Origin of the sequence: Priestia sp. AB (genome assembly GCF_028369225.1) — a bacterium.
In the GTDB taxonomy this organism is placed as follows: Bacteria; Bacillota; Bacilli; order Bacillales; family Bacillaceae_H; genus Priestia; species Priestia megaterium.
Genome location: NZ_JAQMYN010000005.1, coordinates 346,028 through 403,698, shown reverse-complemented (window position 1 = coordinate 403,698; position 57,671 = coordinate 346,028). Strand labels below are relative to the sequence as shown.

Annotated in this window: 54 protein-coding genes and 3 riboswitches (2 of these 57 running past the window's edge); of the genes, 16 read left to right on the top strand and 38 right to left on the bottom strand. The window is 38.4% G+C overall.

Going from position 1 to position 57,671, the window contains the following annotated elements; all coding sequences use genetic code 11:
• Positions 1-420, top strand: the 3' portion of a protein-coding gene (locus tag POF52_RS18060) for a staygreen family protein (RefSeq protein WP_028407691.1). The gene continues 30 nt to the left of window position 1, outside the view; 420 of the gene's 450 nt are visible here — the last part of the coding sequence; the start codon falls outside the window, past its left edge; it ends in the stop codon at positions 418-420.
• A 26-nt stretch (positions 421-446) separates the two neighbouring features.
• Here the strand turns inward: POF52_RS18060 and POF52_RS18055 are convergent, their stop codons facing one another.
• From POF52_RS18055 to pgsB, 6 genes are all read right to left on the bottom strand, one after another.
• Positions 447-2,009 (bottom strand): gamma-glutamyltransferase family protein, encoded by a 1,563-nt coding sequence (locus POF52_RS18055; protein ID WP_271993807.1) that lies wholly within the window; start codon positions 2,007-2,009, stop codon positions 447-449.
• Positions 2,010-2,122: 113 nt separating this feature from the next.
• Positions 2,123-2,326: a CapE family protein gene (locus POF52_RS18050; protein ID WP_013082014.1), complete on the bottom strand. Its 204-nt coding sequence runs from the start codon at positions 2,324-2,326 to the stop codon at positions 2,123-2,125.
• Between the two features lie 20 nt (positions 2,327-2,346).
• Positions 2,347-3,909, bottom strand: coding sequence for a gamma-glutamyltransferase family protein (locus POF52_RS18045; protein WP_034653979.1), 1,563 nt, complete (start codon positions 3,907-3,909; stop codon positions 2,347-2,349).
• A 29-nt stretch (positions 3,910-3,938) separates the two neighbouring features.
• Entirely contained in the window at positions 3,939-5,135 is a 1,197-nt protein-coding gene (locus POF52_RS18040; protein WP_271993803.1) for a CapA family protein, read from the bottom strand.
• Between the two features lie 40 nt (positions 5,136-5,175).
• Positions 5,176-5,625, bottom strand: a complete 450-nt coding sequence (gene pgsC, locus POF52_RS18035; protein WP_013055707.1) for a poly-gamma-glutamate biosynthesis protein PgsC — start codon at positions 5,623-5,625, stop codon at positions 5,176-5,178.
• Positions 5,626-5,641: 16 nt separating this feature from the next.
• Positions 5,642-6,823 carry a poly-gamma-glutamate synthase PgsB gene (gene pgsB, locus POF52_RS18030; protein ID WP_014461310.1) on the bottom strand — a complete coding sequence of 394 codons (1,182 nt, stop codon included), beginning with the start codon at positions 6,821-6,823 and terminating at the stop codon, positions 5,642-5,644.
• 908 nt (positions 6,824-7,731) lie between these two features.
• Between pgsB and POF52_RS18025 the strand changes: the two genes are divergently transcribed.
• The 5 genes from POF52_RS18025 (at position 7,732) to POF52_RS18005 (ending at position 10,007) form a co-directional block, all read left to right on the top strand.
• Positions 7,732-8,385: a hypothetical protein gene (locus tag POF52_RS18025; protein ID WP_075421358.1), complete on the top strand. Its 654-nt coding sequence runs from the start codon at positions 7,732-7,734 to the stop codon at positions 8,383-8,385.
• An 84-nt stretch (positions 8,386-8,469) separates the two neighbouring features.
• Positions 8,470-9,060 carry a TetR/AcrR family transcriptional regulator gene (locus POF52_RS18020; RefSeq protein ID WP_271993798.1) on the top strand — a complete coding sequence of 197 codons (591 nt, stop codon included), beginning with the start codon at positions 8,470-8,472 and terminating at the stop codon, positions 9,058-9,060.
• 42 nt (positions 9,061-9,102) lie between these two features.
• A complete protein-coding gene (gene sugE / locus POF52_RS18015; protein ID WP_013082007.1) occupies positions 9,103-9,444 on the top strand; it encodes a quaternary ammonium compound efflux SMR transporter SugE in 342 nt (113 codons plus the stop codon).
• Position 9,445: 1 nt separating this feature from the next.
• Positions 9,446-9,760 (top strand): DMT family transporter, encoded by a 315-nt coding sequence (locus tag POF52_RS18010; protein ID WP_047933611.1) that lies wholly within the window; start codon positions 9,446-9,448, stop codon positions 9,758-9,760.
• Positions 9,761-9,833: 73 nt separating this feature from the next.
• Entirely contained in the window at positions 9,834-10,007 is a 174-nt protein-coding gene (locus POF52_RS18005) for a twin-arginine translocase TatA/TatE family subunit (protein WP_013055701.1), read from the top strand.
• Positions 10,008-10,035: 28 nt separating this feature from the next.
• On the opposite strand, the gene POF52_RS18000 is transcribed toward POF52_RS18005, so the two are convergent.
• The 8 genes from POF52_RS18000 to POF52_RS17965 all read right to left on the bottom strand — a co-directional run bounded on the left by POF52_RS18000 (position 10,036) and on the right by POF52_RS17965 (position 16,908).
• Complete coding sequence (locus POF52_RS18000) at positions 10,036-11,568, bottom strand: diguanylate cyclase domain-containing protein (RefSeq protein WP_271993792.1); 1,533 nt, start codon at positions 11,566-11,568, stop codon at positions 10,036-10,038.
• A 387-nt stretch (positions 11,569-11,955) separates the two neighbouring features.
• Positions 11,956-12,183 (bottom strand): helix-turn-helix domain-containing protein, encoded by a 228-nt coding sequence (locus POF52_RS17995; RefSeq protein ID WP_013055697.1) that lies wholly within the window; start codon positions 12,181-12,183, stop codon positions 11,956-11,958.
• A gap of 4 nt (positions 12,184-12,187) precedes the next feature.
• Positions 12,188-12,334, bottom strand: a complete 147-nt coding sequence (locus tag POF52_RS17990) for a YvrJ family protein (RefSeq protein ID WP_013082003.1) — start codon at positions 12,332-12,334, stop codon at positions 12,188-12,190.
• Positions 12,327-12,938, bottom strand: coding sequence for a sigma-70 family RNA polymerase sigma factor (locus tag POF52_RS17985; protein ID WP_271993789.1), 612 nt, complete (start codon positions 12,936-12,938; stop codon positions 12,327-12,329). Before POF52_RS17985 ends, POF52_RS17990 begins: the two co-directional genes overlap by 8 nt.
• A gap of 461 nt (positions 12,939-13,399) precedes the next feature.
• Positions 13,400-13,843, bottom strand: a complete 444-nt coding sequence (locus POF52_RS17980) for a TlpA family protein disulfide reductase (protein ID WP_013055693.1) — start codon at positions 13,841-13,843, stop codon at positions 13,400-13,402.
• Between the two features lie 119 nt (positions 13,844-13,962).
• Entirely contained in the window at positions 13,963-14,505 is a 543-nt protein-coding gene (locus POF52_RS17975) for a peroxiredoxin (protein ID WP_013082001.1), read from the bottom strand.
• Between the two features lie 612 nt (positions 14,506-15,117).
• Entirely contained in the window at positions 15,118-16,104 is a 987-nt protein-coding gene (locus tag POF52_RS17970; RefSeq protein WP_034653985.1) for a Gfo/Idh/MocA family protein, read from the bottom strand.
• Positions 16,105-16,275: 171 nt separating this feature from the next.
• A complete protein-coding gene (locus tag POF52_RS17965; protein ID WP_176584968.1) occupies positions 16,276-16,908 on the bottom strand; it encodes an NAD(P)-dependent oxidoreductase in 633 nt (210 codons plus the stop codon).
• 424 nt (positions 16,909-17,332) lie between these two features.
• On the opposite strand from POF52_RS17965, the gene POF52_RS17960 reads away from it, so the two are divergent.
• The gene (locus POF52_RS17960) at positions 17,333-17,530 is read left to right on the top strand and encodes a cold-shock protein (RefSeq protein WP_013055689.1); all 198 of its coding nucleotides are present in this window, start codon (positions 17,333-17,335) and stop codon (positions 17,528-17,530) included.
• A 47-nt stretch (positions 17,531-17,577) separates the two neighbouring features.
• Here POF52_RS17960 and POF52_RS17955 read toward each other — a convergent pair whose 3' ends face one another.
• Complete coding sequence (locus POF52_RS17955; protein ID WP_016763252.1) at positions 17,578-18,906, bottom strand: amidohydrolase family protein; 1,329 nt, start codon at positions 18,904-18,906, stop codon at positions 17,578-17,580.
• 505 nt (positions 18,907-19,411) lie between these two features.
• A riboswitch (purine riboswitch) is annotated at positions 19,412-19,513 on the bottom strand.
• Positions 19,514-19,708: 195 nt separating this feature from the next.
• A riboswitch (guanidine-I (ykkC/yxkD leader) is annotated at positions 19,709-19,811 on the top strand.
• 63 nt (positions 19,812-19,874) lie between these two features.
• Here POF52_RS17955 and POF52_RS17950 point away from each other — a divergent pair.
• The 5 genes from POF52_RS17950 (at position 19,875) to atzF (ending at position 28,306) form a co-directional block, all read left to right on the top strand.
• Positions 19,875-21,224, top strand: a complete 1,350-nt coding sequence (locus POF52_RS17950; protein WP_176584969.1) for an APC family permease — start codon at positions 19,875-19,877, stop codon at positions 21,222-21,224.
• Positions 21,225-21,348: 124 nt separating this feature from the next.
• Positions 21,349-21,453: riboswitch (guanidine-I (ykkC/yxkD leader) on the top strand.
• Between the two features lie 47 nt (positions 21,454-21,500).
• On the top strand, positions 21,501-22,238 hold the full coding sequence (locus tag POF52_RS17945) for an urea amidolyase associated protein UAAP1 (protein WP_013081996.1): 738 nt from the start codon (positions 21,501-21,503) through the stop codon (positions 22,236-22,238).
• 20 nt (positions 22,239-22,258) lie between these two features.
• Entirely contained in the window at positions 22,259-22,912 is a 654-nt protein-coding gene (locus POF52_RS17940; RefSeq protein WP_271993782.1) for an urea amidolyase associated protein UAAP2, read from the top strand.
• 16 nt (positions 22,913-22,928) lie between these two features.
• Positions 22,929-26,540, top strand: coding sequence for an urea carboxylase (gene uca, locus POF52_RS17935; protein ID WP_271993780.1), 3,612 nt, complete (start codon positions 22,929-22,931; stop codon positions 26,538-26,540).
• Positions 26,541-26,554: 14 nt separating this feature from the next.
• Positions 26,555-28,306: an allophanate hydrolase gene (gene atzF, locus POF52_RS17930; protein WP_271993778.1), complete on the top strand. Its 1,752-nt coding sequence runs from the start codon at positions 26,555-26,557 to the stop codon at positions 28,304-28,306.
• A gap of 252 nt (positions 28,307-28,558) precedes the next feature.
• Here the strand turns inward: atzF and POF52_RS17925 are convergent, their stop codons facing one another.
• The 8 genes from POF52_RS17925 to POF52_RS17890 all read right to left on the bottom strand — a co-directional run bounded on the left by POF52_RS17925 (position 28,559) and on the right by POF52_RS17890 (position 38,536).
• Positions 28,559-29,422, bottom strand: a complete 864-nt coding sequence (locus POF52_RS17925; protein WP_271993776.1) for a sugar phosphate isomerase/epimerase family protein — start codon at positions 29,420-29,422, stop codon at positions 28,559-28,561.
• A 91-nt stretch (positions 29,423-29,513) separates the two neighbouring features.
• The gene (locus POF52_RS17920; RefSeq protein ID WP_013081991.1) at positions 29,514-30,962 is read right to left on the bottom strand and encodes an aldehyde dehydrogenase family protein; all 1,449 of its coding nucleotides are present in this window, start codon (positions 30,960-30,962) and stop codon (positions 29,514-29,516) included.
• Between the two features lie 151 nt (positions 30,963-31,113).
• Positions 31,114-32,070, bottom strand: coding sequence for a hydroxymethylglutaryl-CoA lyase (locus tag POF52_RS17915; RefSeq protein WP_074894019.1), 957 nt, complete (start codon positions 32,068-32,070; stop codon positions 31,114-31,116).
• Entirely contained in the window at positions 32,070-33,278 is a 1,209-nt protein-coding gene (locus tag POF52_RS17910) for a CaiB/BaiF CoA transferase family protein (protein WP_271993772.1), read from the bottom strand. The genes POF52_RS17915 and POF52_RS17910 overlap by 1 nt, the downstream gene beginning before the upstream one ends.
• A gap of 111 nt (positions 33,279-33,389) precedes the next feature.
• The gene (locus POF52_RS17905; RefSeq protein WP_013081988.1) at positions 33,390-34,694 is read right to left on the bottom strand and encodes an MFS transporter; all 1,305 of its coding nucleotides are present in this window, start codon (positions 34,692-34,694) and stop codon (positions 33,390-33,392) included.
• A 636-nt stretch (positions 34,695-35,330) separates the two neighbouring features.
• Positions 35,331-36,227: a shikimate dehydrogenase gene (locus POF52_RS17900; RefSeq protein WP_271993770.1), complete on the bottom strand. Its 897-nt coding sequence runs from the start codon at positions 36,225-36,227 to the stop codon at positions 35,331-35,333.
• Between the two features lie 514 nt (positions 36,228-36,741).
• Positions 36,742-37,320, bottom strand: coding sequence for a DedA family protein (locus POF52_RS17895; RefSeq protein WP_258469116.1), 579 nt, complete (start codon positions 37,318-37,320; stop codon positions 36,742-36,744).
• Positions 37,321-37,555: 235 nt separating this feature from the next.
• Positions 37,556-38,536 (bottom strand): zinc-binding dehydrogenase, encoded by a 981-nt coding sequence (locus POF52_RS17890; RefSeq protein WP_074894018.1) that lies wholly within the window; start codon positions 38,534-38,536, stop codon positions 37,556-37,558.
• A 161-nt stretch (positions 38,537-38,697) separates the two neighbouring features.
• Here POF52_RS17890 and POF52_RS17885 point away from each other — a divergent pair, with 161 nt between their 5' ends.
• Positions 38,698-39,576, top strand: coding sequence for a LysR family transcriptional regulator (locus tag POF52_RS17885; protein WP_074894016.1), 879 nt, complete (start codon positions 38,698-38,700; stop codon positions 39,574-39,576).
• Here POF52_RS17885 and POF52_RS17880 read toward each other — a convergent pair.
• The 5 genes from POF52_RS17880 to POF52_RS17860 all read right to left on the bottom strand — a co-directional run bounded on the left by POF52_RS17880 (position 39,527) and on the right by POF52_RS17860 (position 43,355).
• Positions 39,527-39,766 (bottom strand): hypothetical protein, encoded by a 240-nt coding sequence (locus tag POF52_RS17880; RefSeq protein ID WP_271993766.1) that lies wholly within the window; start codon positions 39,764-39,766, stop codon positions 39,527-39,529. The genes POF52_RS17885 and POF52_RS17880 overlap by 50 nt on opposite strands.
• 108 nt (positions 39,767-39,874) lie before the next feature.
• Complete coding sequence (locus POF52_RS17875; RefSeq protein WP_013081982.1) at positions 39,875-40,909, bottom strand: AI-2E family transporter; 1,035 nt, start codon at positions 40,907-40,909, stop codon at positions 39,875-39,877.
• A 168-nt stretch (positions 40,910-41,077) separates the two neighbouring features.
• Complete coding sequence (bluB, locus tag POF52_RS17870; RefSeq protein WP_176584977.1) at positions 41,078-41,731, bottom strand: 5,6-dimethylbenzimidazole synthase; 654 nt, start codon at positions 41,729-41,731, stop codon at positions 41,078-41,080.
• Positions 41,732-42,195: 464 nt separating this feature from the next.
• Positions 42,196-42,615, bottom strand: a complete 420-nt coding sequence (locus POF52_RS17865; protein WP_016763238.1) for a hypothetical protein — start codon at positions 42,613-42,615, stop codon at positions 42,196-42,198.
• 101 nt (positions 42,616-42,716) lie between these two features.
• Complete coding sequence (locus POF52_RS17860) at positions 42,717-43,355, bottom strand: DUF1643 domain-containing protein (RefSeq protein ID WP_271993763.1); 639 nt, start codon at positions 43,353-43,355, stop codon at positions 42,717-42,719.
• Positions 43,356-43,737: 382 nt separating this feature from the next.
• On the opposite strand from POF52_RS17860, the gene trhA reads away from it, so the two are divergent.
• Complete coding sequence (gene trhA / locus POF52_RS17855) at positions 43,738-44,388, top strand: PAQR family membrane homeostasis protein TrhA (protein WP_013055671.1); 651 nt, start codon at positions 43,738-43,740, stop codon at positions 44,386-44,388.
• A 42-nt stretch (positions 44,389-44,430) separates the two neighbouring features.
• Here the strand turns inward: trhA and POF52_RS17850 are convergent, their stop codons facing one another.
• The 7 genes from POF52_RS17850 to treP all read right to left on the bottom strand — a co-directional run bounded on the left by POF52_RS17850 (position 44,431) and on the right by treP (position 52,430).
• Positions 44,431-45,618 carry an NRAMP family divalent metal transporter gene (locus tag POF52_RS17850; RefSeq protein ID WP_271993761.1) on the bottom strand — a complete coding sequence of 396 codons (1,188 nt, stop codon included), beginning with the start codon at positions 45,616-45,618 and terminating at the stop codon, positions 44,431-44,433.
• Positions 45,619-45,627: 9 nt separating this feature from the next.
• A complete protein-coding gene (locus POF52_RS17845; protein ID WP_271993759.1) occupies positions 45,628-46,383 on the bottom strand; it encodes a LamB/YcsF family protein in 756 nt (251 codons plus the stop codon).
• Positions 46,384-46,394: 11 nt separating this feature from the next.
• Positions 46,395-47,393 (bottom strand): biotin-dependent carboxyltransferase family protein, encoded by a 999-nt coding sequence (locus POF52_RS17840; protein WP_271993757.1) that lies wholly within the window; start codon positions 47,391-47,393, stop codon positions 46,395-46,397.
• Positions 47,383-48,105, bottom strand: a complete 723-nt coding sequence (gene pxpB / locus POF52_RS17835; RefSeq protein WP_034654004.1) for a 5-oxoprolinase subunit PxpB — start codon at positions 48,103-48,105, stop codon at positions 47,383-47,385. Before pxpB ends, POF52_RS17840 begins: the two co-directional genes overlap by 11 nt.
• A 355-nt stretch (positions 48,106-48,460) precedes the next feature.
• Entirely contained in the window at positions 48,461-49,177 is a 717-nt protein-coding gene (treR, locus tag POF52_RS17830) for a trehalose operon repressor (protein WP_013081972.1), read from the bottom strand.
• A gap of 88 nt (positions 49,178-49,265) precedes the next feature.
• Positions 49,266-50,951, bottom strand: a complete 1,686-nt coding sequence (treC, locus tag POF52_RS17825; protein WP_271993754.1) for an alpha,alpha-phosphotrehalase — start codon at positions 50,949-50,951, stop codon at positions 49,266-49,268.
• 15 nt (positions 50,952-50,966) lie between these two features.
• Positions 50,967-52,430: a PTS system trehalose-specific EIIBC component gene (gene treP / locus POF52_RS17820; protein ID WP_025749687.1), complete on the bottom strand. Its 1,464-nt coding sequence runs from the start codon at positions 52,428-52,430 to the stop codon at positions 50,967-50,969.
• A 200-nt stretch (positions 52,431-52,630) separates the two neighbouring features.
• Between treP and POF52_RS17815 the strand changes: the two genes are divergently transcribed.
• Positions 52,631-52,807 carry a YvzF family protein gene (locus tag POF52_RS17815; RefSeq protein WP_271993752.1) on the top strand — a complete coding sequence of 59 codons (177 nt, stop codon included), beginning with the start codon at positions 52,631-52,633 and terminating at the stop codon, positions 52,805-52,807.
• Between the two features lie 38 nt (positions 52,808-52,845).
• Here the strand turns inward: POF52_RS17815 and aroD are convergent, their stop codons facing one another.
• The 3 genes from aroD to POF52_RS17800 form a co-directional block, all read right to left on the bottom strand.
• Positions 52,846-53,631, bottom strand: a complete 786-nt coding sequence (gene aroD / locus POF52_RS17810) for a type I 3-dehydroquinate dehydratase (protein WP_271993751.1) — start codon at positions 53,629-53,631, stop codon at positions 52,846-52,848.
• Between the two features lie 66 nt (positions 53,632-53,697).
• Positions 53,698-55,455, bottom strand: a complete 1,758-nt coding sequence (locus POF52_RS17805; RefSeq protein ID WP_271993749.1) for a thiamine pyrophosphate-binding protein — start codon at positions 55,453-55,455, stop codon at positions 53,698-53,700.
• 51 nt (positions 55,456-55,506) lie between these two features.
• Positions 55,507-56,937, bottom strand: coding sequence for an aldehyde dehydrogenase family protein (locus POF52_RS17800; protein WP_271993747.1), 1,431 nt, complete (start codon positions 56,935-56,937; stop codon positions 55,507-55,509).
• Positions 56,938-57,484: 547 nt separating this feature from the next.
• Here POF52_RS17800 and POF52_RS17795 point away from each other — a divergent pair.
• Positions 57,485-57,671, top strand: partial view of a shikimate kinase gene (locus POF52_RS17795; protein ID WP_013055659.1) — the 5' portion only. Its footprint extends 371 nt past the window's final position; 187 of the gene's 558 nt are visible here — the first part of the coding sequence; the start codon lies at positions 57,485-57,487; its stop codon lies beyond the right edge, outside the window.

Sequence of the window (57,671 nt, the reverse complement as noted above, 5' to 3'; positions counted from 1 at the left end):
GTCACATACCGGCAAGGAAGCACGCCCACCTTTCCTTTTATTGGGCGACGCTATACGCTCACACATTCTGAACAAACAGACGATTTATTTCTTTGGATCGACGAAAAGTTTGCTGTTGATCAATTAAATGAGCAGCGAAATGAGCTTTTTGCCGAATGGCTCCACAAAGACGGTGTTGATACCCTGTATGTATACGTATTTATTGGCAATGAACAAACGGAAAAGTCCGTTCAAGCCATACGTTACGCTATTTTCAAACAGGAAATGCCTTACTTGCTAAAAGCATTGCGCTACGGTGATGCCACGTTTTTCAACGCTCACCCTGCTTTAGATCGTTCCCCCATTTACGTACATTTTCATTCCAGCGACAAAGATTTTCATTCCATTCGATATTTTCAAACGCCTTCTCACTATGCCTAAGCATATGAGAAGGGATCTTTACTTCGTTAATCTCCTGTTTTCCAAACTCCATTTCTTCTAGGGTCTCCGGCTCCTTCCATTTGTTTATCTTGAAAATTAATGGTTAACGCTTGAATACCTCCATAAAAGACGTCGCTTTCCTTTGTTTCTATTCGAAACGCAGAAGGAATATTTTTGGTATTTAAATCGGGCTCTACATAAATAGTCGAATCATCAAAAATAAAGCGCGGTTCGTTTACAGCTTTTTGAAGCGATTCATTTCCTTCAAGGTTTTTAGAAAGTACCTGAGTTAAAATTTGAGGAATCCGCGTCCCGCCCGGAGAACCTATTCCCATCGCCCACTCGCCTTTTTCTCTTATAATAGTTGGAGCCGTAAAAGTTCTTGCTCTTTTTCCCGGCTCGCGATTATTCGGTTCTTTGCTTCCAAACGTATCAGCATTGTTATTAAGAAAAAAGCCGTCAACTTGTTCGCCTGTACCAAAGAAGTTACTCAACGTATTAGTTGTAGATACGACGGTTCCTTCTGAATCAATAACCACAAAATGTGTTGTACTTTCGTGTTCTTCATCGCCTTCACCTGAAGAACGTGTCGGGTGATTGACCAAGTTTGTTATATAATCATCACTGACTAATTTACTTGAGTTTTGATTATGAAAGTCTGGATCTCCGATTTGTTTTAACCGGTCGGAGTAAGCTGCCTTTTTAATTCTGTTCATCGTTTCGTAATATTCTTTGTCAGGCATTGTTTCAAGATTTTCTTTCTCTGCCATTTTCAACATTTGAATCAGTGTAATTCCGGAAAAAGGCGGAGGCGCTGAAATCACTTCCGTTCCATTGTAAGTTGAAACGACAGGCTTGGTTTCTGCCACTTGATAGGAAGATAAGTCTTTTTTAGAAATAGGCGTTGCATCAGCAAGATCTTGTGCCACGTCTCCTTTATAAAATCCAGATGCGCCTTCCCGCTGAATCTTGATTAGTGTTTTAGCTAACACGGGCTGCGACAGGGTTTCTCCTTCTTCGATTGCTTCTCCCTTTGGATAAAAAGCGGATAGATCGTCTACATCCATCCTTCCTCTAGAGTAATACAATCGAGACGATAAAAGAGAGTCTACTTCAAACCCTTTTTCAGCGTATTCAACAGCCGGCTGAATCAAATCACTCATTGATTTTGTACCATACTTCTGCTGAATATATTCCATACCAGCGACAAATCCCGGCACGCCGTTTTTACCGCTCATAGAAGTTGGAGCGGTTTCCCGGTAATCGATAAAAGTAGCTGGCTGATCTTTTTTGGCAATCAGCATACCTCCACCTCCGCCAATTCCAGATCCAAAAGGTTCGACTACGTTAAGGGCATACGAAATAGCAATGGCCGCATCTACTGCATTCCCGCCTTCTTTTAATACGTCCATCCCTACATTTGCTGCCAGAGAATTAGAAGAACTCACACCATAAGAATGATCATTATTTTTTTTAAGCAGCTTTTCAGGACTAAGATCTGTCCTCGATTGAGTCATAAAAAAAGCGGCTATAACACAAATTAATAATAAAAAAGCAATAATATTAAACAACAGTAATTTTTTATTCACATATTACCCTCCATTTTTACTCATCTGTATATTTTGTGAAGCGCTTTCATTTTTATCCATACATTACATTGAACACAAAAAAGACATCGTCTAGGACGATGCCTTTTTGTTATTTATTTTCCAGCAGCTGCCGCAGCATCATTTACTGCATCTGTAGCAGCTGATTTTGTTTGTTCAATCATTTTTACGTTATTTTCAATTTTTTGCTGTTCATCTGTTGAAAGAGTAGCCGGATGTTTTAAAGCTCCAAGTCCTGCTACTACTCCTGCTACAATAGCAATTGGTCCTACAATCCCTACGATTCGTTTTGCGATCATTTTCTATTCCTCCAATTAAGTTAGTCTGTACTTTTTTCCCATAAACCGTGGCGGCGCGGATCAGCGTCACCTTGAATCTTATTTTTCTTTAAGTCTTTCACAAGAGCTTGAACGCCTCCGTAAAACATCGCGTTATCATTGTTTTTTAAGTCATATCCGTACGTTTTTAAACCATCTTTAGTTGACTGTTTAAGCTTAGCTTCTGAATAAAACTTATGAGAATCAAAAATGACACGCTTGTTTTCTACTGCGTTTTTAATGGAATCTTTGTCTTCAAAATAATCCCCAATTACTTGCGTTAACACTTGAGGAATGCGATTTCCTCCCGGTGTGCCAATGGACATTACCCATTCATCACCTTCACGAATAATGGTAGGGGCTGTAAATGTTCTTGGACGCTTACCAGGTTGACGCTTATTAATTCCTTCCCCAAACGTATTGAGCGTATTATTTAAAAAGAATCCATCTACATATTCACCGCTGCCGAAGAAATTACTCAGCGTATTCGTTGTTGATACAACGGTTCCTTCACCGTCCATGACAACAAAATGAGTGGTACTTTCATGTTCTTCGACGTCGCTTACTTTGGTATGATCTGTTTCAGTATTATTTAATTTATTACGAAGTAAATGCACGTAATGATCGTCGATCCAATCATTTGGCGTTTCTTTTATAAAAGCGGGATCAGCAATTTTTTTCAAGCGGTCTTGATAAGCTACTTTTGAAATTTGACCAAGAAAATGATAATAAAGACTAGGATGCGATTCCTTCAGCTTCCAAATATCTTCTTGATCCGTCATTTTTAACATTTGAATAAGCGTAGCACCAGCAAAAGGCGGAGGTGCTGAAATAATTTGATGACCTTTATAATTCGTCGATAGAGGTTTCCGTTCAACAGGCGCATACTTTCGCAAGTCTTTGTGACTTACTTTTGTTTCTTCTGTAATATCGTCTGCAATTTTCCCTCTATAAAAAGCATTTGGCCCTTCTTCCTTAATCTTTTGCAGCGTGTTCGCTAATTCATGCTGTTTGACAATTTCACCTGTGTTGATAGCGTCCTTATCTGGATAAAAGCTAGGAATTTCATCTTCATTCACATTACCTTTGTATGAAACCAGCCTATCGTGCAAATCTTTGTCCACTTTATACCCATTCTCAGCATAGTTAATGGCCGGGTCGATTAGTTTGCTCATCGACATAGATCCGTAGTGGTGCTGAATATAATCCATACCAGCAACGAACCCTGGTACGCCAATCTCATCTTCTTTATCATTCTTAGGTGCAATTTCTCGGTAGTCAATAAATGTTGGAGAGGCATCTGCTGGATCAATCAGCATTCCGCCGCCTCCCCCAAGTCCTGATCCGTACGGTTCCACAACACCAAGCGTGTAGGAAATGGCAATAGCTGCGTCAACTGCTGTACCGCCTTGTTTAAGAATTTCCATACCTACTTTTGTGGCGCGAGGATCTGAAGTACTTACTGCATATTCTTGTTTTGGAAACATAAATTGATAAACACATACACCTACTATGAGTGAAAAGATGACAATGGAAACAATAATCGTATTACGTTTATTTATCATCTTTTACCTCCTCTGTGTATGACGGGCTATTAGTTAGCTTGCGCTTCGTTCTTTTTGCGCTCCTCTGCATGTTTTATAATGCGAGAATGATCTAAGTTTAATTCAAACTTGTTTCGTTCTTTTTCTAACAGTTCAGGGTTTGAAGAAAACTTGTTTAAATCGTTATAAATACGCTTCATGCGCCAAGGGTTATCTGTTGGAGTTGGTGTACCTGCTTTAATAACCATTGGAATAACATCAATTTTAGCTTGGCCCTGCTTGTTTAAATGATACTGAACCATCGCTGTATTTTTTGTACTTGACCACCCTTGGTCAAAAATAAAGTTTCCTAAGCTATAGAAAATAACCGAACCTTTATATACGTCATATGACTGTAGAACGTGCGGGTGGTGACCAATGATAATGTCCGCACCAGCGTCTACCATCGCTTTTGCTAGCCCTTCTTGACGAGGACTTGGCTGTGCATCGTATTCTTCACCCCAGTGGGCATTTACTACAACTAAATCAGCATTTGCTTTCGCTTGCTGAATCGTGCTGAAAATAAGATCTGGATCTGCTTTTAAAATACCTGGGTTGTTTTTTCCAGCCGACATTCCGTCTGAATGTACATCCGTAAAACCTACGGTTGCAATGCGGATACCGTCAGCATCTTTATACGAAATATGCTTTGCTTCTTCAGAGTTACGGCCAGCACCAACAAAATCTAATTTGTTTGCTTCAAAAGTAGAGATCGTATCTTCTAACCCTTTTGCACTGTAGTCCATTGAATGGTTGTTCGCTAAGTTTAATACGTCGAAACCTGCATTTTTAACGGTTGCTAGATCAGCAGGCTTACTATATAAATGAATACCTTTTTCCATTGCTTTATATGACTCTACGTCGTTTGTTAAAATCGGCGTTTCGTAGTTCCCGCTTACGTAATCCGAATTTTTAAAGAACGGCTCCACGTTGCGGAATACAAAATCTTCTCCGTAGCGTTCAGTTACTTCTCTTACATGGCGACCCATCATAATGTCTCCGACCATAGTCATCGTTAAATCATTATTGGCCTCTGGATTAGCCGTCTCAGGGTTTTCAAGAGCATCCGAACGCTCCATCCATCCTGAAAGAGCTAAAATTACGATTAAAATTGGCGTTAAGATAAGAGCTTGCTTGCCCGTTGTAGGCTTTGTTTTCTTTATAAACATCAATACTTTTTCTTGAAAGTTTAATTTTTTCTCTTTCAACGCTTTCACCTTCCTTTACCAGCTGCGGTTTGTTTGTGTATTAAAATAAATAATAAACTTGCATAATTCCAAATGTTACACCACTTAATAAAACCGTTGTTCCAACTGTTAAAGGAAGACCTTGCTTTTGCATTGTATTTGCAATTAAGCCCGGTACAATGATACCAATTCCGCGTAATTCAAACACTTCAAACGGCAAGATCGGGAAGAAATAATCAAATGCAACTTTAATCACAATACCCGTAATTAACATCGCTGTAAATTTGCGACGTCCATATAAAATAACTACTTTTGAGATTCCGTATACGACGATAACATACGTTAAAATACTAATTAAGAAAATCATTAAAATGGTAATTGGCTGATCAAATACAAGAGCTAAATACCCCGGTACGATAAGACCGGCTGGCAATACGCCCGTTTTTTCTGTAAAAATTAAGCTTAGTGTAACCCCTAACACAAGGGCAATATATAAATCTGATCCGAACATGAAATGGCCTCCTAGATTAAACTGCTTTTCTCATCTTTTTCATTTCAATAATAGCTTCAACAAGCGGCTCGGCTGAACCGTGGATATTTCCGACACCGTATACAATACGATCTTTTAAATAAGGCTTCATACGTTCTAAAATTTCTTCTGTAGAAGCGCCTTCCATATCCCAGAATTCTTTTGTTGGCAATTCGCCTCTTTGGTGTGCAGCAGCGATTGGTGAGGTCGTCTGACCAATTGCAATCATTACGTCCGCTTCAATGTATGGCATTACATCTTCAGCAAATTGCTCCGTGCGATCTACACGGTCCGGACGGCAGTTCATAATGACAATAGGAAGCTTTTCACTATAGTTCATTGAATCTACACGTTCCCAGATACGAAGCGTGGAAGAAGCGTCGTTGGCAGCAAATCCATTCACTAAAAAGGCTGGATTTTTTTCATCGCCAAACGTTGTAATTCTCATAGCTCCTGGGTCAGGCTGAGCATTTAACATTCCTCTCATCGCTGTTTCAGCATCGATACCAAGTGCTTCTGCTACTGCTAAACCGATGGAAGCATTATCAGGGAAAACCATATAATCAAATTCACGTAAATACGCTTCAGATACTTTATCATTGTCAGCTACAATAACTTTTGTGTTGCGCTCTGCGGCTATTTTTTTATAGTATTCCAAATATGGACCTTCAATTGTAACAAGGTGGCCATCGTAAGGAATAGTAGCAGTGAACGCTTGAGCAACTTCATCTAGAGTTGGACCCATTACATCCATGTGATCTTCTAGTACGTTTACAATAACGCCTACCTTGGCTTGAATCAGCTGATTTTGGAATGTGATTTGATAATCAGGCTGTACAGCCATACATTCACAAATAAGAGCTTCTGCGCCAATATCGGCAACTTCATTTACCACTCGTCGCTGTTCTCCAATGTTCGGACCTTCTTTACGACGAATAATTGGTTCTTCTTCACTTGTATGCCAGTAGATCATACGCGCTTGTGTTCCTGTCGTTTTTCCTACTGTTTTGTAACCTGCTTCTTTTACAATACCTGTAATCAATCGTGTAACGGTGGATTTTCCGCGAATACCATTAACATTCACTCGTACAGGAATTGAATGCAGCTTGCGTAAATGTCTGCGATACTCCCAAACGCCATACCCTACTAAAAATAGGCAGCATAGGATAATTAAGATCATGTTTCATTCTTCTCCTTCCAAACTTCTCCTGTTGGATACGTTATGAATGCTTTTGATTCATAATGATAGATATACGATTTCATAGTTTCACTCCCTTTATATATGTATGGGAGCTAATCAATTAACAGCGCTAGCATGCTGCTAAAACACCTGCTTTGAAAAATGGACTCGAGTACCAATTTCAACAGCTCTAAAACTATCATCTGCGCTCATTAGTGGTCAATAGCTCAAATGTTATATATTCTTACAATTCCGATTGTCTATTTACAGAATTAAAAACTCATCGTTTTATTTAAAATTTACACAATAGGTCTAAAGTTTATTTACCTAGAAAAATCCCATCGATACCTTTTTTTACCATAACAACAGGAATATTTTATACATCACTCTTACAATTAACACACGGAAATATTACGTAATTAAAAATTTCTTAACTTTAGAAAACGTTTTGTAATATAAAGGCGGGATAAAAAATATTTTATCCCATTAATTCCTTTTTATGGATATACCAATTGAATTTGTCTAACAACCGTACTTGTAAGGATGATAGATAGATATAAAAGTAAGAAAAATACATTTTTTTATCATTTTCTGCTTACATTTAACTTACTTAAATAGAAAGGACATTAAATATTTTTTTCTAATTATATAAGCATTTAGACTCCATGTGCTCCTAGTTCTTTTGTTGTTATTTTATAGATTTCCTTTATTTAATAATCAATTCAGTAAATCTAAATCCCTTGACTATGGCCTCTTTTCCTATTTTTATTTCAATATTTTCTGAATCTTTCTACCGATAAAGGCAGCTTTCGTCCGTTAAGATTGCCTAGAAAAATGCATGATTTCTCACTTTTTTGGCATATGATGTTATCATAAAAAGAAGAAGTATCATCAAAAGGAGGAAAACAATGGTTGATACAACCCTTTATTTTCTATTTTCTTTTTGCTATATTGTCCTGTTTTTCTTTAGCATATATGTAGTGCGAAAAAACACTTCGCCGTTTTACATGCTTTTTCTTCCTTTAGTAATAGCTGGACTAATTTACGATAATATAATGATTGGGATCGGTTCATTTATCGGTGAAGGGGATACTTTACGTTCACTCAGCATGCTTCGCTTTTGGTTTCACGCTTTATTTACCCCTACTTTGGTGCTCTTTGCGTATGGCGTAGCGAAATATTCGACGATTACATGGGCTAAAAAACCTGTTGCCGGCATTCTTTTTTTGCTAACTACGTTTGCCTTAATTAGCTATGAAATATTCGAGACGATTAGTCAGCGTATGGAAGTTGTACGTGAATATGGCATTGTTCGATATACATTAGTAGGATCATCCGGTCCCCCTCTTATGGTTCTCATTGTGGCGATTATTTTGCTTTTTGTTGGAATTTCCTTATTTCGCAAGACGAGATGGAGCAGTATGATGATTGGAGTAGCCGTGATGATTGTAGGAAGTGCCGTGTCAATTCCTATACCAAGCACAGCTGTAACAAATACGTTTGAGCTTATTTTTATCTTCTCTTTATTTTTAACTCAGCGTCATTTAGTGAAAATACATTAAAAAGAAGCGATTCCCTTGCTTCTTTTTTTTATATTTGATATCTTTTACCTAACGACCGTTAGTTAGATTGAGGAGGAGCTTTTCTTGAGTGAATTATCAACTGTAGAAAAAATTAGAGCTGCAGCAATGGAGCTCTTTGGAGAAAAAGGCTATACAGAAACATCGCTTGCTGATATCTCATCAAAAGTAGGCATAAAAAAACCTTCCCTGTACGCTCATTTTAAGAACAAAGACGACTTATTTTTACTAACCGTGCATGATTTAATGAATTTATTCCTAACAAAGTTATCTGTTATATACGAACAGCATAAAACAAAGTCTGCTAAGGAACAGCTTCACTGCTTTATTGTAGATTTCTGCATGATGATTGAAAAAGATTCTTTTGGCCAGATGTACCGTCGTCTTATTTTGTTTCCACCTGAACATTTACAGTCGGAAGTAAAAGCTATTTTCTTAAGAAGCGAACGATTGTCTGATCAAATTCTGCATGCTATTTTTACACAGGGAATGGCTGAAGGCGAAATAATTGAACGTCCGATTGATTTGTATATCAATAGCTTTTATTGTTTAACCGACGGACTGTTCATTCAGCGCTTTTATTATGAACCGGAGTATTATGACCAAAAAATTCACGATGCTTGGACGATATTTTGGGAAGGCATACGTGCTAAATAGGCCCTATAAAAAGGGCTTATTATTATGCAAGGAGGAATTAGAATGGCTTGGATTTACCTTATTATCGCTGGTTTGCTCGAGATTGTATGGGCAATCGGCTTAAAATATTCACACGGATTTACTGAAATAACTCCAACAATCATTACAATCGTCACAATTGTGATCAGCTTTTATTTCTTTTCAAATGCCTTAAAAAAAATTGCTGTCGGAACAGCTTACGCAGTATTCACTGGTATAGGAGCTGCTGGCACAGCGATACTTGGAATGACCGTTTTAGACGAAGGCGCAAATATTGGAAAGATTTTATTTTTAGGATTAATGATCTTTGGAATCGTTGGTTTGAAGTTGATTTCTACTGAAGAAACAGAAAGAGAGGAATCGTAACATGGCTTGGATTGCATTAATAGCTGCCGGTTTTTGCGAAGTGGGATTTGTGATTTTTTTAAAACTTTCAGATGGGTTTAAGCGGTTGTTTCCTTCGATTGGATTTATTCTTTTCGGTGCAGGAAGTTTTTATCTTCTCTCCTTAGCATTAAAGGAGATACCTATCGGAACAGCTTACGGCATATGGACGGGAGTAGGAGCTGCTGGAAGCGTACTTCTTGGCATGCTTTTCTTTCATGAAGCAAAAGACATGCGTCGAATTTTATTTATTTTTTGTATTGTAGCAGGTGTAATCGGCCTTAAAATCACTGGATAATGATGTACTACTTCCTTTCTTTTCATGCTATACTAAACTTGTAAACACTTTCAAAAAATAGGAGACGATGACAATGAACCTTGGGTTTGGAGAAATTGCCTTAATTGTATTTGTCGCTCTATTGCTTTTTGGTCCAAAGAAACTGCCGGAATTAGGGAAAGCTGCCGGAAAAACGTTAAAAGAGTTTAAAAATGCTACAAAAGGAATTATGGAAGAAGATGAAAAAGAAAAAGCTCCTCCTAAATAAGAGGCTTATATCTCTTTTAAAAGCTGACTCAAACGTTTGAGTCAGCTTCTTTGTGGTGAGAATATACTGAAATTCGATTTCGACCCGTACGCTTTGCTTCATATAAAGCCTGATCTGCTCCATGGACAATTGAAATCAGCTGTATGTTTTCGGATGGAACGACTGTCATTATTCCAACACTGATTGTGACACACTTAAACACGTCAGAAGCTTGATGGATAATTGCACGCTGCTCCACTTGCTGTCTAATCGCTTCTGCCATTTTTATCGCTTCATATTGATTAGCTCGAGGAAGCAATATACCAAACTCTTCTCCTCCGTATCTTGCAACAAAAGCCGATTCGTCAAAAACAAGGCTTTTAGCAATATTCGCTACTTCTTTTAAGCATTCGTCTCCTTGAATATGGCCATAGGTATCGTTATACGCTTTAAAATAATCAATATCAAATAATAGAAAAGAAAGCGGCTCTTTTTCTTTCAGTGCGTATTCCCACTCAATTTCCAACTGGTTATCAAGAGATCGGCGGTTGTTCAGACCTGTTAAGCCATCTTTCATGGACAGCATTTCAAGCTTTTTATTGGCTTTGCGAAGATCACACTCAGCCTTCTTTTTCTCCGTAATATCTCGATATTCCCAATAGTGGCCAATATACACATGGCCTTCATAGATTGGAATGTAGTCACGCGCATAAATTTTACCGTTAATAAACGTAATTTCTTCATCTACTATTGACTCTTTTGAATAAACGGTGCTTTCTACCCTTTTTAAAAACCTAGCAGGATCTTTCAACATAGGAGCGTGAGATAAAAACAGCTGATTACTTTTCAATCCAACGTATTGATTAGGAGGTCCGGGTATATCAAACATGTCACAAAAAGTTTGATTAATAACGGCTACTTCGCGCTCTGGCGTTTCAATCATGGTACCTGTCTTTGCATTTTGAACCATAACCGAAAACATTTTAGACAGCTTTTTATGCTGACTTGTCGTTACTCGAGATACATATATATATCTACCTACCAGATACACTAAACACCCACCTATAAAAGAAGCAGGCAGTAAATAGATGATAATTGTAGCAGCGTGCATGATATCTTTAAAAAGAAAGGACAATGAGAAGAATACGTAAAGCAAGCTAATAGAATTCATTAATTGAAAGCGAATAAATGGACGATAAGGTAAGCGAACCGTCCACCCAGACAGTAAAGCCATTACCATAATTGTAGCAGCGCCTATTATTCCGCTTGCCGTAATTCCAAACAAAAGCAGACGCATTATCCCTATAATACAAGCCGCAATGATAGCGGGTACCATTCCTGCATAAAGACAAACAATTGTCACAGCTAAAAAGCGAAGGTCAAGAATAATAGTAGAATCTATTTTAATTGTATATATCATTAAAATGCTGCCTAATAGGCCGTAAGAACATCCGTAATAAATTAAGCGATACATTTTGTACCGGTTTATTCCTTCTACTCTATAAATGATTTGCTCTCGAACTATACTCGCAGCAAACATGAAAGAAATAATTAACGTGATATTAAAGAGAAGTTGACTCACTTTATTCTTCACCTCTTTCCAAAAAGCTAAAACAAAAACAATAGGCTTCTTAGCTTACATATTGTTTACTGCCCCTTTTTATAAATCGTACTGTTCGATTTATAAAACAGCATTACGATTTTTTCCTTCATTAAATAAAACTCTTCTATAAATAAAACTCTTCTATCCTCTATTCGTTGCCGACAATCCTCTCTATATAAAGAGTGGTTATCTTCCTTTTATACAAGAAATTCTACTTGTTAGTATACTACTAAACTCTATTTGTACACATCATCTTTTACCTTTTTTTAAATATTTATCCATTTTCTTTTTTTTGTATTTTCATAAGGTAAGTAGTCGAACTTCAGCATAAATAAAAAAGAGCGTCAATACAACGAGCGCTCTTTTTTATTTATGACGTAAAAATTCCCAAAGTCCTGGCGTTTTGGAAAAATCAAACGTCTTAACAGCGGAAAGAATTTTAATCTTTAAATCTTGCTTTACGTCTTCTCTCTCATGCAGCGAAAAGCTTTGAACAGCTTTATTTAGTTTTGGTTCCAGCTTTTTTAATAAACGCCTTGACGCCTCTTCATCTCCAGCTTTCACTTTATTTACAAGCTCATATAGAGTTTCCATTTCCTCACTTCTTTCTTAAGTCAGTTGTTAATTTCTCCACTTTTTCTTCAAGTCGCTTTATATTGTTTTCTACACGCAGTAATAAATAAAAAGAAAGGACAGCGGGAAATCCTACGTTTCCAACAAGTTGAAGCCACTGAGGATCAAACATATCTATCACTCACCTTCATAATTTTTTTCAACTTGCTTAGCGCACGCTGATAATGATTAGAAACCGCTTGCTGAGAAATAGAAAAATAAGCAGCGATTTCTTTATGAGTCCAGCGTTCGACAATAATCAAGTGCAGCATACACTGCTGCTTGGCCGTTAATTGGCGAAATGCATGATGAAGAATACGATTTTCAAGTTGATTTCCTAAAAATTCATGCTCCCATACAGCCCCGTCCTGTACTCCTAGCATATCTTCCACTGTTCGATTTCCATCTAGCGCAGCCGGCTGCTGCAGGCGAAGAGGAATATAAGAACGCTCTTTTTCTTTGACACGCATAACATCTCTGGAATAATGTCTGCAAAGCTTGTTAATATAATGAAGCAATCTAACTTCGCTATAAAACTGATGAAATTCTTTGTTTAGAAGTCTTTGTTCTTTTGTATCATGTTTAACAACCGCTTTTTGTAATCGCTCATAGCGTTCTGGTGTCAAAAATGTATTCATTATATGAGTCTGAAGAGTTGCGCTGTGGTTTGTAAGAAATGTATGAAAGGTACATTCTTTGTCGTGCCGCTTTTCTTGCTGCGAATAGAACTGAGTCATTGTGCAAATCTCCTCCTTTTTTTCTTATACTTATTAAAAAGGGAGAAAAGAGTAAAATAACAACACCGAAAACGAACGTTTGTTCTTATATAAATTTAACTATATGAGGTTTTTTATGTCAATATGATGAATTGCTCATTAATAATCAAAACGACTCAGTAAAAAATAAAAAAGAGATTGAGACATAACGAAATGAATCCAATTTAAAGACGAACAAATAAGATACATGAGCTGATCCGCTTGCGACACAGCCGTTGATTTCCGTGCAAGACTCCTGGGGGAAAAGCGGAGTCTTCGCCTTGCCCTCCAATCAACTGCTAGAAGGAACGAAACAGATAAAATCTATGTTCATCACAACCAAAAAAACGAACCACTAATCAAATATTTTGATTAGTGGTTCGTTTTTCACTTCGGCTAAAATATTTTTATCCCGGCCTTTTTATTTCTTCTTCATGTAGAGATTATTCTTCGCCTAAAACGCGGTTAATACGTTTGCGAAGCATCGGCATTCCATTTCCACCCGCTTGGAAATGACGAAGCTGACCTTCTTTATCAAATACATAATATGCTGGTACATATTTATTTTCAAAAGCGTCTGTTAACTTATGCTCACTGTCTACGTAAATTGGCTGAGTAATATCGTGTCCCATTGCCATTGCCTCAATAACACCCATATCTAAGTCATCTTCCGAACGAGGCATATGAACTGCTACAACATTCAATTGATCATCATACTCATCACGAAGATCATTAACTTCAGGCATTGCTTCTTTACATAAATGGCAGCTTACTGACCAAAAGTGGATAAGCGTTGCTTTATCACCTACTAAGTCTTCCTTTGTTACTTCGTCGTTAATCCAAGATGTTGCTCCAGTTAATTCAGGCATTTGTTCACGTAATTTCATTTTAAAATCCTCCTCATCATTTATAAAACTGAATATTCCGTCTTTTATAGTTAGAAAACTATCTTTTCTATTTTAATGGCAGCAGTAGAGGAATTTCTCCTCTACTCCGCCGCTATTTATTAAAGTGTTTTTTGACCTGGTTTCCAGTTAGCTGGGCAAAGTCCGCCAGTTTGAAGGGCTTGAAGTACACGTAATGTTTCTTCTACGCTGCGGCCGATGTTGTTATGGTTTACAACTGCGTATTGCAATTCACCTTCTGGGTTAATAATAAACAACCCGCGAAGCGCTACGCCTTCTTCTTCAATTAACACGCCGTAATCACGTGCTACTGCGTGAGTTGGATCTGCAGCTAATGGATAATTCAAATCTCCAAGTCCATTATCTTTACGATCTGTGTTAATCCAAGCTAAGTGAGTATGAATTGTATCTGTAGAAACACCTACAACTTCAGCATCTAGATCTTCAAACTCTTCGTAGCGATCTGATAGAGCTGTAATTTCTGTTGGACATACGAATGTAAAGTCCATTGGATAGAAGAACAATACTGTCCATTTACCGTTTTTCATATTTTCTTCTAAACTTACTTTTCCAAATTCCTTATTTGCAAGTACAGCTTCCATTTCGAAGCGTGGTGCTTGTTTTCCTACCATACGTTCTGCCATGTCAAAACCTCTCCTTGTACGATGTATTTCACAAGCTTATGCTTGTATGTATTATTTTTAATGCAATCAATGACTCCCTCTATTTGATAACGATTATTAGTATCATTATAAACTAGTAATGACTATTGATTACATTCTTTATTATACACGAGCTATTATTATAGTCAATACTTTTTTATAATCATTTTAATCTAGGATTAATTATCGAATATTTTCCGCTCTTTTTATTCTTTCCTTTGATTAATCTTATGTATGCAGGGATGAATAAAGATAGAAGATACTAAAAAACTTCCCTTGTTTCAACATATTTGCTTTTAAAATGTGCTGCAGCAAGATTTCGAATCTCAATTATGCTCTTTATAACCACAATAAAAGAGAATGAGACATAACTATCTCAATCTAATTTAGAGACGAACAAATTAGAAAATGATCTAGTATGGATGACGGGTTACACCGCTGTTGATTTCCGTGCAACAGCTAGAAGCAACTTCATACATGAAACCTACTTTTACCCTATCAATAAAAAAATCCGAACGAGCTTGATTCTCCATCAAGAATCAAACTCGTTCGGATCTTTCTTCAACTAAACTACTTTTGCCCAGCCTCTGTTATTTATTTATTGTCATTTGGATATACAAGACCGATTTGCTCTCGCACTTTATCCATCACGTGCATTGTTAAATATGAATTCTCATAAGAATTTGTGTCCGATTCCATCTTTCCTTGCTTTAACAGCTCTACGAATTCATTTATTTCATAGTACATAGCAGGATAAGGCTGATCGACCGTTAACTCTTCTACCCGTCCGTCATTGTATCGAATTTCTACCTTTTCAGCGGTATGTATTTTGTCAATAACCATACTGCCTTTTTCTCCTTGAATTTCACTTGGCAAATGCGAATTTGTAATTTTAGAATACATGATAACCGCGTCGCGATCTTCGTACTCGAAAGCAACTGACCCTTCTCCATCTACTCCAGATTCTAGCATAAACGCCGTTGCCTTTATTTTATGAGGCCCTCCAAACAACGTAATCAGAGGATAAAGACAATATACACCTAAATCCATCAGTGAACCGTTGGCAAGCTCAGGCTTAAAGGCATTAAGCACGATACCTTCTTTATATTTATCATAACGAGAAGAATACTGACAGTAAGATGCAACGTATTTCCGAATTGGACCAATTTTATGTAAGTTCTCTTGAATCACTTTGAAGTTAGGAAGAAGGGTTGATTTCATCGCTTCCATTAGTAACACCTTGTGATTTTTGGCTGTTTGAATCATGCGGGTTACTTCTGCTGCATTGGCTGCGAGCGGTTTTTCACACAGTACATGCTTGTTATTTTTCAAAAATAAGATAGCTTGTTCCGCATGATAAGCATTTGGAGTAGCAATATACACTGCATCAATTTCAGCACTCGCTGCCATTTCCTCTAAATCAGTAAATATATGAGGAATATCATATTTACCTGCAAATTCTTCTGCTTTTTCAATGGTTCGAGAATAAACAGCTGCAAGCTGAAAGTCGTCTACATACTGGGCTGATTCTAACAGTCGATCTGTTATCCAGTTTGTTCCTATTACGCCAAAACGAATCATCTTTTCATCTCCTTTTTATCATCTATGTTGTATTGTATCGTTTTTGAAAAGAAAAACGAAGAAATAATAAAAAATCTATATCGGTTTTCATCGCTTTATATCTATTTTGTTCCATAAAAAAACAGCTTACATCAAATGCAAGCTGTTTTTCAATATGAATCAAACGTAAGCTTATGCTTTTTCACCCACTACAGCAAAGCGTTCATTCATATGGTTTTCATTCTCTAATTCATCTATTAAAGCAATCGCGTAATCAGCATAGCTAATATAGCTTTCATTTTGACTATTTGTGATCACATGATCTTTTCCTAATTGATAGGCTCCCGTGCGAGCACCTTCTGCATCAAAAAAGGCTGCTGGGCTTAAATAAGTCCAATTTATAGTCGACTTTTCAAGTTCTTTTAAACCTTTCCCCATGTTTGAAGCCGTTGGATAATAAGCTGCTGGAAAACCTTCTGTGCTCATTAAAGGCGTTGTTTTTTCTGAATCTACAAATAAACTTCCCGCTCCGCCCACTACTGCGAGTCGCGTTTGAACACCTTGAAATACCTTAATAAGTGATTGTATAGACTCAACGTGGAGCTGTTCGCTTCCAGGAGGTGCATTAAATGCATCTACCACAGCATCGAACTGTTCAATATCTTTTGAAGTAATGGCAAAAATATCTTTTTCAATTACGTTTGTTTGATTTTTTAGTTTAGAAGCATTTCGAACAACGGCTGTTACTTCATGTCCTCTCTGTTTTGCTTCTTCCATAATTAATTGACCTGCTTTTCCTGTTGCTCCAATAACACCAATTTTCATTTTTATTCTCTCCTTTTATTTTAGTTGTAACCATAACGGTTACATATAACACAAAAAAATTTGAGGTTTTTATAGCACTGCTAATTCTTCTCAGCTATCTGTAACCATTATAGTTACACGTTACTCGATTTGTCAACCTCGCTATTCATTTTTTTTAGGAGATGAAAGATTTTAGTGATTGCTAAAAATCCACAAAACGATAGCTCATTTACCATTTCAAAATATATCCATATTTTCAACTTATTTTTATCTTAGAGTACTTTTTTATGAAAAAAGGTTTCTTTTTTATAAAAAAGTGTTATACTAGGTATATTATTTCTTGTTCGGTGTTAACAAATAGAAAGACTTTCTTTAAAGTGATTCTTATTGAAATTGAGCAGAGATAGTAATATATTCGTGGATTTTCCACACAGGAGGTACTACAATGGTACAAGGTAAAGTAAAATGGTTTAATGCAGAAAAAGGTTTTGGATTCATCGAAGTAGAAGGACAAGACGACGTATTCGTACACTTCTCAGCTATCCAAGGCGAAGGTTTCAAATCACTTGAAGAAGGTCAAGAAGTTACATTTGAAATCGAAGATGGAGCTCGTGGACCACAAGCTGCTAACGTTCAAAAGTAATTGATTAAGAAGCTGTCACTAATGTGACAGCTTCTTTTTATGTCTATTTAACCAATTAAAATTTGATTTTCCTGCCAAAGGTTAGTCAAGTTCGTATCAGCGAGCCGCTGATGCGTCTCTTTTACGCTAAGCCAGCGATGCTTGTTGAAAACAAAGCGAGTTTCGGGAAGTTCAGTCCATATTTCCTGTACAGACTGCACATTTAATAGAACAAAGTTTGCTTCGTTTCCTTCTTCCACTCCATACTTTTCTTTTCCAATCAGCCGGGCTGGTATACTTGTAATCATTCGGAGCAACTGCCGCTGATCATCCGGACTTCCCATATGTGCAGCATAGGCAGTTAGTAACCCTACTTGCAGCAAGTCTGCTTTTCCAAACGGATGAAAGGGGTCGTTCACGTTATCAGATGCAGTAGCAATTGGAATCGCTGCTTTTTGTATGTCGCGAATACGCGTTACGCCTCGTCTTACAATTCCTTTATCTTCTCTTCCCTGTAAATATAAATTAGAAGCAGGTAATGTGACAACTCCAATTTTCGCCTGTTTTAAAAGGTTTAAGATTTCTTTCACTTTTGCATCAGTCATTCCTGCAAGCGAGCAAAGATGCCCCACTACCACTTTTCCTTCCATATTTAATTCAATTGTTCTATGAGCAATATTAATTATTGTATCAACAGACGGATCATCGCTTTCATCCACATGTAAGTCAAGAGGTTTATTATAGGCTTGAGCCAGCGAAAATAGAGCATCAATCTCTTTTTCTGGATTTCTAGCTAAATGAGGACAGCCTCCAATCGCATCAATTTCAAGGTCGAATGCTCGTTCAATTTTATTCATCTTATGCATATCATCAATGTCTAGGTTAGAAAATAGCGGAACAACCTGCACGTCCATATACGGGCTTAATTCATCTCTCACTTCGACAGCCGCTTGTAAACTTCGAAATAAACTATCTTCTTCCATGCTGCAGTCAAAATCAATATGCGTTCGAATCGTAGTCGTACCGTTAGCCAATGCCTGCAAAGCAGTTTTTAACATTCGCTGCTTAATTTCTTCTTCTGGAAATGCCGGCAGGCTGCTGCTGTAATTTTTAATGGCTTCTTGAAGAGTTCCAGATATATTGGGCACTTGAGGAAGCGAATGAGCTTTGTCTAAATGCATATGCATATCTACAAATCCTGGTAATAGCACACGACCCTGTGCATCAAGTGACGTTTCTTTTCCTAACACGGCCGCGTGCAGCGGAAAAAACTCGTCACCTTCAAGATAACCGTTTTGTAAAACGATAGAAGTATACATTCCATTTGAAATTTTCACTTCAAAAAGAGCGTGGTCGTGCATAATTGGCAAACGAACATTAATTAAGTGAAGCAACATAATTCCCTCCTCAATTTTTCAACTTCTTCATTTTTCATAGACCGCTTTATCTTCTCTATCATTTATTGTTTAAAGCATTAATTCGCCAAATTCCGCAAATCACCTTCTCTTTAAAGACCTTTATTTACAGAGAAAAAAGCAAGAACAAAAAAAGGAGCAGCGTCCCCACGCTGCTCATCAAAGAAAAAATGCTAGAAAATAGATAGAATGTACTTCCCATGGTTAAATGAGGGCTTACAGATAAAGTTTCAGTGAGTGATTTCATGCTTTGCATCGCTATTCTCCCCAGAAAGCAATGCAGATACAAACAAGAAACTTCCATCACTCGCTCATACTGTAAATAGACACATAAGAAAAAGCCCAAACAAAGGCAGGTCTCTCAAATACAATGAGCAAAAACCTACCCGCCTGGGCTTTTATCCCTTCGGTGTCATATCCACTTCTTTTCAAAAATGAATATGTGAATCGCTTGGACCAAACTTTCTACTAACGTAAAAATGGGAACCTAGATTCACTTTTTACTCATAGTCCTATCATTTACGGTGATAAGGTAGAAACGTCTGAGCCATATTCTCAAACATATATGAGTGAACCGTATTTAGCTTTTTCTTATCTACAAATATACTATAGGTCTTTCTGTAAGTCAACTATAAACGAATAATCTTTTTAATAAAATTATATATAGTTCGCCTTTTACAAAAGTTTGTTAAACTATCTAACACAGTAGTTGCATCTTCCTATAATCCTGCTTATACTTCGAACTACTTACATTACCCATAAAAGTCTTCACTCTGTTGAAGACAAAAAAGCGATCTAGGGTTCCGTTTAACACATGTTAAAGGCTGGTCCGAGAGAGAGCGTACGGAATGGTTCCGTATACACGGAGGGATAAAAGCCTGGGAGAATGACATCATTCTCCCAGGCTTTTCTTTTTTACTACTATAAAATAGAGGAAAGAAGGGATTTATATGAACAACCAACCAGCGTTAAGTAAATCGCTAAAGGTGTATCAAATTGTGTTTTTGGGTCTTGCCTGGATGACTCCGATGATTTTCTTTACAGTTTACGGAGTAGCCTACGATGCGGCTGGAGGGCAAATGGTCCTTGCTTATTTAATCGCTTTTTTAGCTATCTTTTTTACCGCATATAGCTACAGCCGAATGGTAAAAGCATATCCGATAGCGGGATCTGCTTATACGTATACGAAAAAAGCTATACATCCTCGCCTTGGGTTTTTAGTAGGCTGGGCACTTCTTTTAGACTATATTTTTTCCCCTATTATCGCTATTTTAACATTTGGTATTTTTATGCATACGGAATTCCCTTCTATTCCTGTATACGTATGGGTCATCGTCATGAACATTATCTTAGCTTTAGTCAATATTGTTGGTATTAAATCTGTAGCTCGTATAAGCGGCATCTCTGTTGTAGTTCAGATTCTCTTTATAAGTTTGTTTTGTTTATTTATCATCAAAGATATTGCAACAGGTCAAGCTAGTTCTTCTACTCTTTTTTCACTTCATCCTTTTTTGGCTTCAGATGTACCGTTTACGACTATTTTTTCTGGAGCTGCGCTCATTTGCTTTTGCTTTTTAGGATTTGATGCAGTTACAACAATGGCGGAAGAAACGATTCAACCGGAAAAGACAATTCCAAAAGCCATTTTTCTTATTGTTTGCATCGCAGCTGTTATGTACATCGCTATCTCGTATTTTACACAGATTGCCTATCCGGGATTCACGTTTACTAACCCTGATAATGCAGCCTACACCCTTGTAAAATTAGTGGGTGGAAATCTTTTAAGCAGTCTATTTATTACAGTATTAATTATTGCAACCTTTACTCAAGGAGTTTCTTCAGTCACAAGCGTTACTCGCTTTTTATATGCTTTAGGCCGTGAATCCGTACTGCCTCAAAAGGTATTTTCATATATTCATCCAACGTTTAAAACGCCCGTGGTGAATATCTTGCTTGTTACCGCTTTTTCGTTTTTGGGAATGTTCATTGATTTAAACACAGCGGTCACTTTTGTCAGTTTCGGTGCCTTAACCGCTTTTACATTTGTGAATGTATCAGTCATTGCCCATTTTTATATTAAGTTAAAGAAACGGTCGTTTACTGAAACAATACTCTATTTAATCTTCCCTTTGATCGGAGCGGCATTTATCGGATGGCTGCTCACACTGTTAAACAAAGATACTCTTTTGATTGGTGTCGCCTGGCTTACTGTTGGATTTCTCTATTTATTTGTAAAATCTCGACTGTCGGCTCCTTTTGTAAAGAGAGATCATTCAAAAGTGACGGTCCCTGAAAAATAAACTGAAAAATCAGTTTTTGTGTCAGGTATTCTAACAAACTGCTTGTCAACTCATTTTCACTCATACTATACTACGATTAATCGAAAGCCACAAATGGATAAAGGTTCTTACAGCCGTTAAGAACAAAAAAGCTGTCTAGGGTTCCGTTTAACATATGTTAAAGACTGGTCCGAGAGAGAGCGATATAGCGCTACGCTGTATAACACGGAAGGATAAAAGCCTGGGAGACTACTCTCCCAGGCTTTTATCTTTTTTTTATTCTAAGGAGGTTATTTTATGAGTTCTATCTGGAAGCAAACAATCCCGGCTGGTGGAAAATGGTCAGGCCGAATTGGAAGAGGAAAATCAGTGACGTTTACTGCACAAGAATCCGGTGCAAATGTATCCCTACTATTATACAACGCTTATGATTTAACAGAACGATACAACATGCCCGATACCTTAAAAGCTCAGCACACTGCTCACTTAACAAAAGGACACGTTCTGATGAGTGACAACGGCAGAGCATTTGCAAGCATCACTGCTGATACCACCGGCTGGCATGATACCATTTCAGGCTACATTACGCGCAGCTTAACTCATCAAAAATACGGTGTATCTACTTATCAAGAATCCCGAAATGAATGGAGAAGGAATGGCGAAGAAAACTTCTCAATGGAGCTTTTGCGCAACGGTTTAACAACACGGGATTTAGTCCCTAATCTTAACTTATTTTCAAAAGTATACTGCGACGAAGAAGGCAATATGAATTTTGTTTCTTCTCATTGTAAAAAAGGAGATTTTATTACGCTTAGAACAGAAATGAATTTGCTCTTTCTACTGTCTAATACACCTAACCCTTTAGACCCGAGCGGAACGTATCCTTCTGTTCCAATTGAAATAACCGTAGATGAAGCAGCTCCTGTAAGCTCAGATGACTACTGTTTAAATTTTAGACCTGAAAATAAACGAGCGTTTGAAAACACATGGTCTTATGACCTATTGCTTGGAAATAAAACATTATCAAGGATTTAAAAATGAAGGAGGCTTCTATAATGGCTGTATTTAATCGAGTGGAAAGCAACAGGAAAATAGAGAACGCAATTTATGATGAAACGGTACTGGCTGGGGACGGCTGGATGCACGAACTTAAACCAGGCCAAACTCTTAGAATAATAGATGTAGAAGGCAATCAAGCAGCGGATACTTTATTCTTTGATGCTGAAAACCTAGAAGATCATTACAGTGCAGTATCTACGATTGCTAATCAAGGAAACATTTATTTATCCACCGGCACAGTGCTGCTTTCTCAATCTGGCAAAGAACTAGTTAAAATTGTTGCTGACACGTGCGGACGCCACGACACCTTAGGCGGAGCTTGTTCGGCACAAAGCAACACCGTACGTTATGCACATGACACGCTTCCGATGCATAACTGCCGAGATACATTTATGCTGCAGCTATCAAAATATGATAGCCGCTACACCAAAAGAGATTTAGCACCAAACGTAAACTTTTTTATGAATGTCCCTGTGACCCCAAGCGGCGGATTAACGTTTAATGACGGGGTATCTGCCCCTGGATACTATGTAGAAATGGAAGCTATCAATCCTACACTTGTATTGATCAGCAACTGCCCTCAGCTTAACAACCCGTGCAACGATTATAACCCTACCCCTATTCGCTTAGTTATTTGGAATTCATTATAAAAAGGAGTGTTCATCTATGTTTACAAAAGTATTAATTGCGAACCGAGGAGCAATTGCCGTTAGAATTGAGCGAACATTACGACATTTAGGAGTGGAATCTGTAGCTGTTTATACAGAAGCTGATCAAGACAGCCTGCACGTTGATGAAACAGATGAAGCCATTTTAATTGGCAGCGGCCCGGTCAAAGAAAGTTATTTGAACGAAGACCTTATTCTAGATATTGCAAAGAAAACAGGCGCGGAAGCTATTCATCCAGGCTACGGTTTTTTAAGCGAAAACGCGGAATTTGCTCGTCGCTGTCAGGCTGAAGGAATTGTATTTATTGGTCCTACACCTCAGCAAATGGAAATATTCGGATTAAAACATTCAGCTCGGGAAATTGCGCAAAAAGCCGATGTGCCTTTGCTGCCCGGTACACCTCTTATTACAGATGTATCAGAAGCTGTATGTGCTGCTGAAGAGATTGGCTATCCCGTTATGTTAAAAAGTACGGCTGGCGGCGGCGGAATTGGAATGCGTGTTTGCCAAGATGAAAAAGCGCTTCAAACAGCTTTTGACTCAGTTTGCCATTTAGCACAAACAAACTTTAAAAACAGCGGTGTTTTTTTAGAGAAATACATTCAAAAAGCTCGCCATGTAGAAGTTCAAATCTTCGGGAATTCTTTTGGAGAAGTAGTGGCTTTAGGAGAACGCGACTGCTCTATTCAGCGAAGAAATCAAAAAGTAATTGAAGAAAGCCCAGCTCCAAACTTCCCTTCATATATACGGGAAAATATGCTGCAAGCAGCTACGCGACTAGCTAAAGAAGTCGGATATCGAAGCGCAGGAACGGTAGAGTTTCTTTATGACGCCGAAGCGGAGAAATTTTATTTTTTAGAAGTAAATACTCGCCTTCAAGTAGAGCACGGCGTTACAGAAGAAGTGTTAAACGTTGATTTAGTAGAATGGATGCTTAAAGAAGCATGCGATGAGCTAGTAAACCTTCCTTCTTTGCTTCCTGTGCCTTCAGGTCACAGTATCCAAGCTCGTATTTATGCAGAAGATTGCTTAAATGATTTTCGTCCCAGCGGCGGGCAAATCGACCAAGCAATGTTCTCTAAAAGTGCTCGAGTTGAAACGTGGGTACGAGACGGGATTACTGTAACATCACTTTATGATCCTATGCTGGCTAAAATTATCGTTCATGGAAAAACACGAGAAGAAGCCCTTCTAAAATTGAGCGCTGCTTTAAAAGAAACAAGATTATACGGCGTTACTACTAATCTTCAATACTTGCAGAGACTGCTAGAAGAAAAAGCGTGCAAAACAGGCGACGTGTATACTCAAATGCTTAACTCATATAATCCGAGCGAACAAGCACTCGAAGTCTTAGACGGAGGCGTTCAGTCCACTGTTCAAGATTATCCGGGACGCACCGGGCACTGGAACGTAGGGGTTCCTCCGTGCGGTCCAATGGATCCTTTTGCCTTTCGCATAGGAAATAAACTTCTCGGAAACTCCCCGGATGCACCAGGGATTGAAATGACTCTCCGAGGCGGCTCTTATAAATTTAGAGACAATCTATCTTTTTGCATTACGGGTGCTAATATGCATGCTACATTAGACGAAGCTGAAATCCCTATGTATAAGACCATTAGAGCAAAGCCGGGACAAATTCTTTCATTTAGTGAAGCAACCGAAGGAATGCGTACGTATTTACTGATTGGCGGCGGACTTGATATGCCTAAAATATTAGGCAGCTCTTCTACTTTTACACTAGGAAGCTTCGGGGGACACGGCGGTAGAGCACTGCGTACGGGAGATGTACTGCGTGTCTCTGACTACTCTCACGTTGAAAATGAACTTGCCCTTCCCTATCAGCCAGCCATGTCTAAAGAATGGTCAATCGGGGTAATTCCCGGTCCTCATTGTACAGAAGAGTTTTTACAGCCAGAATATTTACAGCAGCTAACAGATACAAAGTGGGAAGTTCATTTTAACAGTTCTAGAACAGGCGTGAGGTTAATAGGCCCCACTCCTTTTTGGACCCGTGAAGATGGAGGAGAAGCCGGTTTGCATCCATCAAATATTCATGATAACGCATATGCCATCGGCACCTTAGACTTAACGGGAGATATGCCTATTTTACTTGGCCCAGACGGTCCGAGTCTTGGCGGCTTTGTTTGCCCTGTTACCACCGCTTCAGCAGAGTTTTGGAAAATAGGACAGCTTCATCCCGGAGATAAAATTTCGTTTAAATTAATTGACCTTGAACAAGCTGAAAAACTCAAATGTACTCAGGAAGACTTTTTGCAGCATATCGGAACACCTGCATCACTTCCTGTACTTACAAATCCAGTAGCACAGCGGCTCAAAAGCGATTATCCGCTGCTGATTAACGAAACGAAAAAGAGACGCTTCCCATTTTCCGTCCGCTGCTCAGGAGATGCGAATATACTTGTGGAATATGGAGAAATGGAGCTTGATCTGCTGCTTCGCTTCCAAGTACATGCTTTAATGGAAGCTATTCAAAAGCGTGAAGATTTGCCGGTTCTAGATTTAACGCCTGGTATCCGTTCTCTTCAAATTCATATTGATGCAGCAAAAATCTCTATTCTTGAACTGTGTCAGCATATTTCTGCTATTGATCACGCGCTTTCTCCGCTTGAAGAAATGGAAGTTCCGTCTCGTATTGTAAAACTTCCACTTTCATGGGATGATCCTGCGACTCAATTAGCTATTGAACGCTATCAGCAAAACGTTCGTCCAGATGCACCCTGGTGTCCAAGCAATCTAGAGTTTATTCGCCGAGTAAACGGTCTGGACCACCTTGAAGATGTTAAACGAATTGTATTTGACGCTAATTATCTTGTAATGGGGCTTGGAGATGTATATTTAGGCGCACCTGTTGCTACACCTCTAGACCCTCGTCACCGTTTAGTTACAACGAAATATAATCCTGCCCGTACATGGACGCCTGAAAATGCAGTTGGTATTGGCGGTGCGTATATGTGCGTATACGGAATGGAAGGTCCTGGCGGCTATCAATTTGTGGGACGCACGATTCAAATGTGGAACCGACTTCGTCAAACGGAAAGTTTTGAAGCAGGAAAACCGTGGCTTCTTCGTTTCTTTGATCAAATTCAATTTTACCCAGTAGAAGCAGACGAGCTTTTAAAACTGCGCGAAGATTTCCTTCGTGGGAGATTTGAAGCAAATATTACGGAGACAACGTTTAAACTTGGAGAATATTTAGATTTTCTTTCATCCATTGAAGAAAGCACGGCTGCTTTTCGTCATACCCAGCAGGGTGCTTTTCAAACAGAACGAGAAAATTGGAAAGCACTTGGTTTAGCTGAGTACGTCTCTGAACATGAAACAGCTGAAATTATGGAACAAGAACTGCCCGAAGGTACGGAAGCCGCGCGCTGTACAATGCCGGGAAGCGTATGGAAAGTTCTTGTAGAAGAAGGACAAAAAGTTGAAAAAGGCGATACGTTAATTATCGAAGAAAGCATGAAAATGGAGTTTCCGCAGCTAGCACCTATGGATGGATATATCAGTTCGATTCATGTAAAACCCGGCGATGAAGTACAAGCTGGACAGCTGATTGCCGGTATAAAAGCCTTTGCTCCAATTACTCATTAAGGACGGTGGATACAATGAAAACAGTGACCTTGCCTAAAACATTTTCGGTTCAATGGTTACGTAATATGTATATCAAAAAAGAATTAACTCCGGAAGATGTAGTACATCAAATTTTCACGCGTGTAGAAGCTGACAAAGACATGAATATTTGGATTACCCCTCCTACACTCGATGAGTTAAAACCTTATCTGGATCGCTTAGCTACGCTAAGCCCTGAAGCGTTGCCTTTGTGGGGAATTCCATTCGCCATTAAAGATAATATCGATGTAGCACATGTACCGACGACAGCCGGATGTAAAGAATATACGTATATCCCTTCTGAACATGCTACGGTTATTCAACACCTTATCGATGCAGGTGCTATTCCTCTTGGAAAGACCAACTTGGACCAATTTGCTACAGGACTGGTCGGTACACGGAGCCCATATGGCGAAACGCACAATGCGTTAAAGCCAGAGCTCATTAGCGGCGGATCGAGCTCAGGGTCAGCTGTATCCGTAGCTCGGGGGCATGCTGCTTTTTCTTTAGGCACCGATACAGCAGGTTCAGGGCGGGTTCCAGCTGGTTTAAACCGTCTAATCGGCTATAAACCTTCCCTCGGAGCTTGGTCATCTGCAGGTGTAGTTCCGGCATGTAAAAGCTTAGACTGCGTCACTGCTTTTGCTCATGAATGGAGTGACGTACTGCTCGTAGATTCCATTATTAGAGGAGTAGACGATCGAGACCCATGGTCACGCTCCGTTGTTCGGGCTTCTTCGGCGCTTCCTGAAAAAATTTATATGGTAAAAGAACCGCTTTCGTTTTACGGGCCGTTTGCTGAGCAGTACGAAAAAGCGTGGAAACAAGCTGTGAAAAAGATTGAAGATTTATCTATTCCCATCAAATACATTGACGGCTCGTATTTAAGTAAAGCAGCTGCTTTATTATATGACGGCCCTTACGTAGCAGAGCGCTGGGCTGACTTAGGAGAATTTATCACTTCTCATGAAGAAACAGCCTTTCCTGTAACCGAGCAAGTGCTTCGTTCAGGAGCTAAATCAGAATATGATGCTGCTGCTTTATTTCAAGCTTCACATAAGCTTCAATCCTTTAAACATAAAGCATATCATCAACTTAAAAATGCTGTTCTTGTTATGCCGACAGCAGGCGGAACGTGGACGCGGGAACAAGTAAGAGAAAATCCAATTGAAACAAACAGTGACATGGGGCGTTTTACAAACCATTGTAACTTACTCGACTTGTGTGCTGTCTCTCTTCCATCTCAAGATGCGGATCTTGATTTACCGTTTGGCATTTCATTTTTCTCTACATTTGACGGCGAACAATTCATTTGCGGACTCAGCGAATTGTTTTTAAATGGGGAACGAACGGCTGATTCAAAAAAAGATACAACATTAGTAGCTGTTTGCGGTTTGCATATGCGCGGGTTTCCACTTGAATCTCAAATGCGTGAACACGGAGCTTCGTTCGTACGAAAAGACCAAACCGCTCCTTATTACCAGCTTTTTAAACTGCCTACTTCTCCAGCAAAACCGGGGCTGTTGCGAACACATCAACAAGGAGAAAAAATTGAGGTTGAACTTTGGGAAATGCCTTTATCACTACTCGGCTCTTTTGCCGATTCTATCCCTTCTCCTCTCGGACTAGGCAAAATCACTCTTGAAGACGGCAGTGAAGTAGCGGGTTTTCTTTGTGAAGCTCATGCGACAGAAGATGCGGAGGATATTACGTCTTATAGAAGCTGGCGGGCTTTCTCAACTTACTAATAAATCGATTATTTACTAAGCTGTTGAGTACATTCTCAGCAGCTCTTTTTTATCAAACCTTCACTGTATATAAAAATAAGAACTTAGCATTAATTATGACAAAGTGAATGTATGATGTCACACTTTTATATTTATTCTTGATTCTTACGTTTACCGTTTTAACAGAGAATACCCCCACTTTAAGCTTGCTAAGTGGGGGTACTTCAATTAAATAAACCTAAAAGGTAAGCTGCACAATGCTCTTCAGAATACCTATCGTGTAGAATGGAAACGCAGCTGATCTTGATGAGAAACATACTTCTTGCGCGGATGCTTATCTAAGTATTGTTTAGCAGTTTGTAAACATTGGCGCGCAAACTCTTCATATCCTAGTTCGTTGGCGCGTTTTACATTTGGCAACTCTATGGAATAAGGAACCTGCGGGATACGATTAATAATACTTGCAACATCAATACCTTCTTCATTTAAATACAATCGTTCTTCTCTAAGAACTCGAGTCATTTCCTCCTTCGAACTCGGAATTTCCGCAGAAGCATTGCAAAGATGAAGATAGCGAAACCACTCACGAGGCACGTCGTCCAAATCTTCCACCTTATCTCCTGATCGATGAAAATGGTGGATATCAATCATAAGACCTGCATTTTCACGATTAGCCGTATGAAGAACATCCATTGCGCCTTTAAGGTTGTATACGCTCCCAATAGGAACAAATTCTAATTCAATGGTTAACCCAAAAGGCTTAGCTAGATCACAGAGTTCAGCAAAGCATTCGATACCAAAATTGCGATCGTCCGTCCAAATGCTGCTAAGAACGTGACGTCCTCCAAGTTCAGCAGCTGCTTCCATTGCAGGTAAGTAACGTTTTGGATTAACTCCCTCATAGATACGTGCTAACTCTATATCAAGAAGCTTCACTCCTGTTTCTGACATAGCAGATTTTGTTTCTCGCATCAGCTGCTTATTTTCAGCTAACGCATAGTTAGGCTCTCCAGGCAACCCCATGTAAATAGGCCTTAAACTAACAAAATCATATCCTGCCTTCGCAGCCATATACGTCATTTCAGGCGGGGAACATCCAAGAACAGTAAGATACGCAAGGGAAAATTGATTAGGCATTTTATAAATTCCTCCTTTTTCCAAACTAATTAGATCGATCTAATCGAAATGACGATATATGCTTATAAACGTCCTATATATTGATTTGATTTTAATTCTCTGTAGGCAGTCTTAATACAATCATCTTCGTTTCAGTCATTTCTTCAACGGCGTAACGTGGACCTTCTCTGCCAATACCGCTGTTTTTCACTCCGCCATATGGCCAATGATCTAATCTAAAGTTAGATGTTCCATTAATAACTACACCGCCCATTTCAAGAGAATGAGCTACTTTATAAGCCAAATCCATTTTGTTCGTAAAAATCCCTGCTTGAAGACCAAAAGCAGAATCATTTGTCTCTTCAATAGCTTCTTCAATCGTATCGTACGGCACAATACTAATAATAGGGCCAAATACTTCTTCACAAATAACTTTACTTTCTTTAGAAGGGTTTAGTAGAACGGTAGGTTCCACCGTAGCTCCGCGGCGCTTTCCTCCGCATATCACTTGTGCCCCCGACTGTACGGCCTCATCAATCCAGCTCGTCACTCGCTCAGCTGCATGGACATCTACTACACACCCTACATCCGTATCAGGCAATAAGGGATCTCCGATTTTAAGTTTCAGCACCTCTTCTTTTAAAAGATTGGTAAACTCAGAGACCACGGATTGATGTACATAAATTCTCTGAACAGAGATACAGCTCTGACCGGAATTGCTAAATCCGGTTTTAGCACACATAGCCGCAGCACGGTTTAAATCTGCGTCGTTATGGACGATCGTTGCAGCATTTCCTCCTAGCTCTAGCAATACTTTTTTCATTCCAGCTAGCTCACAAATATTTTTACTAGCTACCGTTCCACCTGTAAATGAAATAATGTTCACGCGATCATCTTTTACAATTTGCTGTGCAACCTGTCTTCGACCAAGCACCATATTTACAGCATCTTTAGGAAATCCTGCCCGCAGCAGCAGCTTTAAGAGCTCTGTTGCAATTAAAGTTGTTTGCGAAGACGGCTTTAAAATCACACTATTCCCAGCAGCAAAAGCCGGCCCAATTTTATGGCATACAAGATTTAAAGGAGCGTTAAACGGTGTGATAGCCGCTACAACACCAACGGGCACTCGAAAAGTAGATGCAATAGCTTGTGCACCACGTTCTGAAACATCTCCAGGCAATGTTTCACCAATCAATCTTTTTGCTTCTTCCCCTGACAGTTCCAATGTTTCGATTGAACGGGCCACTTCGTCCAGCGTATTTTTCAAAGGCTTTCCTAATTCTAAAGAAATAAGTCGAGCGAATTTTTCTTTCTCTTGTTCTAGTAATAGAGCCGCTTTCTTTAAAATTTTAGAACGCTGGTAAGAAGAAAGGGCGGCGACATGTTTTTTTGCTTCATAGGCTGATGCTAATGCTTTTTCAACATCTTCTTCATTCGCTAATAGCTGCTCACCTATGACTTCTCCAGAATAGGGGTTTTTTATTAAAGCAACTTCTCGATCTTCAATAATCCATCCACCGTTAATATAAGGCTGTGATTTCTTTTGAATAGTTTCTATCATGTTTAGCACCAACTTTTCATTTTTATTAAACAAACTTTTATATAAAACAAGGCCTGAACGTTTTTACATGAGAGGAAAATAGATCGATCTAATTTATTTTAATTTAAACGCTCCCATCACCTCCTAAAAGGTTATCATGTTCACGGCTTAGTTATACTAATTTCTCTTGAACCTTTGGCTTGGCATGAAGTTCTGAACAAGGACCTGCTTGCAGCATATAGCTTCCACCGTCATGACCAATTACTTGCTTCACCTCTTTTGCTGCTTCAATAAGCTTGTTAAGATCAATGCCCGTATGAATTCCCATTTCACTTAATCCATGAACCAGATCTTCTGTAGCTATATTTCCAGTAGCACCTGGAGCGTAAGGACACCCTCCTAAACCGATAATAGAACTATCAAAATGAATAACACCCTGCTGCAAAGCAGCCACTACATTAGAAAATGCCATTCCTCTCGTATTGTGCAAATGCATGGAGAAAATAATGCCGGGATAATTTTGTTTAAGAAACCCTAGCATACGATACACTTGCTTAGGATTTGCCATCCCTGTTGTATCCGCTAAAGAAATTTCTTCGACGCCCATCATTCTGTATCGTTCTACAATAGAAGAAATGCGTTCTATAGCAACTTTTCCTTCATAAGGACATCCAAACGCTACCGAAATTGAACCTCCCACTTTAACGTTATGCTTTTCCGCTAATTCGATAATAGGATAAAAACCTTTTTGGGCTTCTTCTACAGAACAATTTGCGTTAGACAAGCTGTGAGAATCTGTAGCTGAAAGCATAAGCTTTAACTTTTTCACTCCGGCGTCAATGGCTCTCTGTGCACCTTTTACATTCGGCACTAACGCGCGAAATTTGATATTTGTTAAATCTTGAACACTTTCTACGACCTGCTCGGCATCCTTTAACTGAGGAATCGCTCTCGGATGTACAAAAGATGTAATTTCCATTGATTGAATGCCTGTCTTGGCTAGCTGACGGATAATAGATATTTTTTCTTTTGTAGGAATCCACTCATGTTCAGCTTGAAACCCATCCCTTGGGGCTACTTCACAGATTATGACTTTTTCCGGTAATTCTATTTTTTGAATAGTATTCATTAAATAACCCCCTTTTCTTTTAACACCGCTAAGTCTTCACTTGATAACCCCAGTTTTCCGGCTAGAATTTCTTCATTATGTTCTCCCAATTCAGGGGCACGATGACGAATTGCTCCCGGTGTATGTGAAAACTTTGGCACTACTCCCGGAACCTTAATTTTCCCTAGGCGGGGGTGCTCTACTTCTACAATGTTTTCTCGTTCTCTATACTGAGGATCATTAAATATATCTTCAATGCTGTAGATAGGGCTAACTGGCACGCCAAATGAATCTAACTTTGCCTGCAGCTCGTCTTGAGTGAAGGACTTAATCCAATTTGATACAATTTCCTGAACTTCATGATCATGCTTTAGACGCTCTACGTTTGTATAGTATCGCGGATCCTTTAACATATCTTTTCTTTCCATTGCCTCTGCAAGACGATCAAAGGTAGAGTCTGTACTGCATACTAATACAACAAACTTTCCGTCTTTTGTTTCATATGTGCCTGCAGGGCTTGAGTGACCTGCAAGTCCAGGGCTTCTCTCTCTTACTTTTCCGTTTTGATCATATTCAGCGATTAAAAACTCCATCATTCGAAAAATAGATTCATATAATCCCATTTCTACTACTTGACCTTCCGGCTGTTCGTGCACATCTCTATGATAGATAGCGCTTACACAAGCGAACGCGGTATATATGCCCGTTACATAATCTAGTAAAGAGTAAGAAGGACTGACGGGCGGACGATCTGAATATCCTTGTAAATAAGTATGTCCGCTAAATGCTGTCCCCGGTGTACCGAATCCAGCTTTTTCTCGATAAGGACCTGTTTGTCCATAACCTGATACGCGCACCATTACTAGCTTAGGGTTAACTTTTTTAAGCTCTTCATATCCTAAGTTCCATTTTTCCAGTGTACCCGGGCGAAAATTTTCAATTAAAATGTCTACGCCACTAATTAGCTTTTTGAAAATTTCTGCTCCTTCTTCTGATCGAATGTCCAGCGTAACAGACTTTTTATTGCGAGCAAGTCCGGGCCACCTTAAAGGTTCAGTCCCTTTCCAAGGCCCTACAGTCCGAAGCGTATCTCCTTTTCCCGGAAGCTCAATTTTGGTTACTTCCGCCCCCAAGTCCGCTAGTAAAGTAGCTCCAAAGGGAGCAGCAATCATAGTAGAAATATCTAGTATTTGAACTCCTGTTAAAGGTCCATAATTTTTGGTTAACACGTTGAATCCCCTCCGGTAATAACTGTTTGTATGCTTAATTAAGATAATTAATTAGTAGATTTCCTTTGATATGTTAAAAACGAATACCATCAGTCGAAATATTAAGATTACTTATTTTTCTAAAGTTAACTCTTTTTCTTCTAATAGAATAGACTCTTTACTTTCAATCGGGTCTAAATCTGTTAATAGGAACGTATAGCTTAAAATTCCAATCACTAAAAAAGCAGCTGCTAAAAGGAAAGCATACATAAATGAACCCGTGGCTTGAACAATAAACCCAGTCGTAATAGGTGCAACAATAGCCATCGAGTTATTCCCAAATGTTAAAAGTCCCGTTAATGTTCCTACCGTTCCTTTTGGTGCAATAAATGTAGGAATGCTGTAGGCAACAGCAGATGTGACAACAAGACCTCCAAGTGCTGTTGAAATCCAAAATACAGCTACGTTCGCACTGTGAGTAAACGCTGCCCCAATAATTGACAAACCAAATACCATACCTATTACTAGAAAAAACTTGCTGACACGCGTCCGGTTATACCCTTTGTTAATAAGACGATCAACAAGCCAACCCCCGATTACTATTTCAGTAATGGTACCTACAATCCACGGTATGGCCGAGTACCAGCCTGATTTTAAAATAGACATGTTCATTTCTGTTGCTAAATATCCAGGAAGCCAAGTCAAGAACAAAAACCATGAATAGCCGTATGCCGCAAATCCAATGAATACTGCCCAGACTTTTCTTTTAGTTAGCAAATATCGAATGTTCTCCATTGCACTGCCTTTAACTTCTTCTGAACTTTGAGAACCGCCTTGAACAATGTAGTCATATTCTTCTTTCGTCAAACGCTCATCTTCATGAGGTTCACGATACCAGATCCAATAAACAATAGCATATATGAAACTAAGAATAGCAGTTGCTAAGAAACCGCCTCGCCAGCCCCACTCTGTTACAATTAGTGCTAATATAGGCGCTCCGATGGCGTTGGAAAGTTTGGATTGAGAATCATAAGCTGCAATAGCTTTTCCGCGTTCCTGACGCGGAACCCAATGGCTAACTGCTTTAGCAGCAGATGGAAAGAACGGTGCTTCTCCAACTCCTAACAGCACTCGAGATAAAATAATTAACCCCCATCCATTTGCTACTGCAGTTAAAAGACAAGCTACTGTCCATATCACGGTCGCTACACGCGTTACCCATTTTACGCCTATTTTATCTAGCAAAGGTCCTATAGGAAGTTGAAGTAAAGCGTAAGACCATGCAAATGCTGATAGGAAAATCCCCATCTGACCTGCTGTCAAGTTAAATTCTTTTTGTAACAATGGCATAGCAATGGACATATTAATTCGATCAAAATAGTTTACAACTACACCAACCGCAATCAAGAATACAATCGACCAACGATGTTTTTTCATTCTTTTCCCTCACTCATAAGATTTTAAGTATACGCTTTCATTTTTGCGAAATATCTCTTTGCTCAGATCCCATTTATAATTACTTGCTTACATAAAATCTGTCTGAACTCAAGTTGAAAGATGGCAATGCTGAAAACCTAATCCTCTAGCTATTTACTTATTCTTTTATCCTTTCATAAAAACATTTTATTAGTGAAACTAAAAAGATTAATAGAAAGTTCTAATTAGAACGATCTAATAAATTTTTATTAGAACGATCTAATTCCAGCGGGAATCTCTTCACATATTGCGGAACGGTGCTTATATTTTATGATCTACTCAAATATCCGAACATGATGATCAACGTCTGCTTTTTTAATTTCTCATTTTAACACCTGCCTTTTTTCGCGAAGCGTCGTATTTTGACACAGCCTAATATAAAATCAATTCAAACTTGAGCTTTAGTATACTGAATTACATTTGCCTGCGCAATATATATTTCTAATTTTTAGAAAATTAAAATAAACACTTTTTAAATATAATAAACCCGAAAATAACTGTATTATTTTTACAAATATTTCTCTTATCGCGTTAAAAAAACAGAAAATACAGACACTTCATTCGTCCAATTCTAGTAAGGTTTGAAGATACGCGTTTTTAATACTGTAAGCTTGGTTCAAACATTTGTTCCTTAATATACTCCACAGGCATCTCTTTTCCTGTCCACAATTCAAACGCCATGGCCCCTTGCCAGATCATCATTCCTATTCCATTAATGGTGTGACATCCAATTGATTCAGCTTGTTCTAACATTTTTGATCTCATAGGCATATACACGACATCGGTTACAATTAAATCCGGACGCAGCATTGATATATCTTCAATAATGCTGAATTCTTCTAACGGTTTCATTCCCACTCCTGTTCCATTTGTCAAAATATCGCTCGTTTTAATTTCTTCTCTTAACCTGTCTGTATCTTCAAGAGAATACAGCTTCGCTTTACATGAAACATGTTTCATCTCTTCATTAATAATTTTTACGTTTTCTACAGCTTTTGAATAAAATTCATCGTGACGAGCAAAAATTGTTAATTCTTCAAGCCCTTCTAAAGCTGCTTGAATAGCAATGGGCGTCGCTGCTCCACCCGAACCGATCAACGTCATTTTTTTTCCTGTGATATCCACGCCGTGCTCTTTTAAATTTCGAATGTAACCCATGCCGTCTGTGCTATGCCCAACTAGTACGCCATTATCATTTACGACGGTATTGACAGCTCCTGAAAATTTGGCGCTGTCTGCTAATTCATCAAGAAACGGGAGAATTTTTGTCTTATTGGGCATGGATACATTAAAACCTTTAACATTTAACGCTCTCAGCCCTTTAATTGCATCTTCTAACGAGTCATTTCCTACTTCAAAAGCTAAATAAGCATAATTTAATCCCAGTTTTTTAAAGGCCATATTATGCATAGATGGTGACAATGAATGTCCAATTGGAGTTGCTAAAAGGCCGATGAGCTGAGTTTTACCATTAATACGCCCTACGCTTTTCATGATTTTACCTCCTGTTTTATTAAAATTCAGAAATATGTGTGGTACCTAACCTGTACTTTTTCAGCTTATTTTCATTTACAATCAAACACATTTCATATTCATATAATACAGGTAATTAGATCGATCTAATTTTAAGATATACTGACTATTCAACCAACCTGTAACAAGCTGCATTCAAAACCAAAGCTGCTCTACTCACATGTAAAAATAAAGAAACCGCTTACAAATTTACGACTTTAATAACATACGTTTGACACGTACTGTACGTTTTACCTCCCTTCCCAAGGCAGCATTTCTCAACATTACTAGAAACAAAGCTTTCACCTATACCTGGCTTCTTTTATTAAATGAATGCAGTAACACCCGGTGAACCAAGACAACTCTTAGCGACCTTATGTATCATAGTATCACATTTTTTAAAAAGGAAAAATGCTTTTTTGTTACTTTTCAGAAAAATCTTTTTATTTAAAGAATTTCTTTATATTAAAATAAAGCTATAACCATAATTATAGCTTTATTCTTGAGCGTGGCCTTCTCTTCTCTTTTTCATCCACCAGCCTGCACCAACTATCACTCCGATTATAAGAATAACAAATATTAAACGATCAACATCATGCAAATATTTTTGGATTTTTTCAATATCTCCAAGTCCTCCTACATAGAGCAAAAAAACAAACCACGGAAAAATGCCTAAGGTGCTGTATAAAACAAAGTCCCTAGATTTGATTTTACTAAGACCTGCCAAATAGGTTATATAGTTTGCGATACTGATGGGACGAGAAATCGTAATACTCCATTTTCCATATTTATGAAACCATTTTTGGGCACGCTTTATATTTTTTTCACCAAACCAGCGCTTGGTAATAGATTCAAACCTGTATCCCATAACGAACGGAATATAGTTGAATGCGATATAAATAACGGTATTGACAGCTGAAACAATAAGGATTTTCCATATTGAGAGCTGCAGCACAGAGCCAATAAGCAAAATCGATAACGTACACGGAAAAGGAATTGCCGCAGCTTCGATGGCTGTAGCAATAAAGATGCCCACTATGCCTAAATTTTGTACAAAATCAATAAACCCTTGCACCTTTTTTCTCCTTTCAATCATACAAATTTCACGTTCTTTCATCATAACTCAAACTATTCAAAATTTCACGATTTCAAAGCAATTTTACTAGTAAAAAAAGCTCATACGCACCCGTTTGCTATATTTGATTATCTTCTATCATATGCAGTTTATAAGTGAAGTAACGCAAAAAAAGAAAATAGCAGAAAAAAACTCTTTTATTAGTTGTAATAAAAGAGTCTTTTCTGTCCTACTATTATTTAACTTTAGCAATAATTTTCCCTTTCACATGGCGTTTTGAAAGCTCTTCTAATGCACTTGGCACTTCTTTTAACGAGATGATGCGCTCAATCATCGGAGCTACTTTCTTCTCTGCTACTAATGCTAAAAGCTCATCACCCATTTTTGCTAAATCCGCTTGCGCAATCATGTCATCAATGTGATGTGCAGCATTTAAAGCTACTTCATGATAAGAAATCACCTTTGTAAAAGGCTTTACTTTTGTATAATCAGGTGCACCAGCAATATGTGCTAAATGTCCTCTATAGGCAATCATATCTAAAGAATCCGTTGCGTTCTTTGCGCTCACCGTATCAAGCACAGCATCTAAGCCGCGGCCATTTGTCAGCTCCAATACTTTTTCCACGACGTTTTCCTCGCGATAATCAATTACATAATCAGCTCCTAACGACTTCACATACTCATGATTATGTACTGAAGCTGTTGAGAAAACGGTTTTTCCAGCGTTTTTAGCAAGCTGTACGCCAAAGCCTCCTACGCCTCCAGCTCCTCCATGAATCAAGATGGTTTGAATATGGTTCATTGGAAGTTTACGAAATAGTGTTTCATAAGCTGTGTAACCTGCAGTAGGCAAAGCAGCAGCTTCTTCAAATGTAACAGCATCAGGAATGCGCGAAATTGAATGAGCAGTCGTAACCGCATATTCAGCATATCCGCCTTTTTTCATAAAGTCCCCGTGATAGACAACGCGGTCTCCTTTTTTCCAGTCAACTACTCCTTCTCCAACTTCATCAATTGTCCCAGCTACATCTAAACCTAGAATGTGAGGATATGTCCAATGAGGGTTTCCGTTAGTAGCCGTTTTATAATCTACGGGATTAAGTCCCACTGCGTGAACTTCAACTACTACTTCCCCTTTATTTGGAAGAGGTTTTTCTATTTCTTCTACTTTCATTTCTGTCCATTTATTTTTATCTTGCAATAATAATGCTTTCACAGCCTAACTCTCCCTTTTAAATCATTTGCCTAGCGTTGCTTTTATTATTTTATCTAAAAATGATTTGCTTACTATTTTTATTTTAAAGAGAGCTTGTCTATAATACAAATTAGAAAATAAATAGATATCCATAAATAAATTTATAAGAAAGGATGACATAAATGATTGATTTTGAATGGTATCGCAGCTTTATTAGCATTTACAAATATCGATCTGTTTCTGAAGCAGCCAGAGTGAGGATCTTAACGCAGCCGGCCATGAGTCAGCACTTAGCTGCTTTAGAAGCTGAAATAGGCGAAGGTTTATTTATCCGTGCACCGAGAAAGATGATTCCAACAGAAAAAGGTAAAGAACTGTACACGCGTATTGTCCCGTTAATTGAAAGTCTAGAAGCTGCTTCAATTGAATTAAAAATGACCGCTTCATCTCCCGACGCGCTGCCGGTCGTAAAAATTGGTTCTCCCGTAGAGTATTTTACCGAACAAGCTTTAGAAAGAATAAAAGATGCAGGTATCCGCTGCTACAGCCAGTTTGGTATTGCTTCTGTTTTGCTTGAAAAGATACAAAGCGACGAAATTGATATTGCGATTACAACCCAAAGATTGCAAATACCTGGAATTGAATATACGGTCATTGAAGAAGAAGAGTTTGTCTTAACCGTCCCTCCTTCTTTTGAAATGACAGCTAGTAAAGACGTAGAAGATTTTTTATATAATCAGCGGTGGATTAGCTATGGTCTTGAACTTCCTATTATCAGGAGATTTTGGCGGCAGCATTTTAAAAAACGACCTGAAATTCAGCCTCATCATGTAATTCCAAATCTTCAAACGGTGTTAAAAGCCATTCAGCATCACATGGGAATCAGCCTGCTTCCCCGCTATTTGATTCAAGAAGCGCTCCGAGAAAAAAAGGTAAAAATTGAACTTGAACATTTAGCGGTAAAAAATCAGATCTTTCTTGCTTATAAACTTAAGCATCGAGATCATCCAGTCATTCAAAAAACGATACGCTCGTTAAAAAAAGAAGAGGTTGAGAAATAATGACATGAATCCATTCTAAAGACGAACAAACAGGATACATGAGCTGAACCGCTTGTGACACCGCAGTTGAATTCCGTGCAAGGCTTCGCTTTCCGCGGGCGGCCGCTGAGCCTGCTCGTCGCTTACGCTCCTGCGGGGTCTCACCTGTTCCGCTTTTCCCGCAGGAGTCTTCACCTTGCCCTCCAATCAACTGCTAGAAGAAACGAAAACAGATGAAACCTACATTCACTATAACAAAAGAAAACGAACCACTAGTCAAACATGTTGATTAATGGCTCGTTTTTCACCTCGTCTAAAATCATTTTGTCCCAGCCTCTTCTTTTTTTGACAGTTGCTGTGCTGAATCTACTCCTACTAAATCTAAAAAGAAAATAAAAATAGGAATACCAAGAATCAGCCCCCATACGCCTAAGAAGTGTTCACCAAACACTAAAATGATAAACGTAATGAACGTTGGCAAGTTTGTTTTAGATGACATGAGCTTTGGATTTAATACATAGCTTTCAAGTGCGTGAAGTACTACCACCATAATTAACACAGATAGTACTTTTACACCGCCTCCTAAACTGTAAGCGATTGTACAAAGTGGAATGAGTGAAACAAATACCCCAAGAACCGGCACTAGCCCTAGTAGAAAGACCATAACGCCAAGTGCAAGCAAATTAGGAAACCCTAACACCCACAGCGCAATAACGGATAAAATGCTGTTCACAAAAGCGATAATAAACTGAACTTCTATTACCTTGCCGAAGGAATTAACAAATTTTCTCCCCAAATAGCCCGCTTCTTTGAAAAACCAGCCCAGCCTAGATTGTTCCAATTGGACAAATAATCGGTGAATCCGCGACTTTTCAAGTAAAAAGAATAGGCTTAACAAGAGTGCTAAGAAAACTTGTGCACTTACTTTTCCAATATTAGATAAATAGCTGTATACTAAATCAATATTCTGCTGAATATTCTCCGGTGATTTGAATCTCTTTAGATTATCGATAATATAGGTGACGAATGTATTATCAGGGGGGTGCTTGTAAAAATACATCAGCTTCTGTACAAGCTCGGTAACTTGCGTCATAATAACCGGGATGTATACATATCCTACAATACCGAGGGCCCCAATCAGTGCGATATAGATGACGATGAGTATAAGCGTTGAATTAAGCGGAAGCTTTCTTCTTAACGTTTGTTGAAAACGACCAATTAAAAAGGTAAAAATAAACGTAAATAACAGCAGTTGAAGCATACTTCTAATGCTGACAAGTAAAACTGTAATGATAATAAGCGTAATGATGCGAACAGTAAGTTTGTTGTGAAGCCAACTTCTTGCAATATTCATGAAACCTTCAATTCTCCTATCTCTCTTTTTCCCAAGTCATTTGTATACATATAAATAAAACGGATACGCTAGACGCTCATATCCGCTTTCGCTATATATAGTGTATCATTTAATATTCAAATTTTACTATATTTCGGCGCTTTTTATTATGTCTTTATTTTCTCTCCGCTATTCTTTTTCATTTTCCCATACATTATGATAAATTAGCTTGTCTAAATCCCTTCTTTTTTCCCAGTTAACTTGTTCTAAGATTGGTTTCTCAGGGTATTTATCTGTATAGCCAATTGACATGAGCGCTACAGGATCAATATGAGGAGGAATATGTAAAATGTCACGTACATCATTTTTCTTATAAAAACTTACCCAACCCATTGCCAGTCCTTCTGCATATGAAGCAAGCCACATATTTTGAATCGCACACGCAGTTGACATCATATCGGTTTCTGGAATTGAGTTTCTTCCGAGAACATGAGAGCCCCCTCTTGTTGGATCACACGTTACGCAAATAGTTAATGGCGCCTCTTTTAATCCTTGAATCTTGAGCTCTAAAAAATCTTCTTTCTTTTCACCTTCATAATGAATAGCCAGTGCCCTTCTCTCTTTATCTGCTGCCCAGGCAAGTTTATTTTTCACTTCTGTATCAGATACTAATATAAAATTCCAAGGCTGCATAAACCCGACGGAAGGTCCGCTGTGAGCAGCCTGTAGAATGTTATAGACCGTTTCATTCGGAATCTCATCAGACAAAAATGTTCGTACATCTCTTCTTCCATAAATCGCTTTGTATACCGCTTGCTTTTCGTCGTTTGTAAACGAATTCATCTTCTTTAACCTCCATTAAATTCTCTTTTTAACTATTTTTCTAAAAAAATATTAAAAAAATGTGATCCAAACTTTATGTTTTCTCGTATTACTATATGAATCTATCATAAAGGAGGTTGCAAACATGTTCAACGACGTTTTAATGAACTTATTTAACGCGGTAAGCAGCATCATTAACACAATTGGATAATTTGATTATACATATTTAGTAAGAGAGGAGGCATATTACATGCTAAACGAGGTACTTATGAACTTTTTTAACGCAATAAGCAGTATCATCAACACAATCGGATAAAAAAAGCACAAAGAAAAGGGTAACTGCCATTACCACCGTCTTTATGCTTTACTAATTCAAAATCATATATTTTACAATAAAAAGAACTCTTTGATTAGGAGTTCTTTTTATTTATCCTAACATGTTCCCTTTTATTTGTATATATGCCTTGCCATTTCAACAGATTCACTTATATGTTGCAAGCATACACATAGGTCTGCAGCTCGTAGTGCAGTTCTTTTAAGTCTTCAGCTGCTTGAGTCAATAACTTCTTTCGCTGAGCTGTATACACATCTAGAATAGCTCTTTCTACTTTTACCTTTTCTTCATATAAAATATCTAACTTATCTTCATTTCCTTCAAGGGAAATAGGCTTTAACATAGCAAATTGATAAATGGGTTGTCCATAATCCAATTTTGTTAAAATAGAACCTACTAATACATCCTGCGAGCATTCATATACGAAGTTTAACAGCGTACTTAGTTCTTCAAGACGAGAAATATCCAGCTCTGCATTTTCGTTGATCACAGTCCCTATATATTGAAAGCACTCTTCTTCTAACTCATTATAAATAGTTGTGATGCGGTGCAATACTTCATTTAACTTCATAAAGTTCCCCCTTTACACACGCTTCTTGATACAACCATATGACAAAACTTGGTGTTTTATACTAACGAAAAAGCGAGGAATATAAACCTCGCTTCTTCTTTTTACCGATACATACTGGCAATATCTTCAATAAACATAAGCGGTTCTTCTTCTGTTAGTTGTTTAATTGGAGAATAATCCTCTCCACCAAAACTTTGATCTATGTCTTCAATAAACGAAGAAACTTCTTCCGACTCTTCACGATTAGCCGTCATTTCGTATTTTTGTAATTCTGTACGATGCACGACGGATAAAATATGGCGAGGAAATTGCTGTTTCGTTTTTCCAAAACAGTATACCGGCTTGTGTTTCAAAAAGCGTTCTACTTCCTCTTGCCGGTTATAAATGCTTCCATGATCACCCCAAGCTACCACAACCAGTTCAGCATCCTCCACTGCTTTTTGAATATATTCACCTGTTCTTGTTCCAACAGCTTCTTCTTTTGAAAGCATGCGTAAAAACGAAACGTGGTCGGTTTGATAGCTGAATAAATAAACGATTTCTAAGACTCCAAATCCCCACTTTTGCGCCAGTTCTATGCATTTGGATACAGCTGTATCGTCGCTGTATTCATACGTATTTTCTGGAAATGACAAGATAAACGTAAGTTTACGTTCGTTTACTTCACTCCATTTGCATAATAGAGAGTATTTGTATGTGCCAGTTTCATCAAAAATAACTTCTTTTTTCACTGCTTCCATCCCCCTGCCTTCTTACAATCTTGTTACTTATCTATTGCAAATGAGCTAAGCAGTAATCGTAACCTTGACTGTTAAAAGTTTTATTTTATATGTATTTCAAAATCATGCCTTCATGACAACTTTTCTTCTATTTTTTCAAAAAGCAATTTTTTCTTCTATACATGCTTTTTACAGCTAGTGAACATTCACATATACATCTTTCCTCTTTTCGGACCTCCAGTCAAAATAGATAAAATCAAAAGAATGGTCTATAATAAAGAAATAACCAATGACCTTTTCACTCATGTTTTTGACAGTTACGGATTTTTTCTCAGCAGGTATGTTCAAAACTGATCCTCTGAGAAAATAGAAGATAAATTTGTGTAAAGAAAGGATTTTGTAAATGGCTACTACACACACATTTACAAGAGGAGAAGAAATTGCAAATGCGATTACACACGGCGTTGGAGCCGTACTCAGCATTGTTGGATTAACGCTTTTAATCGTACTTTCTTCGTTAGAAGGAACGCCTTGGCATGTTATCAGTTTTACTATTTACGGAGTAACCATGCTGCTTCTCTATGTCTCCTCTACGCTTGTCCATAGCTTTCCGGAAGGTAAGGTAAAGGATCTTTTTGAGATATTTGACCACTCTTCTATTTATTTGTTTATTGCCGGTACGTACACTCCATTTTTATTTATCGCAGTAAAAGGAACCACCGGCTGGACACTTTTTGGAATTGTATGGGGCATTGCTCTTGCAGGAATTGTATTCAAAGCTTTTTTTGTAAAGAAATTCCTTTTTATTTCCACCATTCTTTACGTATTTATGGGATGGATGATTGTGTTTGCTTGGGATTCGTTAACTCAAAACATTGCCCATCAAGGAATTGTCCTTCTCGTAGTTGGAGGCGTGTTGTATACAATCGGGGCCGTTTTTTACGTATGGCGAGGATTTCGTTTTCATCATATGATTTGGCATATGTTTGTTCTTGGCGGAACCGTACTCCACTTTTTAGCAATCATTTTATATGTATTGCCTATAACCAATTAAAAAAGGGCCAGAAGGCCCTTTTTTAATTGGTTATAGAATTCTTTACCACAGTTTTGCCATTTGAGTCACAAGCGTATAGACTCCTAGCACAGCCATAATAACGACCACAAAACCGCCAAAAACGGCAAGCCAAGTCGGATGCTTGTAATCGCCTACTATCTTCTTTTTATACGCCGCTATAAGCATCGTTCCAAGTGTAATAGGTAAGATTAACCCATTTAATGCTCCAGCTAAAATAAGCAGCGTGACCGGCTGGCCAATCGTTAAGAAAACCAGGGTTGAAATCGTAATAAATGCAATGATAATCCAGTTTTCATATTTCTCAATCCTTTTACTGAAGGATTTAATAAAGGAAACCGATGTATATGCCGAACCAATAACTGAAGTGATAGCCGCCGCTGCCATGACGACACCGAATAATTTATAGCCAATATCCCCTGCGGCTAACTGAAAAACAGAGGCAGGTGGATTATCAGGATTCAGCTTTAGTCCTTGACTCAACACACCTAGTGTGGCTAAAAATAGAAAAATTCGAATGATCGAAGCAATCGTAATACCGGATACTGCTCCTCTTGTTACTTCAGGAATCGCGGCTTTTCCTTTGATTCCTGCATCTAATAAACGGTGACCTCCTGCAAATGTGATATATCCTCCTACTGTTCCTCCTACAAGAGTAACAATCGCCATTACGTCAATGTGATCCGGCCAAAATGTTTTAGATACTGCTTCTCCTACTGGCGGAGCGGAAGAAACTGCAACATACACCATTAAAATAATTAATATTCCGCCCATTAATTGAGCAAAACGATCCATTAATTTTCCGGCTTCTTTGACTAAAAAGATTGCGATAGAAATGATAGCTGTAATGACTGCACCCGCTTTAGGAGAAATACCAAATAGCGCATTGAAGCCAAGACCCGCTCCTCCTACATTTCCAATATTAAATGCTAAGCCTCCGATTACAATTAAAATAGCAATAAATAAGCCGAGGCCTGGCAAAACATTGTTAGCGATATCCTGTGCTCTTTTTTCGGAAACGGCAATAATACGCCATACGTTTAGCTGAACGCCAATGTCTAATAAAATCGACAGTAAAATGACAAAACCAAAACTTGCGGCGAGAGCTTGTGTAAAGACCGTTGTTTGAGTTAAAAAACCTGGCCCCACTGCTGAAGTAGCCATTAAAAATGCTGCTCCGAGCAGCACGCTCCAGTTGCGTTCTTTTTTCATGATGTCACCTCATTGTGGTTGAATAATGATTTGTTCTTCTTTTAGCTTGTCACAAATAGCTTTGGCAAATTCAACAGCATGTGCACCGTCTCCATGAATACAAACGGTATCTGCTTGAATGGGAATCTCTTCATTTTGCACAGTAAACACTTTTTTTTCTTTGACCATTTTAATTACTTGAGAAATAGCCGCTTCTTCATCTTGAATCACGGCGTTTTCAACGTTTCTCGGCGTCAGCATACCGTTCTGTTGATAGGTTCGATCTGCAAATACTTCCTCAGACATACGCAAGCCTATTTCGTTTCCGGCTTTAATTAATTCACTTCCAGCCAAACCATATAAAATAGCTTCCTCACTAACATTATAAACGGCTTCAGCAACAGCTTTAGCTATGTCTTGATCCCCTGCAGCCATATTATATAAAGCGCCATGAGGTTTCACATGATGAAGGGCCCCTCCTTCTGCACGTATAAAAGCTGAAAGGGCCCCCATTTGATATACCATCAAATCATAAGCTTCTCGAGGCGTAATTTTCATATATCTACGTCCAAATCCAGCTAAATCTTGCAATCCGGGGTGCGCGCCAATCGCCACATTTTCACTCAAAGCCAGCTTTACTGTTTCTCTCATAACTGAAGGATCTCCGGCATGAAAACCACAAGCAATGTTTGCAGACGTTACATAGCGTAAAATTTCTTTATCATTTCCTAATCTATAGGTCCCAAAGCTCTCCCCTAAGTCACAGTTCAAATCAACGGTAGCCATCTTCTTCCTCCTTATATTTTCATTCGAAGTGCTCTTTTAATATGATTTATTTTCTTTTCCTGCTCCATATATAAATGCTGCGCTTCATCCAGTGAAATTGCTTGAAAAGAAACCTTTTTCCCTGGAGGAATTTGCGCCAGCGCTGAAAAATCTGCAGTTGCTACCTGTCCGATTCTAGGGTATCCTCCTGTGGTTTGATGATCTGCTAATAAAACAATGGGCTGCCCTTCTTTTGGTACTTGAATCGTACCGAACGTCACAGCGCTAGAGAGCAGCTCTTTTTCTTGACCAAGAACTAATTTCTTCCCTTTTAGCCTATAGCCCATGCGGTCAGATTGAGGAGTAACGTCAAATTCTTGATTAAAGAAATGTTGTTGACTTTCTTTTGTAAACCAATCAAATTCTGCACCTTTCATCGTGCGGATAATAGGCGTCTCGTATGAAGGAAGAAGTTTAGGATGAATCGTCCAAAAAGCCTGCTGAAAAGAGCGGCCCGTTTGCTTTTTCACCAGTTTCTTTATAATTGCTTCTCCTGTTTCTGTAGGAGGGTGGCTTAATACTTCGTCCCCTGACTGTAATGCTTTACCATGCAGCCCGCCTATCCGAGCGCGGAGTGAAGTAGATGTACTTCCCATAACTGCAGGAACATTAAAAGCACCGGAAACCGATAAATAAGAACGGCATCCTAAAATCGGAACACCAAACTGCAGCACGCTCCCTTTTTTCACATATAAAGGCCGCCACATCTTTACGGCTTCATCATTAACAGTTGGCGATAAATCCCCTCCCGTCAGGGCAATCAAAGCATCTTGCTGAAATTCAATTTTTGGTCCCATTAACGTAATTTCAATAACCGGCTGATTTTCTTGATTTCCTACTAATAAGTTGGCAATCCTTAAAGCAACTTTATCCATTGCCCCGCTGACAATCATGCCGTCCTTTTGATATCCATGTCTGCCGATATCTTGAATCGTTGTTAATAAACCGGGACGTATCACTTTAATACTCATCTTCATCCACCTCCTTTTGGGCTTCATATTCCGTTTCAGAAATGGAAACAAATCGGATACGATCACCTGCTTGAAGCAAGCTTGGCGAATCATTTTTTGGGTTAAATAGTGTAAGAGGAGTACGCCCGATTAATTGCCATCCTCCAGGTGTCTCGATTGGGTACACGCCGGTTTGCATTCCTGCGATGCCAACTGACCCTTTTGGGATGCTGTTTCTCGGTGATTCTTTTCTTGGAGTCGCAATTTCTTCGCTCATCCCTCCCAAGTAAGGAAAACCAGGAGCAAAGCCTAGCATATACACCAAATATTCTCCATTTGTATGAATGGAGATAACTTCATCAGGCGTTAATGAATGAAAAGCAGCTACTCTCTCTAAGTCCGGTCCGTACTTTCCTCCGTAACACACCGGAATTTCAATTTGTCTAGCGACCGCTTCAGATTTTTCTTCCTGGCGGAAAAGCAGTTCTTCAATATATATAGATATTGCTGTGTAAGGATTTCTTCTTCCTTTTTCACTCATTATCCAAGGATCATAATAGATTGTAACTGTTGTAAAAGCCGGCACATATTCAATCATTCCCTTACATAATGATTGCTCTAGCACCTCAGTAAATTGCTGAATACGTTTATGTATGCCGAAATTAATTTCGTCTCCAAATGAAACGACAATGCCGCTGTCACCAAGAGGATAAAGTCGATAATCGTGACTCATTCCGTCTCCTCCTTTTTACTTAGTATTATTTGAGCAGCTCCCTTTAATGCTGTAGTTAGATACATTCATTAGAATTACTAATGTAATTGTTGTTTTTAAATAACATTTCCTTATATATCTAATAAAAAAAAGAACAATAAATCTCTATCTTGTATGGATAACATTATACAAATATAAAATAATCTTATGTTCTACTAAAACAAACTCCAAAGAAAAATTCAACCTTTTTAAAGTTTTATCGTCAAAAGGATGACGTTTTTTCAATTTTCTCCATAAAAAAACTGCTTTGTTTTTTATACCAAAGCAGTTTTTTGTAAACATATACAAAAAGGAAAAACTCATGGGCAGTAAAACATTATATACCCCTGCGAGCAAAATCTACAAAACGAAACTTATCAAGACGATGACGTGATTCCGTATATTGAAAAAGGCTTGCATCTTCTAAATACACATAGTTTCTTACTACCACAATATGTTCATAGTCTTTTAAATCTAAGTAACACTTATCTTCGTCCGTCAGCTCGTCAACGGAAATTTCTTTTTTGGCAAAGCTTATTTTCAGCCCAAGATCTTTTTCTAAGTATTCATAAATAGAGCCTTTACATATGTCTTTTGTGAGGTGAGGAACATACTTTTTATGAAAAAAATCTTTATCTAAAATAATTTTCTCCCCATCGATTTCCCGCGCTCGAACCACTTTCCATATAAGATCTTTTTTCGTCGCCCCAAGCTGTGTGCACAAATCTTGATCGGCCTTAACTAATTCAAATTCTTTTACAATAGTAATCGATGTATGTCCTAGCTTTTCCGCCATTTCCTTGAAGCTAACAAGTCCTGATACTGGAAAATCAAAGCGTGATACGTCCAATACAAATGAGCCTTTTCCTTTCATTTTTTGAATGTACCCATTTTGTGAAAGTAAATTTAACGCTTTCCGTATCGTTTCACGAGACGTTTGATACTGTTCAACAAGCTCATTTTCAGAAGGAAGTTTCATATTAGGACGCCAGTCACCACGTTTAATTTTATCGACTAACTGTTCGTAAATACTGATAAATTTATTTTCTTTCAATTGCCATCACCTATTTTACTTTCTATATATACCCAATTGTATAAAAAGAACGATAGATTGTCACCCATCGTTCTTTTTACTTTTTTCTCTATTTTTTTAAATGATACACGATTGATTCATACGGCCGAAGTAAGACTTGCTTGAATTCCTTTGATGAATCTTTGTAGTTAGACAGCAATATTTCACTATGATATCCTTCAAAAGTTATATCTTCTGGCAGTTCAAAGGCTGTTTCGCTGCCGTAGAAATTATTTATCACCAACAGCTTTTCACCTGCTCCATTTCGGATATAAGCGAAAATCTGCTCGTCTTCTCCAAGAATCAATTCATAGTTTCCATAGGTGATAATCTCGTACTGCTTGCGCAGTGCAATAAGCTTTTGATAAAAATAAAAAATTGAATCTTCATCATCTAACGCTTTTTCCACATTAATTTCACGGTAGTTATCGGCCGGATTAATCCATGGCTTTCCTTTTGTAAAACCTGCATTTGGCTCATTGCTCCATTGTACCGGTGTACGGGAATTATCTCTTGATTTATGTTTTAAAATCTCCAAAATTTCATTTTCGTTCATTCCTTGTGCACGTTTTATCTTATACACATTTAATGACTCCACATCTCTATATTCATCAATAGAGGAAAACTTCGGGTTTGTCATACCTATTTCTTCCCCTTGATAAATATAAGGTGTTCCCTGCATCAGATGAATGGCTGCAGCGAGCATTTTGGCAGATTTATTATGATAGAGTTCATCGTTTCCATAGCGGGAAACAACGCGAGGCTGATCATGGTTGCACCAAAATAGTGCATTCCATCCCCCTCCTTTATTCATCCCCCTTTGCCAAGTTGATAGAATCTCTTTTAATTTAATAAAATCAAAATCTGCTAGCGCCCACTTTTCTCCGTTTGGGTAATCGACTTTCAAATGATGAAAATTAAACGTCATGCTAAGCTCGCCCCGGTCCGGATGAGAATATTGAATACAATGGTCAACAGTTGTCGACGACATTTCCCCAACGGTCATGCTATCGTATTTTGAAAAAACTTCTTGATTCATTTCTCGCATATATTCGTGAACGCGAGGACCGTCGGTATAAAATTTCCGTCCATCTCCTGGCGCGATAGAACCATCATCATCTAAAAAGCGCTGATCTTTTGAAATTAAGTTAATAACGTCGAGACGAAATCCATCTACTCCTTTTTCAAACCAAAACGTCATCATATCGTACACGCTGCGGCGCACACGCTCATTTTCCCAGTTCAAATCCGCTTGCGTGACATCAAACAAATGCAGATAGGATTGTTCTGTCAGCTTATCATGCTCCCACGCCGAACCTCCAAATTTTGAAACCCAATTCGTCGGAGCACTTCCATCTTCTTTTTGATCTTTCCAAATATAAAAATCTCTGTACGGGTTATCTTTCGATTTTTTAGCTTCTTGAAACCATTCATGTTCAGTTGACGTATGATTAACGACAATATCCATGATGATTCTAAGATCCCGCTTATGCGCTTCTGTTATTAAACGATCGAAGTCCTCCATTGTTCCGTATTCTTCTTGAATAACAAAATAATCACTTATATCATATCCATTATCCCGCTGCGGCGATTTATAAATTGGCGTTAGCCACACAACGTCTACGCCAAGCTTTTTCAAATAATCTAGCTTTTCAATAATGCCAGCTATATCACCCACGCCGTTGCCAGTCGTATCGTAAAAGCTTTTGGGATAAATTTGATAGACAACCGATTTTTTCCACCAAGGTTCTTGCATTTTTAACACCACCATTTAATTCTTTGGATTATGTTGAAACGATTCTGTAGCCGCGACAGTTGATGTAACGGTTGATTTTTTCTGAAGCTTTCCAAGCGTTAACGTTAAAAGAAACGGCACCACAATTACGATTATCATTCCAATAATAAAAGCTGGCCAGCTCTGCGGAACAATTGATAACGGAGCAGGGATACCACCAATTCCCACCGATGCTGCTTTCACTCCCGCCACGGATATGACGACACCTGCAATAGCTGAACCAATCACTGCAGAAATAAAAGCAAATCTAAAGCGTAAATTCACACCAAACATTGCAGGCTCCGTAATGCCAAGCCACGCTGAAATTCCTGACGTTAAAGACAGTCCTTTTAATTTCTCATCATTTTTTGAAAGAATCATTATCGCAAAAGCCGCAGAGCCTTGTGCAATATTAGATAATGCTACCATTGGCCATAAGAACGTACTTCCTACACTTCCAATCAGCTGTAAATCTACGGCTAAAAATGTATGGTGCATGCCCGTAATAACAAGGGGAGCATATAAGCCTCCGTATACAAGCCCTCCAATAAATGGAGCCGTTTTAAACAGCCATACAACTGCACCTGTAATAACATTTCCTATTGCAAATGTAATCGGACCAATCACAATAAAAGCGAGAAACCCTGTTACTAAAAGAGCTACAGGCGCTACAATTAAAAGCTGAAAACCATCCGGTATTCGTTTTCGTAAAAACAATTCGATTTTTGCTAACACAAACGAAGCAGCTAACACAGGTAAAACCTGCCCTTGATAGCCAACTTTCTCAACGTGCAGACCAAATAAATTCCACGTATCGATGCTCCCTTTTTTTAATGCTTCTCCGTAAGACCAGGCATTTAGCAAATCAGGATGGACCAGCATGAGCCCAAGGACAATTCCAAATAAAGGGCTTCCTCCAAAACGCGTAACAGCTGACCATCCAATAAGAGCCGGCAAAAAGGCAAAAGCCGTATTGGCAATTAAATTAATCATGCTCGCGAAGTCTTTCCACTGTGTATGAACATCTACGATTGATTTATCATCGTAAAAAATTCCGGCTCCTGTTAATACATTATTGATTCCCATTAATAAACCCGCGGTTACGATGGCCGGTAAAATGGGAATAAAAATGTCAGCTAATGTTTTTATTGCGCGCTGCAGAGGATTTAAGTTTTTAGCCGCTTCGTTTTTCACTTCCTCTTTTGACAGTTCACCTATTCCTGTAAGCGCCACCATTTCTTTATATACTTTATCAACCGTGCCTTGACCAATAACAACTTGAAACTGGCCGTTTGTAGAAAAAGATCCTTTTACTAATTCGTGCTCATCTAGCATACGTTGATTGACTTTACCTTCATCTTTTAAAACAAGTCGAAGACGCGTTACACAATGCGTTGCAGCAGAGATATTTTCTTTTCCGCCAACGGCTTCTACAATGCGTTCAACAGATTCTCGATTCATGTCTTTTCCCCCTTGTTTCCGTTTTCATTTTACTCCTGTATTTCCTATCCCCTATATAAATCTCACCGCAAACCTGTATATACAAGTTTTATGTTTTTATTCTAACCTGTATATACAAGTTCGTCAACAAAAAATAAAATTACTTCTTTTTCATTTCATGATATAGTCAAAAAGCAAAGTATATGGAAGGAGACGTTACAATGCTGCAAGTAAGATTAATGGGAAAACAAGAAGAAATTAATGAAGCGATCAAACAGTTTGAACAGAACTACCATATAGAACATCAGTCAAAAGAATATATGCGAAGCGCTAATCCAAAGTACGAGCGCAAAAAAGATACTCGGGTGTATCTTTCCATGCATTTAAAGGATAAATAAAAAGCACAAGAGCATAGCATGCTCTTGTGCTTTTTATTTTATATCGAAACAATTTGATGAGAATAATAGCTCTCAGGACCCGTAACTTTTTTTGTTAACTGAATTATTTTTCGTAATTCATCAATTGGAACTTGCCCAGGAGCTGAGCTGCTTTTCCCTACAGCGAAAGTAACAGAAGATCCGTACATCCACCCGACGATCCGGCTAATAGCTCCTAACCCTCCCATCGACATGGTAATGAGAGGAATGGTGAGCTCTTTTTCAGCCTCTCTTGTAGCTTCCAATAAAGTTAAAACATCTTGATTGTTCTGAGGCATGACAGCCGCTTTCGCTGCATCTGCTCCGTAAAATTCAGCTAGAAATAAGCTTTTAAAAATTTCCGCTTTAGGAGGCGTAAAAGAAAAATTATGATAAGAAAGCACAAGTTTCTTATTATTTTCCTTGGAAACTTCACGTAAATAGCGGATATGCTCTGGCTGATTTGATACTTCAAAATCAATAATTGCTACATATGGATGCTTACATACCTCTGCAAGTATGGCTACTACTTCCCTTTCTGATAAGGAAATAGGCTGCCCCCCTTCTTTTTGAGAACGTACAGTAAGCAAAATAGGCGTGCGCTCACTATTTTCATATATATCCTTAGCTGCAGAAAGGACGCTGTTTATATCTTGAATTTCTTCGTAAAAATCTAAGCGCCATTCAATTATATCCGGTTTTTTTAATAGAATTTCCGCTAGCTCTGTTAAAAGCTCTTTGCGATCTTTGCCCACTAAAGGCGTACAAATAGCTGGAGAATGAGCTCCTTCTCCTCGTTCTAGCATAGGAACAGCTCCTTTTTATCAAAGTTAAATGTTTCCGTTTTCATTTCAGCATTTGTTCCATACTTGTTAAACAGATACATGGTGTACTTTCTTATCCGGTGAGTAAATATCCATGATGTTCCAATGTCCTGACGTTGGTACAGGATTGTTTAACATCGCCACATCAATTACAACTGGTCTATTAGAAGCAACAGCTCTTTGAAGTGCCGGTTTAAACTCTTCGGCTGACTGAATTTTTATACCTTCTACTCCATAAGCTTTAGCGATACTTGCAAAGTCAGGAGAATATACCTCTCCATCTTTTTCAAATACCGTGCCTAGAGTAGTTCCAAAATGTGCTTTTTGCAGTCCCGCGATCGTACCAAACGCAAAGTTGTTCATAATGATCCAAACCACAGGGATATTCTCTTCGGCTGCCGTAGCAAGCACAGCTGGATTTTGGCCGAATCCCCCGTCTCCTACTAGAGAAACAACTACTTTATCAGGCTGAGCTACCTTTGCTCCTAAAGCTGCCGGCGCTCCAAATCCCATTGTGGCAAAACCTCCTGGAGTTAATATACTTCCAGCTTCATAGATTGGAAACTGCTGTCCTACCCCATTCTTATTCCAGCCTACATCAGTAGTAATATAGGCATCTTTCGGCAGGACTTCGCGAACTTCATTTAAAATTCGCTGCGGCTGCATTGGGAATGAATTGTCATGAATATATTCTTTATTGCTAGCTTTAAACTCTTCACGATAAGAAGCAATCTCTTTGATTAATGCTTCATTTTTTACTCCTTCCGGAATAAGCTGTTTAGCTACGCGATTTAAGACTTTAAGGGCTTGTTTTAAATCAGCCACTGCACCGATTTCGGCAGGGTAATTACGCCCTATCTCGCTAGGATCAATATCAATATGAAGCAATTTTGTTTTTGAAAAATCAAACGTATATTCCGGCTCCCAGGAGCTAGAATCTGCTTCTGCAAATCGTGTTCCTAATCCTAAAATATAATCAGCAGTCCGACACTTTTCATTGATAAACTTCGTGCCCCAAAAACCAGTCATCCCTAGAGTCAAGTCATGATCATCTGGAAGTGCTCCTTTGCCCATTAAGGAGTGGGCTACCGGAATGTTCAAGTGGTCCACAAGCTCTTTTAATTCATTTGCTGCATCTGCTAATAGGATGCCTCCGCCTACATATAACACTGGATTTTTAGCATTAATTAATTTTTGTACAATACTCTTTGCCGTTTCATCATCAATAGAAGGTTTTTGCAAAGATTTCGTTTGGCGATGCAATCGATCAAATAAAGCAACATCGATCTTTTTTGAAAAGATATCCATAGGTACAGATACTAATACGGGGCCCGGATTTCCACTTTCCGCTAGTAAAAATGCTTTCTCTAATATTTCTGGAAATAAATCTGGCCGGTCAACTCTCCATGCACGCTTAACGAATGGACGATAAATTTCATATTGGGAAGCATCAGCATGTAAATTTACCTCTTGATGCGGATGCTTTCCATAATAATGAGTAGGAACATCACCAGCGATGACAACCATTGGAATTGAATCTAACGCTGCATTGGCTACACCTGTAGCAGCATTTGTTAAGCCAGGACCTAAGTGACTTAATACTACTGCTGCTTTTTTCGTCACACGTGCATAGCCATCAGCTGCATGCGCTGCAATTTGTTCGTGTCGAACGTTGATAAATTTAATTTTGCTTTCTTCTAAGGCTGTTAGTACCGCTATGTTTGTATGACCACACAAACCAAAAATATGCTCAATGCCTCGTTCCTCAAGATAATTTACTAATTGATGTGATATTAATTTTTCCATTGTATATCCCCCTTTAAATTCACTATATATTTTTTTAGGTAATAAACTCAGCTACGATAGCTGCAGGACAATCATTTTTGTTTCTGTCATATCTTCAATCGCAAATCGAGGTCCTTCTCTACCAACGCCGCTGTCTTTTATCCCGCCGTACGGCCAATGGTCGAGCCGAAAATTAGAGGTCCCATTAATCACAACTCCTCCTACTTCTAAAGATTCAGCAACACGGTAAGCTAAATCCATTTGATTTGTAAACAGCCCTGCTTGCAAACCGAATGATGAATCATTTGTTTCCCGAATAGCTTCTTCAATATCTTGATAAGGAATGATGCTCACCACAGGCCCAAACACTTCTTGACACACCACTTTGCTTTGTTTAGGAGGATTTAATAGAACAGTAGGTTCTATAGAAGCCCCTGTCTTTTTGCCACCGCATATCAGCTTTGCACCTAGAGCGACTGCTTCTTCAATCCAAGCCAAAACTCGGTTTGCTGCTTTTTCATCTACTAAACATCCAACATCCGTCTGCGGCAGCAGAGGATCACCAACTTTTAAAGACGTTACCTCATTGTTCAGAAGCTCTGTAAATTCAGAAACAACTGAGTCATGTACATAAATACGCTGAACTGAAATACAGCTTTGACCGGAGTTGCTAAACCCTGTTCTCCCACACATTTCAGCAGCTTTCTTAATGTCGGCATCTTCATGAACAATCGTTGAAGCATTTCCCCCTAATTCTAGAAGCACTTTTTTCATTCCAGCCAGTTCACATATATTTCTGCTTGCCACTGTTCCACCGGTAAAAGAAATTATATTTACACGGTCATCTTTTACGATTTGCTGTCCTGTTTCTACTCCCCCTAAAACCATATTAATAGCGCATTCAGGCATTCCAGCTTCTAATAATAGAGCTATAAATTCTGAAGCAACTAAGGCTGTTTGTGGAGCTGGTTTTAAAATAACACTGTTGCCAGCAGCAAAAGCTGGTCCAATTTTGTGGCATACTAAATTCAAAGGTGCATTAAAAGGAGTAATAGCAGCAACAACCCCGACAGGCACACGGAATGTGGAAGCTATAGCTTTTCCCCCTCGTTCGGAAGCATCTCCTGGTATCGTTTCACCGATAAGCCTTTTTGCTTCTTCCGCAGATTGCTCTAATGTTTCTACAGATCGAGATACTTCATCCAACGTATTCTTCAGGGGTTTTCCTAACTCATTTGAGATGAGAGAAGCAAACTTTTCTTTTTGCTTTTCCAAAAGCCGTGCTGCTTCTTTTAAAATTTTGGCCCTTTCATAAGAAGACAGACTCGCAATTGTTTTTTTAGCTTCATAGGCAGCTGATAGCGCTCGTTCAACATCTTCTGGCGTTGCTATAATTTGCTCACCAATTACTTCCTGCGAATACGGACTTTTAATACTTACTGCTGATCGATTACCTTCAAGCCATTCTTTATTTACATAAGGTCTTGCTCGTCTAAAGCTCATTGTGATCTCTCCTTTTAACAATTGACCTGACCGTTTTTTTAGATCGATCTAATTTTGTATTTAGATCGATCTAAAATTTGATGCAGTTTTCTATAAATCCTATTGATTTAAAGTAATAACTCATTTTGTAAACGTTATCATAATCCTACAACAGAAATTTTAATCTAGCAATAGAAAATTAAAGAATTTTCTAAAAATATTTATTGATCCTGAGTCCAGTTTGCTTGTACTCGCTTACGTAGTTTCACATTCACTTCCTTTTTTTTTCTTACATACACTGTAGGAGCATGTAAGATAGCAGCACTGTCAATATGACAAAGATTTATGATTATGCTCCAGCTTAACTATTACTTATTTGTTTTGGTTACAGCGTATCACCATCTGTTGACTAACAAGAATTTTATAAACGTGAGCTGATACTTGCTTCTTAGGACATAATACAAATTTTACTGTTTTTACAAACAGTAAAATTTGTATTATAATTCTAATAACTAAAATACAAAATAATAAGTTTTTTATTGTTAAAAACAGAAAGAGGCTTTGAAAAATGACTTACAGCGAGATGTCTCTTAGAGAAAAAAGCATTGTATTTATTGGCTTTATGGGCGTAGGTAAAACAACAATCGGCGAACTAGTCGCTAAGAAATTATACAGAGATTTTGTCGATATAGACCAAGAAATCGAAAAAATGTTTCAAATGCCTACATCACAAATCTTTAAAGAGTTTGGTGAAG

What these genes read in the sequence shown, in the direction of transcription:
- trhA (WP_013055671.1), top strand. Translation starts at nt 43,738, where the DNA reads ATGGCTACTACACACACATTTACAAGAGGAGAAGAAATTGCAAATGCG.
- POF52_RS17860 (WP_271993763.1), bottom strand. Translation starts at nt 43,355, where the DNA reads ATGGAAGCAGTGAAAAAAGAAGTTATTTTTGATGAAACTGGCACATAC.
- POF52_RS17875 (WP_013081982.1), bottom strand. Translation starts at nt 40,909, where the DNA reads ATGAATATTGCAAGAAGTTGGCTTCACAACAAACTTACTGTTCGCATC.
- POF52_RS17840 (WP_271993757.1), bottom strand. Translation starts at nt 47,393, where the DNA reads ATGAGTATTAAAGTGATACGTCCCGGTTTATTAACAACGATTCAAGAT.
- POF52_RS17940 (WP_271993782.1), top strand. Translation starts at nt 22,259, where the DNA reads ATGGCTGTATTTAATCGAGTGGAAAGCAACAGGAAAATAGAGAACGCA.
- bluB (WP_176584977.1), bottom strand. Translation starts at nt 41,731, where the DNA reads ATGAATTCGTTTACAAACGACGAAAAGCAAGCGGTATACAAAGCGATT.
- POF52_RS17945 (WP_013081996.1), top strand. Translation starts at nt 21,501, where the DNA reads ATGAGTTCTATCTGGAAGCAAACAATCCCGGCTGGTGGAAAATGGTCA.
- POF52_RS17925 (WP_271993776.1), bottom strand. Translation starts at nt 29,422, where the DNA reads ATGCCTAATCAATTTTCCCTTGCGTATCTTACTGTTCTTGGATGTTCC.
- POF52_RS17865 (WP_016763238.1), bottom strand. Translation starts at nt 42,615, where the DNA reads ATGAAGTTAAATGAAGTATTGCACCGCATCACAACTATTTATAATGAG.
- POF52_RS18005 (WP_013055701.1), top strand. Translation starts at nt 9,834, where the DNA reads ATGAACCTTGGGTTTGGAGAAATTGCCTTAATTGTATTTGTCGCTCTA.
- POF52_RS17800 (WP_271993747.1), bottom strand. Translation starts at nt 56,937, where the DNA reads ATGAGCTTTAGACGAGCAAGACCTTATGTAAATAAAGAATGGCTTGAA.
- POF52_RS17975 (WP_013082001.1), bottom strand. Translation starts at nt 14,505, where the DNA reads ATGGCAGAACGTATGGTAGGAAAACAAGCACCACGCTTCGAAATGGAA.
- POF52_RS17960 (WP_013055689.1), top strand. Translation starts at nt 17,333, where the DNA reads ATGGTACAAGGTAAAGTAAAATGGTTTAATGCAGAAAAAGGTTTTGGA.
- POF52_RS17885 (WP_074894016.1), top strand. Translation starts at nt 38,698, where the DNA reads ATGATTGATTTTGAATGGTATCGCAGCTTTATTAGCATTTACAAATAT.
- POF52_RS17980 (WP_013055693.1), bottom strand. Translation starts at nt 13,843, where the DNA reads ATGAAATTACGTGAACAAATGCCTGAATTAACTGGAGCAACATCTTGG.
- POF52_RS17965 (WP_176584968.1), bottom strand. Translation starts at nt 16,908, where the DNA reads ATGAAAATTGGTGTTATTGGAGCAACAGGAAAAGCAGGTCAATTAATT.
- pgsC (WP_013055707.1), bottom strand. Translation starts at nt 5,625, where the DNA reads ATGTTCGGATCAGATTTATATATTGCCCTTGTGTTAGGGGTTACACTA.
- aroD (WP_271993751.1), bottom strand. Translation starts at nt 53,631, where the DNA reads ATGCTAGAACGAGGAGAAGGAGCTCATTCTCCAGCTATTTGTACGCCT.
- POF52_RS17970 (WP_034653985.1), bottom strand. Translation starts at nt 16,104, where the DNA reads ATGATTCGTTTTGGCGTAATAGGAACAAACTGGATAACAGATCGACTG.
- POF52_RS17845 (WP_271993759.1), bottom strand. Translation starts at nt 46,383, where the DNA reads ATGGCTACCGTTGATTTGAACTGTGACTTAGGGGAGAGCTTTGGGACC.
- POF52_RS17985 (WP_271993789.1), bottom strand. Translation starts at nt 12,938, where the DNA reads ATGACTCAGTTCTATTCGCAGCAAGAAAAGCGGCACGACAAAGAATGT.
- treC (WP_271993754.1), bottom strand. Translation starts at nt 50,951, where the DNA reads ATGCAAGAACCTTGGTGGAAAAAATCGGTTGTCTATCAAATTTATCCC.
- atzF (WP_271993778.1), top strand. Translation starts at nt 26,555, where the DNA reads ATGAAAACAGTGACCTTGCCTAAAACATTTTCGGTTCAATGGTTACGT.
- POF52_RS17900 (WP_271993770.1), bottom strand. Translation starts at nt 36,227, where the DNA reads ATGAAAAGCGTAGGGCGTATTAATGGTAAAACTCAGCTCATCGGCCTT.
- POF52_RS17915 (WP_074894019.1), bottom strand. Translation starts at nt 32,070, where the DNA reads ATGAATACTATTCAAAAAATAGAATTACCGGAAAAAGTCATAATCTGT.
- POF52_RS17955 (WP_016763252.1), bottom strand. Translation starts at nt 18,906, where the DNA reads ATGTTGCTTCACTTAATTAATGTTCGTTTGCCAATTATGCACGACCAC.
- POF52_RS17805 (WP_271993749.1), bottom strand. Translation starts at nt 55,455, where the DNA reads ATGGAAAAATTAATATCACATCAATTAGTAAATTATCTTGAGGAACGA.
- uca (WP_271993780.1), top strand. Translation starts at nt 22,929, where the DNA reads ATGTTTACAAAAGTATTAATTGCGAACCGAGGAGCAATTGCCGTTAGA.
- POF52_RS18010 (WP_047933611.1), top strand. Translation starts at nt 9,446, where the DNA reads ATGGCTTGGATTGCATTAATAGCTGCCGGTTTTTGCGAAGTGGGATTT.
- sugE (WP_013082007.1), top strand. Translation starts at nt 9,103, where the DNA reads ATGGCTTGGATTTACCTTATTATCGCTGGTTTGCTCGAGATTGTATGG.
- POF52_RS18050 (WP_013082014.1), bottom strand. Translation starts at nt 2,326, where the DNA reads ATGATCGCAAAACGAATCGTAGGGATTGTAGGACCAATTGCTATTGTA.
- POF52_RS17815 (WP_271993752.1), top strand. Translation starts at nt 52,631, where the DNA reads ATGCTGCAAGTAAGATTAATGGGAAAACAAGAAGAAATTAATGAAGCG.
- POF52_RS17995 (WP_013055697.1), bottom strand. Translation starts at nt 12,183, where the DNA reads ATGGAAACTCTATATGAGCTTGTAAATAAAGTGAAAGCTGGAGATGAA.
- POF52_RS17990 (WP_013082003.1), bottom strand. Translation starts at nt 12,334, where the DNA reads ATGTTTGATCCTCAGTGGCTTCAACTTGTTGGAAACGTAGGATTTCCC.
- pgsB (WP_014461310.1), bottom strand. Translation starts at nt 6,823, where the DNA reads ATGATCTTAATTATCCTATGCTGCCTATTTTTAGTAGGGTATGGCGTT.
- POF52_RS17905 (WP_013081988.1), bottom strand. Translation starts at nt 34,694, where the DNA reads ATGAAAAAACATCGTTGGTCGATTGTATTCTTGATTGCGGTTGGTGTA.
- POF52_RS17950 (WP_176584969.1), top strand. Translation starts at nt 19,875, where the DNA reads ATGAACAACCAACCAGCGTTAAGTAAATCGCTAAAGGTGTATCAAATT.
- pxpB (WP_034654004.1), bottom strand. Translation starts at nt 48,105, where the DNA reads ATGAGTCACGATTATCGACTTTATCCTCTTGGTGACAGCGGCATTGTC.
- POF52_RS17920 (WP_013081991.1), bottom strand. Translation starts at nt 30,962, where the DNA reads ATGATAGAAACTATTCAAAAGAAATCACAGCCTTATATTAACGGTGGA.
- POF52_RS18045 (WP_034653979.1), bottom strand. Translation starts at nt 3,909, where the DNA reads ATGATAAATAAACGTAATACGATTATTGTTTCCATTGTCATCTTTTCA.
- POF52_RS17850 (WP_271993761.1), bottom strand. Translation starts at nt 45,618, where the DNA reads ATGAAAAAAGAACGCAACTGGAGCGTGCTGCTCGGAGCAGCATTTTTA.
- POF52_RS18025 (WP_075421358.1), top strand. Translation starts at nt 7,732, where the DNA reads ATGGTTGATACAACCCTTTATTTTCTATTTTCTTTTTGCTATATTGTC.
- treP (WP_025749687.1), bottom strand. Translation starts at nt 52,430, where the DNA reads ATGAATCGAGAATCTGTTGAACGCATTGTAGAAGCCGTTGGCGGAAAA.